This window comes from Acinetobacter sp. YH16038 (assembly GCF_013417275.1).
Taxonomy (GTDB): Bacteria; Pseudomonadota; Gammaproteobacteria; order Pseudomonadales; family Moraxellaceae; genus Acinetobacter.
Genome location: NZ_VPEG01000011.1, coordinates 57672 through 115342, shown reverse-complemented (window position 1 = coordinate 115342; position 57671 = coordinate 57672). Strand labels below are relative to the sequence as shown.

49 protein-coding genes (2 of these 49 cut by a window edge) are annotated in these 57671 nt (G+C 43.2%); 17 read left to right on the top strand and 32 right to left on the bottom strand.

All coding sequences use genetic code 11. From position 1 onward, the window contains the following. Window positions 1–113, top strand: the 3' portion of a protein-coding gene (locus tag FTV34_RS07005; protein WP_180069571.1) for an MFS transporter. It extends 1162 nt beyond the left edge of the window; only the last 113 of its 1275 coding nucleotides appear in the window; its start codon lies off the left edge, out of view; the stop codon is at window positions 111–113. 67 nt (window positions 114–180) lie between these two features. On the opposite strand, the gene FTV34_RS07000 is transcribed toward FTV34_RS07005, so the two are convergent. From FTV34_RS07000 to FTV34_RS06970, 7 genes are all read right to left on the bottom strand, one after another. Further along, window positions 181–1677, bottom strand: a complete 1497-nt coding sequence (locus FTV34_RS07000; RefSeq protein ID WP_180069568.1) for an NAD(P)/FAD-dependent oxidoreductase — start codon at window positions 1675–1677, stop codon at window positions 181–183. 16 nt (window positions 1678–1693) lie between these two features. After that, window positions 1694–2533 (bottom strand): alpha/beta fold hydrolase, encoded by an 840-nt coding sequence (locus FTV34_RS06995; protein WP_180053275.1) that lies wholly within the window; start codon window positions 2531–2533, stop codon window positions 1694–1696. A gap of 135 nt (window positions 2534–2668) precedes the next feature. Continuing rightward, window positions 2669–4471, bottom strand: coding sequence for an acyl-CoA dehydrogenase C-terminal domain-containing protein (locus FTV34_RS06990; RefSeq protein ID WP_125278516.1), 1803 nt, complete (start codon window positions 4469–4471; stop codon window positions 2669–2671). 207 nt (window positions 4472–4678) lie between these two features. Next, a complete protein-coding gene (locus FTV34_RS06985; protein WP_125278515.1) occupies window positions 4679–5659 on the bottom strand; it encodes a nitronate monooxygenase family protein in 981 nt (326 codons plus the stop codon). Window positions 5660–5670: 11 nt separating this feature from the next. Beyond that, entirely contained in the window at window positions 5671–6459 is a 789-nt protein-coding gene (locus FTV34_RS06980; protein WP_180069565.1) for an enoyl-CoA hydratase-related protein, read from the bottom strand. A gap of 36 nt (window positions 6460–6495) precedes the next feature. Continuing rightward, window positions 6496–7419, bottom strand: coding sequence for a glyoxylate/hydroxypyruvate reductase A (locus FTV34_RS06975; protein ID WP_180069562.1), 924 nt, complete (start codon window positions 7417–7419; stop codon window positions 6496–6498). Further along, entirely contained in the window at window positions 7416–8171 is a 756-nt protein-coding gene (locus FTV34_RS06970; RefSeq protein WP_159123591.1) for a class II aldolase/adducin family protein, read from the bottom strand. The genes FTV34_RS06975 and FTV34_RS06970 overlap by 4 nt, the downstream gene beginning before the upstream one ends. Window positions 8172–8281: 110 nt before the next feature. Here FTV34_RS06970 and FTV34_RS06965 point away from each other — a divergent pair, with 110 nt between their 5' ends. After that, complete coding sequence (locus FTV34_RS06965; RefSeq protein WP_180002010.1) at window positions 8282–8719, top strand: PaaI family thioesterase; 438 nt, start codon at window positions 8282–8284, stop codon at window positions 8717–8719. A 120-nt stretch (window positions 8720–8839) separates the two neighbouring features. On the opposite strand, the gene FTV34_RS06960 is transcribed toward FTV34_RS06965, so the two are convergent. The 3 genes from FTV34_RS06960 to FTV34_RS06950 are packed head-to-tail and all read right to left on the bottom strand — an operon-like array spanning window position 8840 to window position 12373. Further along, window positions 8840–10051, bottom strand: coding sequence for a 3-oxoadipyl-CoA thiolase (locus tag FTV34_RS06960; protein WP_159123593.1), 1212 nt, complete (start codon window positions 10049–10051; stop codon window positions 8840–8842). A gap of 25 nt (window positions 10052–10076) precedes the next feature. Continuing rightward, window positions 10077–11597, bottom strand: a complete 1521-nt coding sequence (locus FTV34_RS06955; protein WP_180069559.1) for a 3-hydroxyacyl-CoA dehydrogenase — start codon at window positions 11595–11597, stop codon at window positions 10077–10079. 2 nt (window positions 11598–11599) lie between these two features. After that, window positions 11600–12373: an enoyl-CoA hydratase gene (locus FTV34_RS06950; RefSeq protein ID WP_004785705.1), complete on the bottom strand. Its 774-nt coding sequence runs from the start codon at window positions 12371–12373 to the stop codon at window positions 11600–11602. 450 nt (window positions 12374–12823) lie between these two features. On the opposite strand from FTV34_RS06950, the gene FTV34_RS06945 reads away from it, so the two are divergent. The 3 genes from FTV34_RS06945 (at window position 12824) to FTV34_RS06935 (ending at window position 16828) form a co-directional block, all read left to right on the top strand. Continuing rightward, the gene (locus tag FTV34_RS06945; RefSeq protein WP_179993397.1) at window positions 12824–14122 is read left to right on the top strand and encodes an MFS transporter; all 1299 of its coding nucleotides are present in this window, start codon (window positions 12824–12826) and stop codon (window positions 14120–14122) included. 223 nt (window positions 14123–14345) lie between these two features. Beyond that, on the top strand, window positions 14346–15611 hold the full coding sequence (locus FTV34_RS06940) for a DcaP family trimeric outer membrane transporter (protein WP_180069556.1): 1266 nt from the start codon (window positions 14346–14348) through the stop codon (window positions 15609–15611). Between the two features lie 17 nt (window positions 15612–15628). Further along, window positions 15629–16828, top strand: coding sequence for an MFS transporter (locus FTV34_RS06935; RefSeq protein WP_180069553.1), 1200 nt, complete (start codon window positions 15629–15631; stop codon window positions 16826–16828). A gap of 68 nt (window positions 16829–16896) precedes the next feature. Here FTV34_RS06935 and FTV34_RS06930 read toward each other — a convergent pair whose 3' ends face one another. Next, window positions 16897–17280 (bottom strand): hypothetical protein, encoded by a 384-nt coding sequence (locus FTV34_RS06930; protein ID WP_180069550.1) that lies wholly within the window; start codon window positions 17278–17280, stop codon window positions 16897–16899. A gap of 146 nt (window positions 17281–17426) precedes the next feature. Between FTV34_RS06930 and FTV34_RS06925 the strand changes: the two genes are divergently transcribed. Then, window positions 17427–17738 carry a hypothetical protein gene (locus FTV34_RS06925; RefSeq protein WP_125278504.1) on the top strand — a complete coding sequence of 104 codons (312 nt, stop codon included), beginning with the start codon at window positions 17427–17429 and terminating at the stop codon, window positions 17736–17738. 165 nt (window positions 17739–17903) lie between these two features. Here the strand turns inward: FTV34_RS06925 and FTV34_RS06920 are convergent, their stop codons facing one another. The 5 genes from FTV34_RS06920 to FTV34_RS06900 form a co-directional block, all read right to left on the bottom strand. Next, on the bottom strand, window positions 17904–18578 hold the full coding sequence (locus FTV34_RS06920) for a 3-oxoacid CoA-transferase subunit B (RefSeq protein WP_179992558.1): 675 nt from the start codon (window positions 18576–18578) through the stop codon (window positions 17904–17906). Next, window positions 18578–19246, bottom strand: a complete 669-nt coding sequence (locus tag FTV34_RS06915; protein ID WP_179992559.1) for a 3-oxoacid CoA-transferase subunit A — start codon at window positions 19244–19246, stop codon at window positions 18578–18580. Before FTV34_RS06915 ends, FTV34_RS06920 begins: the two co-directional genes overlap by 1 nt. A gap of 50 nt (window positions 19247–19296) precedes the next feature. Further along, entirely contained in the window at window positions 19297–20577 is a 1281-nt protein-coding gene (locus FTV34_RS06910) for an MFS transporter (RefSeq protein WP_180069548.1), read from the bottom strand. 210 nt (window positions 20578–20787) lie between these two features. Continuing rightward, window positions 20788–21987 (bottom strand): acyl-CoA dehydrogenase, encoded by a 1200-nt coding sequence (locus FTV34_RS06905; protein WP_005235711.1) that lies wholly within the window; start codon window positions 21985–21987, stop codon window positions 20788–20790. Window positions 21988–22020: 33 nt separating this feature from the next. Continuing rightward, window positions 22021–23175 carry an acyl-CoA dehydrogenase family protein gene (locus FTV34_RS06900; RefSeq protein WP_180069545.1) on the bottom strand — a complete coding sequence of 385 codons (1155 nt, stop codon included), beginning with the start codon at window positions 23173–23175 and terminating at the stop codon, window positions 22021–22023. Window positions 23176–23744: 569 nt separating this feature from the next. On the opposite strand from FTV34_RS06900, the gene FTV34_RS06895 reads away from it, so the two are divergent. Further along, window positions 23745–24581 (top strand): IclR family transcriptional regulator, encoded by an 837-nt coding sequence (locus FTV34_RS06895; RefSeq protein ID WP_004785687.1) that lies wholly within the window; start codon window positions 23745–23747, stop codon window positions 24579–24581. A gap of 163 nt (window positions 24582–24744) precedes the next feature. Here the strand turns inward: FTV34_RS06895 and FTV34_RS06890 are convergent, their stop codons facing one another. From FTV34_RS06890 to betI, 5 genes are all read right to left on the bottom strand, one after another. After that, entirely contained in the window at window positions 24745–26943 is a 2199-nt protein-coding gene (locus tag FTV34_RS06890; protein ID WP_180069543.1) for an OsmC domain/YcaO domain-containing protein, read from the bottom strand. Window positions 26944–27298: 355 nt separating this feature from the next. Beyond that, window positions 27299–28069, bottom strand: coding sequence for a hypothetical protein (locus FTV34_RS06885; protein ID WP_180069540.1), 771 nt, complete (start codon window positions 28067–28069; stop codon window positions 27299–27301). A gap of 127 nt (window positions 28070–28196) precedes the next feature. Next, window positions 28197–29852, bottom strand: a complete 1656-nt coding sequence (betA, locus tag FTV34_RS06880) for a choline dehydrogenase (RefSeq protein ID WP_180069537.1) — start codon at window positions 29850–29852, stop codon at window positions 28197–28199. A gap of 10 nt (window positions 29853–29862) precedes the next feature. Continuing rightward, the gene (betB, locus tag FTV34_RS06875) at window positions 29863–31338 is read right to left on the bottom strand and encodes a betaine-aldehyde dehydrogenase (RefSeq protein ID WP_179992564.1); all 1476 of its coding nucleotides are present in this window, start codon (window positions 31336–31338) and stop codon (window positions 29863–29865) included. A gap of 21 nt (window positions 31339–31359) precedes the next feature. Continuing rightward, window positions 31360–31938 carry a transcriptional regulator BetI gene (gene betI, locus FTV34_RS06870; RefSeq protein ID WP_005235723.1) on the bottom strand — a complete coding sequence of 193 codons (579 nt, stop codon included), beginning with the start codon at window positions 31936–31938 and terminating at the stop codon, window positions 31360–31362. A 271-nt stretch (window positions 31939–32209) separates the two neighbouring features. On the opposite strand from betI, the gene FTV34_RS06865 reads away from it, so the two are divergent. Together FTV34_RS06865 and FTV34_RS06860 are read left to right on the top strand one after the other, a co-directional pair. Continuing rightward, a complete protein-coding gene (locus FTV34_RS06865; protein ID WP_159122945.1) occupies window positions 32210–34246 on the top strand; it encodes a choline transporter in 2037 nt (678 codons plus the stop codon). 28 nt (window positions 34247–34274) lie between these two features. After that, a complete protein-coding gene (locus tag FTV34_RS06860) occupies window positions 34275–34883 on the top strand; it encodes a MarC family protein (protein WP_159122944.1) in 609 nt (202 codons plus the stop codon). Between the two features lie 67 nt (window positions 34884–34950). Here FTV34_RS06860 and FTV34_RS06855 read toward each other — a convergent pair whose 3' ends face one another. Next, window positions 34951–37158 (bottom strand): TonB-dependent receptor, encoded by a 2208-nt coding sequence (locus FTV34_RS06855; RefSeq protein WP_180069534.1) that lies wholly within the window; start codon window positions 37156–37158, stop codon window positions 34951–34953. Window positions 37159–37689: 531 nt separating this feature from the next. Beyond that, a complete protein-coding gene (locus FTV34_RS06850; RefSeq protein WP_180069443.1) occupies window positions 37690–37842 on the bottom strand; it encodes a hypothetical protein in 153 nt (50 codons plus the stop codon). Window positions 37843–38186: 344 nt separating this feature from the next. Here FTV34_RS06850 and FTV34_RS06845 point away from each other — a divergent pair, with 344 nt between their 5' ends. Then, on the top strand, window positions 38187–38765 hold the full coding sequence (locus FTV34_RS06845; RefSeq protein WP_004785667.1) for an ANTAR domain-containing response regulator: 579 nt from the start codon (window positions 38187–38189) through the stop codon (window positions 38763–38765). Window positions 38766–38775: 10 nt separating this feature from the next. Further along, window positions 38776–39780, top strand: coding sequence for an ABC transporter substrate-binding protein (locus FTV34_RS06840; RefSeq protein WP_159122941.1), 1005 nt, complete (start codon window positions 38776–38778; stop codon window positions 39778–39780). A 71-nt stretch (window positions 39781–39851) separates the two neighbouring features. Here FTV34_RS06840 and mtlD read toward each other — a convergent pair whose 3' ends face one another. Further along, a complete protein-coding gene (gene mtlD, locus FTV34_RS06835; RefSeq protein WP_180069531.1) occupies window positions 39852–41978 on the bottom strand; it encodes a bifunctional mannitol-1-phosphate dehydrogenase/phosphatase in 2127 nt (708 codons plus the stop codon). 405 nt (window positions 41979–42383) lie between these two features. On the opposite strand from mtlD, the gene FTV34_RS06830 reads away from it, so the two are divergent. After that, the gene (locus tag FTV34_RS06830) at window positions 42384–43094 is read left to right on the top strand and encodes an HAD family phosphatase (protein WP_180069528.1); all 711 of its coding nucleotides are present in this window, start codon (window positions 42384–42386) and stop codon (window positions 43092–43094) included. Window positions 43095–43163: 69 nt separating this feature from the next. Here the strand turns inward: FTV34_RS06830 and FTV34_RS06825 are convergent, their stop codons facing one another. From FTV34_RS06825 to FTV34_RS06805, 5 genes are all read right to left on the bottom strand, one after another. Further along, window positions 43164–43514, bottom strand: coding sequence for a hypothetical protein (locus tag FTV34_RS06825; protein ID WP_159122938.1), 351 nt, complete (start codon window positions 43512–43514; stop codon window positions 43164–43166). Between the two features lie 251 nt (window positions 43515–43765). Beyond that, entirely contained in the window at window positions 43766–44932 is a 1167-nt protein-coding gene (locus FTV34_RS06820) for an acyl-CoA desaturase (protein WP_180069525.1), read from the bottom strand. A 40-nt stretch (window positions 44933–44972) separates the two neighbouring features. Next, the gene (locus FTV34_RS06815; RefSeq protein ID WP_180069523.1) at window positions 44973–45995 is read right to left on the bottom strand and encodes a flavin reductase family protein; all 1023 of its coding nucleotides are present in this window, start codon (window positions 45993–45995) and stop codon (window positions 44973–44975) included. 320 nt (window positions 45996–46315) lie between these two features. Then, window positions 46316–47953 carry a long-chain-fatty-acid--CoA ligase gene (locus FTV34_RS06810; protein WP_180069520.1) on the bottom strand — a complete coding sequence of 546 codons (1638 nt, stop codon included), beginning with the start codon at window positions 47951–47953 and terminating at the stop codon, window positions 46316–46318. A gap of 257 nt (window positions 47954–48210) precedes the next feature. Continuing rightward, window positions 48211–48372 carry a hypothetical protein gene (locus tag FTV34_RS06805; RefSeq protein WP_162835335.1) on the bottom strand — a complete coding sequence of 54 codons (162 nt, stop codon included), beginning with the start codon at window positions 48370–48372 and terminating at the stop codon, window positions 48211–48213. A gap of 189 nt (window positions 48373–48561) precedes the next feature. Here FTV34_RS06805 and FTV34_RS06800 point away from each other — a divergent pair, with 189 nt between their 5' ends. Continuing rightward, window positions 48562–49983, top strand: coding sequence for a PLP-dependent aminotransferase family protein (locus FTV34_RS06800; RefSeq protein WP_180069517.1), 1422 nt, complete (start codon window positions 48562–48564; stop codon window positions 49981–49983). A gap of 42 nt (window positions 49984–50025) precedes the next feature. Here FTV34_RS06800 and FTV34_RS06795 read toward each other — a convergent pair whose 3' ends face one another. From FTV34_RS06795 to FTV34_RS06785, 3 genes are all read right to left on the bottom strand, one after another. Then, window positions 50026–51387, bottom strand: coding sequence for a DcaP family trimeric outer membrane transporter (locus FTV34_RS06795; RefSeq protein ID WP_180069514.1), 1362 nt, complete (start codon window positions 51385–51387; stop codon window positions 50026–50028). A gap of 112 nt (window positions 51388–51499) precedes the next feature. Continuing rightward, the gene (locus FTV34_RS06790) at window positions 51500–52870 is read right to left on the bottom strand and encodes an MFS transporter (RefSeq protein WP_180069511.1); all 1371 of its coding nucleotides are present in this window, start codon (window positions 52868–52870) and stop codon (window positions 51500–51502) included. A gap of 229 nt (window positions 52871–53099) precedes the next feature. After that, complete coding sequence (locus FTV34_RS06785) at window positions 53100–54011, bottom strand: LysR family transcriptional regulator (protein ID WP_005100217.1); 912 nt, start codon at window positions 54009–54011, stop codon at window positions 53100–53102. Between the two features lie 115 nt (window positions 54012–54126). Here FTV34_RS06785 and FTV34_RS06780 point away from each other — a divergent pair, with 115 nt between their 5' ends. The 4 genes from FTV34_RS06780 to benA form a co-directional block, all read left to right on the top strand. Further along, a complete protein-coding gene (locus FTV34_RS06780) occupies window positions 54127–55236 on the top strand; it encodes a muconate/chloromuconate family cycloisomerase (RefSeq protein ID WP_180069508.1) in 1110 nt (369 codons plus the stop codon). A gap of 23 nt (window positions 55237–55259) precedes the next feature. Continuing rightward, on the top strand, window positions 55260–55550 hold the full coding sequence (gene catC / locus FTV34_RS06775) for a muconolactone Delta-isomerase (RefSeq protein ID WP_004809440.1): 291 nt from the start codon (window positions 55260–55262) through the stop codon (window positions 55548–55550). A 162-nt stretch (window positions 55551–55712) separates the two neighbouring features. Beyond that, the gene (catA, locus tag FTV34_RS06770) at window positions 55713–56633 is read left to right on the top strand and encodes a catechol 1,2-dioxygenase (RefSeq protein WP_004894948.1); all 921 of its coding nucleotides are present in this window, start codon (window positions 55713–55715) and stop codon (window positions 56631–56633) included. A gap of 75 nt (window positions 56634–56708) precedes the next feature. Then, window positions 56709–57671, top strand: partial view of a benzoate 1,2-dioxygenase large subunit gene (gene benA, locus FTV34_RS06765; protein WP_005222229.1) — the 5' portion only. 426 nt of this gene lie beyond the right edge of the window; 963 of the gene's 1389 nt are visible here — the first part of the coding sequence; its start codon is at window positions 56709–56711; the stop codon falls past the right edge of the window.

The following is a 57671-nucleotide window of genomic DNA, read 5'->3' as shown; positions in this document are numbered from 1 at the left end:
GAGGCTCAATTGGAACGGGACTATTGGTAATGGCAGGTGCCTATTTTATTTGCGGTCTGATTCCTGCACTGTTTATACGTGACCGCTTATATGATCCGCAAAAAGCAGATTAATCTCTATCATCTTTTAATAAAAAACCAGTCAAATAGACTGGTTTTTTTAATGAATAAAATTTAAAAATCAGACAACTTTTCTTTGAGCATTTTCCATGTATTCATAATGGTAACCACTGCGAATAAAATGCTGGTTTTTGTCTCTAAATGAATGCGCATAATCTGGCCAGACCAAAGTCAGCTTGCGACTCACTGGGTCCAGATACCAACTTTTACAGCTTTCTGATAACCAGACACTGCCTTGGGAAAGCTGCTGTAACTCTTGCATATAGCGATTTTCAGCGTTCTGATCGGCTTCAAAGACCTGAATCTGTTCCTGTTCAAAAAACTGCAAGGCGTCCAGTACCAGATCAAACTGGGTTTCCAGAAAATAAAGCGCTGAGTTATGCCCACTTCCGGTATTAGGACCATTCAGAATGAACAGGTTTGGAAAATTATGGACTGTCGTAGATTGATAACCCTGCATACCACTAGACCATTGCTGCTCAAGGCTTAAGCCATGTTTACCTACCACCTTTGCCGCATAAGGTGGACGTGCTGCTTCAAATCCAGTAGCAAAGACGATGATATCTGCAGAAAACTCATTGCCGGACTTACTGATCACACCATCTTTCGTAATTTCAGTCAAAGCTGAGTCTTCAAGCGTGACATTGGGTTTTAGAAAAGTCGGATAATAATCATTGGACAGCAATAAACGCTTGCAGCCCGGTTCATAATTCGGTGTGAGTTTCTGCTGTAATTTAGGATCTGAAATCTGGTGTTTCAAGAATTGCAGGCAGTTTTTTTTGACCCGCTCGATCTGACTTTTCAGATTACGGCGCTGGGCAAAATTGTATTCATTGCCCCAGAACAAAGAATGTCTTAACACTGCCATGCTGTCTGGTTCTTTGCGGAAAAGCTGTTTTTCTGACTCAGAATAAGGCCGGTCTGGTCGCGGTAAAATATACGGCGCACTGCGTTGCAATACGGTCAGACTTTTTGCTGTTTTGGCAATTTCCGGTACAAGCTGGATAGCTGAAGCCCCTGAACCCACGACAACCACACGCTGATTATCCAGATTCACTTCGTGATTCCAACGTGCAGAATGCATGACCTGACCTTGAAATTCTTCTAGTCCCGGAATTTGTGGCAGATGTTCATCTGCCAGATGTCCGGTTGCTGTAATTAAAAAATTTGCTTCATAAGAACCTTTAGATGTCTGAATATTCCAGATACGTTTTTCGGTATTCCAGCTGGCTTTTTCGAGCTGAGTATGAAAATCAATATGTGGCCGGATATTTTCCTGATCACAGCATTGAATTAAGTAACGTTGAATTTCTGCCCCTTGCGGAAAGACACGTGACCAGTTGGGATTTTTAATAAACGAGAAAGAATATAAATGTGACGGTACATCACAGGCGACACCGGGATAGGTATTATCCCGCCATGTTCCGCCCACTTCTGCTGCACGTTCAATGATTTTAAAATCGTGAATGCCCTGCTGTTTAAGACGGATCGCCATGCCTAATCCACCAAAACCGCTGCCTACAATTAAAATCTTGCTGCGCTGTCCTTGAGCTTGCATTATTTTTCTCCTTTTTTTAAGGCATCATGGGCTGGATTTTCTGATTCGCCGGATACTGTTCTGGATGCTGGCTAAACTGGTTGATCAGTTGCACCACTTCCGCTGGCGCTTCAATATGGATTGCATGTCCTGAAGCTATTTCGATATAGCGGCTGTTCTGAATCGAAGCAAACAGTAATTTTGCTTGCGCTAAAGGCACCATCCGGTCTTCACGGCAAGCCACGATCAAAGTCTCCGCAGAGATGTTCGGCAAAATGGCGGTGATGTCAATGCGATAATTCAGTCCACGCTGTTTGGCTGCATCTTGAGAAGGCTTAACGAAGCGTGCCAGATCCAACACCTGCTGTTCACTACGTGCAGACAAATAATCATCGCTATACAGGCAATAATTCACAAAATGCGGTAAAGCTGCGGATTGATCGTTAAATAGCTGTTGCCAGATCGTGGTCCGTAGTTGTTGCACCGAGCTGGTTTTTGCCCAACCTGCTAACAGAATCAAACGTGCCACGCGCTGTTTAAGACTCGCAGCTACTTGTGCAGCAATCACAGCACCAAGTGAATAACCCACCACAGTAATTGCTTCATCTTCTGCAACTGCATGCTGGATCAGTGCTTCAACTTGTTGACTAAAATCAGTCACTGCCAGATCGGCTTTATCTGGAGTATGCAAATCAAGCGATAAAACCCGCTGATGGATACCGAGCATGGGGAAAATATAGCTGAAATGTTTGTCCGTATTTCCACCCGTACCATGGATCAGAATGATGGTGGGATATGAGGATTTCTGTCCGACTTCATGATAAGTCAGTTGCAGATCACCATAAGGACATTGTCGAGTAATCGTGTCTAAATCCATATAGACTCCTGATCTTGTTGTTTTATGGCCGATGTAATACTGAAAAGTACCTATCGATATTGAGTTTTGTGCAGGATAAAAAAAGTAGTAACAAAAAAAGACCCACGATCGAGAGATTGATCGTGGGTGAAAGGATTAATCGAATTTAAACTCTTCAGGAGTCAGCAGGAACAGGCTCTCACCACCGGCCTGAATATTGGCAACGTGAGTTGAAGTTCTTGGCAGAATCCGGGCAAAGAAGAATTGTGCCGTTTTGATCTTCGCTGCATAGAACGGATCAGTATTACCTTCTTCAATCTTTTGCTGCGCCGTAATCGCCATTTTCAGCCATAAATACGAAGACACCACATAACCAGAGAAATATAGGTAATCCACAGATGCCGCACCGATTTCATTGGCAGACTGTTGTGCCTGAGCCTGAATCGTTTTGGTTAATTCTAGCCATTGCTCAGTCAGCTGGCTCACTTGTGCAACCTGCTGGTTAAACTGGGCATGTTGCTGATGCTCTTTAACAAAGCCCTGAATCTCATCCGTTAATGCAGTGAGCAAACCCAATTTTGAACCTAGCACTTTACGCGCCAGCAAGTCGATTGATTGAATTTCAGTAGTACCTTCATACAGACTGGCAATACGTGCATCACGGGCAATCTGTTCCATGCCATGTTCAGCAATATAGCCGTGTCCACCAAAGACCTGCATACCGTGTTTGGCAGCTTCTACACCTGTTTCGGTCATTAAGGCTTTAGCAATTGGGGTCAATAATGCCAGACGGTCTTCTGCAGCTTTCTTCTCTTCAGGATTGTCCGTTGCTTCCGCAATATCAGCATAAGTCGCCAGATAGTAAGCCAAGGCACGTGAACCTTCTGCAAATACTTTTTGAGTCAGTAGCATATTACGCACCGCTGGATGCACGATGATTGGATCCGCAGGTAGGTTTGGCTCTTTGGCACCTTCAAGTGAACGCATCGCCAGACGGTCTTTGGCATAAGCCAACGCGCCTTGATAAGAAGATTCAGCTGCAGCCAAACCTTGAATCGCTGTGCCGATACGCGCAGAGTTCATGAAAGTAAACATGCAGTTCAAACCGCGGTTTTCAGGCCCGATCAGGAAACCTTTGGCATTATCAAAATTCAGTACACAGGTCGCATTGCCATGAATACCCATCTTGTGTTCAATCGCGCTACACACCACACCATTGCGTGAAGCCACATTTCCAGCTTCATCCAGATTGTATTTAGGCACGATAAACAGCGAAATACCTTTAGTACCTGCAGGCGCATCCGGTAAACGCGCCAATACAATGTGTACGATATTTTCAGCCAGGTCATGCTCACCTGCTGAAATAAAGATTTTCTCACCGCTGATACTGTAGCTGCCATCTTCATTTGGCACCGCTTTGGTACGGATCAGGCCCAGATCAGAACCGGCATGTGATTCAGTTAAACACATGGTTCCGGTCCAGCGACCTGCAATTAAAGGTACCAGGAATTTCTGTTTCTGTTCATCGCTACCATGATGCTCTAAAGTACGCATCGCACCATGAGACAGGCCTGGGTACATACCCCAAGACCAGTTAGTCGCCGTAATAATTTCTGAAATGGCAATACGGTATAAGGTCGGGAAGCCTTGGCCACCATATTTTTCATCACCAGTTAATGAGGTAAAACCAAGTTCTACATATTTGTCATAAGCAGCTTTAAAACCATCCGGTGTAGTCACGACGCCATCTTGCAGACGACAGCCCTGCTGGTCGCCTGTCGCATTAATTGGTAGAAGTTCGTTTTGGCAAAAATCAGCAGCGACTTCCAGATATTGTTCCATAATATCCATAGAAACTTTGTCTGCGAACTTTGCATAGCCTTCGTATTTCTGTTCAACATTGAGCAGATCTTTCAGGACAAACTTCATGTCTTTTAATGGCGCAATATAATTTCTCATCGTAATTCCCTTGTATGAGTTCTAATTTGTATATTTATGACAATTAATTTCATAATACGAAATTATGTTTTAGGTCGAATATAATATAAGTGCATGGATAAAATCTAGTCATGACATAAAAAATCACATTTAAAAAATTAAAACTTTGGTATAAAAAAGCCATTCGGTAATGAATGGCTTTTTATTAAATGATCAAAATAAATCGATCTAGCGCGGGAAAAACTGAGCCAAACGTTGCTGAACAATCTGTTCGGCTTCTTGCATGATATTGTCAATCAGCGTTTGACAAGTCGGGATGTCGTGGATCAATCCCATCACTTGACCTGCTGTCAGTACACCTGCATCCACATCACCATTTTCCAAAGCCAGCTTGCCTTTTAAGCCACTAACATAAGGGCGAATCTGTTCAAATTCCAGATTTGGATCTTCACCCATTTTAACGACGAGATCAGATACCGCATTTTTCGCAACACGCGCAGTATTTCTGAACTGGCGGTAAAGCAGATGCGTTGCCCTTTCATCATTGTCGACATAAAACTGCTTGATGTTGGGATGGATTGGCGCTTCTTGTGTGGCACAGAAACGTGTCCCCATATTGATGCCTTCAGCACCTAAAGCGAGTGCTGCTACCAGACCACGACCATCCGCAAAACCACCACTCGCTACAATCGGTATAGTGAGCTGATCAGCGGCTGCTGGAATCAGGATTAGTCCAGGAATATCATCTTCACCCGGATGGCCGGCACATTCAAAACCGTCAATCGAGATTACATCCGCACCGATTCGTTGTGCTGAAAGTGCATGTCTGACCGAGGTACATTTATGAATCACAATGATGCCGTGCTGTTTAAAGGCCTCAATATGTTCATGTGGCTTGTTACCTGCCGTTTCTACAATCTTGATTCCACTTTCAATAATGGCCTGACGATATTCGGCATACGGCGGTGGGTTTACAGCGGGTAATAAAGTTAAATTGACCGCAAAAGGCTGATCCGTCATTTCACGGCAACGTGCAATTTCCTTGGTCAGCGCTTCAGGTGTGGGTTGTGTCAATGCCGTCAGCGTTCCCAAACCACCCGCATTGGAGACTGCACTGGCCATTTCTGCAGTACCGACCCACATCATGCCGCCCTGAATAATCGGATAGCGAATGCCTAAAAGCTCGGTGATACGCGTTTGAATTTTCATGAATGCTCTCCTTAGCGTCCGGTAAATTGTGCAGGGCGTTTTTCGACAAAGGCCTGCACACCCTCTTTGTAGTCCTGACTGCTCAGAGCCAGATATTGCAGGTTTTGCTCCAGCTCCAGTTGCTGGTCCATGTTATTTTCAGCACTGCGCTGCAAGGCCTGTTTGGTTAAAGCCAGCGCATAAGTCGGCTGTTGTGCCAGTCGCTGTGCCAGTTCACCGATATAAGCATCAAATTCTGCATCAGGGATCATTTTCCAGATCATGCCCATTTCAGCCGCTTCTTTGGCATGCACAGGCTCACCGAGTAAAGTTAGTGCCATGGCGCGTGCATAGCCGATCAAACGCGGCAACATCCAGGTACCACCAGCATCAGGAATTAAGCCAATTTTTGAAAAGGCTTGAATAAATTTGGCACTTTCTTTGGCAATGACCAGATCGCAAGCCAGTGCGATATTGGCCCCGGCACCGGCAGCTACACCATTTACCGCTGCAATCACAGGTTTAGGGCTTTTACGAATCAAATTAATCAAAGGATTATAATATTTGGCCAGCGAACCTTCGGGAGGCAAAGGTACATTGCCGAGCTGTCCGGCACGTTCTTTTAGATCCTGCCCCGCAGAAAATGCCCGGCCATTACCCAGAATCACAATCACCCGAATATCCGGATTCGTATTCCAGCTTTTCAAAACCTGTTGCACTTCCTCATGCATTTGCCGATTGAAACTGTTCAGTGAATCTGGCCGATTAAAACTTAAAGTCGCGACGCCTTGCTGAACCTGGGTCTGAATCATTTCCCACATCATCAATTTCCTTATTTTTTGTCTGTATCCCTACAATTAATAGCCTTTATTGACATCCACCTGATGACACAAATCCAGCCCTTGATTTAAACGACGGTCATTTTCCAGAATCTGCTCTACCACCACAGACATCGGCGCATGTGAGGCGACATGTGGCGTTACCACAATTTTTTCGTGCTGCCAGAATGGATGGTCCGCAGGTAACGGCTCCTGCTCAAAGACATCGACAATTGCACCACGCAGATAACCAGAATCCAGCGCATCCAATAAATCCTGCTCGATTAAATGCTGGCCACGCCCGACATGAATCAAAGCTGACTGTTCAGGCAGTTGCTGAAATAATTCAGCAGAAAGAATCCCAGTATTCTCTTCGGTAAGGGGTAGCAGGTTAATCAGAATCTGACTTTGCGCCAGGAACTCGGAAAGCTGTTCTTGACCCACATAACTTTTGACTTGATTAATGTCTTTTGGGGAATTCGACCAACCAGAGACTTGATAGCCCATGTCTGCGAAACGTTCTGCTACGTATCCGCCCATATGCCCCAGTCCCATAATCCCGATCTGGATATGATGGCTATAGCTCTGGCGATACTGCTTCCACAGCTGCTGCTTTTGCTGCTGGATCATGCGGTCAAAATAACGCTGAAAATACAGCACGCCCCAAAGCAGATAATCAAACATGCCCTTTTGGTGATGTGGATCCAGTACCCGGCAAACGGCTTGATCTGGGCGTACAGCATTTAAGTTTAAATGTTCTACCCCAGCAGCAATCGAATGAATCAGGCCAAGCTTTGGTAGCTGCTGCACTTTTTCCAGATCTGGAAACCAGGCAGCAACCGTGGTTGCCTGTTCAGCTTCAGGGCTGTCAACTGTACAGAAACTACCAGCTGGCGCATATTTTTGAAAAGACTTGACCAGAATGGCTTCAATATTTGGTACAGAACTGGAAATAACAATCATGATGCATACTCCGTATATTGATGCTCAATCAGGGACAAAGCGGCCTGCCAGGCACGCTGTAAAATCGGTTCAATGAGAGGACTGGCGAACTGTTTGGCTGTTTTAATTCGGACTTCTTCAGCTGGATAATGCAACTCGGCACCGCCGCTTAAGGCCTTCACCTGTGCCTGACAGGCGCGTTCCAGGAAATAGATTTCATGAAAAGCCCGCGCAATGGTTTCCCCAGCTGTTAATAGCCCGTGATTGCGTAAAATCATGGCACGATGGTCGCCCAAGTCCTGAATCAAGCGTTCTTGTTCGTCAGTTGAAAGCGCAACGCCTTCATATTCGTGATAGGCCACATGCTGATAAAATTTCATGGCATGCTGGGAAATTGGGAGAAGGCCGTGTTTCTGCGCAGAAACAGCAATTCCATCCGCGGTATGCGTATGAATGACACAGTTCAGATGAGGATGCGCGTCATGAATTGCAGAATGAATCACAAAGCCTGCCATATTTACTGGCTTGTCTTGTTCATAGCTTTCTACCACCTGCCCTTCATGATTAATCTTCACCAGCGTTGAGGCACGCATTTTTTCAAATGCGACACCATATTGATTAATCAGAAAGCAGTCTGGTTGATCTGGGACTCTTAGGCTGATGTGGGTATCAATCAGGTCAGTCATCCGATAATGCGCAATAATGCGATAAAGCGCAGCCAGTTCACAGCGTGCCTGCCATTCAGCAGCTGTGACGAGATTTTTTATTGTCATCATTCCATCCTGGAAAAATATAGCATTTCGATCACTATCTGTTATATCATAATTTTAGAAAAACAGAATATTATTTCATAAGGCGAAATATTTTATTAAAGGGAAGCTATATGACTACAGCTCAAATGAATGGACTTGAATATCTAACTGCAATTAAAAATGGCGAATTACCTGGCTCAGCGATGGGACAACTCATTCCCATGAAACTCAGTGTAGTCCGTGAAAACTATGTGGAATATGAAGTTTATCCAGATGAACGTCATTTCAACCTGCAAGGCGGCATTCATGGTGGATTCTGCGCCACGGTTCTAGACAGCGTAACCGGTGCAGCAGTTCATACTACAGTTGATGCGGGCGTGAGTTTTTCCACTATTGACCTGAATGTCAAAATGCTCAAAGCCATGAAAAATAGCGAAACTTATACTGCGATTGGCGAAGTGATCCGGATTGGACGCAATGTGTTGACTTCAGAAGGCCGAATTGTAGATAAAGACGGTAAACTTTATGCTTTCGGTTCAGCAACTTTATTGGTTACTGGCCGTAAATAATCCTTACGCTGATTTAAACATTCCCTGCATTTGCAGGGATTTGTATTTCTATATAAATAGCCCAATAAAAAATGCCATGCATATCATCTATACATGGCATTAATACGATAACTAAAGCTGTTATGCAGCTTCAGGGTTTTCAATCACCATCGCCAGGCCTTGACCCAGACCGATACACAGGCTGATCACGGCATATTTTTTACCAGTACGCTGTAATTGACGCGCAACAGTTAAAGCCAAACGCGCACCTGAACAGCCTAGTGGATGGCCAATCGCAATGCCACCACCATTTGGGTTGACACGCGGATCATCAAAAGCCACATCCAGACCTTTCAGGCAAGATAACACCTGGCTGGCAAATGCTTCATTGATCTCGATAATGTCCATATCATCTAGCGTCAAACCTGCACGTTTTACAGCTTTTTTGATTGCTTCAATTGGGCCCGCACCCATGATGCGTGGCTCAATGCCAGCGGCTGCAGAAGACAGAATACGAGCTAAAGGTTTTAAGCCATACTGTTCCTGAACTTTTTCACTGCCGATAATCAGTGCTGCAGCGCCGTCATTGATACCTGATGCATTACCTGCAGTCACAACACCACCTTCGAAAAGCGGTTTTAACTTGGATAATGCTTCAAATGTCGAAGATGGACGTGGATGTTCATCTTCAGTCACTAATTTAGGCGGCAATTTACGCCCTTGTGAAACTTCAATCGGAGTAATTTCACCTTCAAAGAAACCTGCTTCTTTTGCAGCTTGATATTTCGCTTGTGATGCAGCAGCAAACGTATCTGCCTGTTCACGCGTAATACCAAATTCTTCAGCAACGTTATCACCTGTTTCTGGCATGCTGTGCGCGCCAAACTGGTCGGTAAATTTACGGTTCGGGAAACGTGTACCAATCGTGGTGTCATAGATTTTCGCATCACGTGAATACGCGCTTTCAGCTTTAGCCATTACAAATGGTGCACGTGTCATGCTTTCTACACCGCCTGCAATATACAGTTCGCCTTCACCTGCGGTAATGGCACGTGCTGAATCAATTACAGCCCCCAAGCCTGAAGCACAAAGACGGTTTACAGTTTGACCTGGAACGGTCACTGGCATACCTGCAAGTAGTGCCGCAAAACGAGCCACGTTACGGCTGTCTTCACCGGCCTGATTCGTGCTGCCAAAGATCACATCTTCTACGTCAGCTGCTGGAATACCGGTTTTTTCTAACAGATTTTTAATAACTGTTGCTGCTAGATCATCTGGACGTACGCTTGCCAGGCTTCCTGCGTGGCGACCGATTGGTGAACGTAAACCATCATAAATATAGGCATTTAACATGAGTGTTATTCCTTTAACTTTTTAATTAATGTGTAGTATGAACAAGAGCTAAACCGAGCTGAACGCGGCGGCGCAACCAAGGACTTGGGCGGTAACGCTGGTCACGAGTAATCGCAGTCATACGATCCAGAATTTTCAGGATTTTTTCAGCTCCCAGCACATCCCCCCATTCAATTGGGCCATATGGATAGCCAAGGCCTAATTTCACCGCGATATTGATATCTTCTACAGTTGCAACGCCTTGCTGGGCAATATCACAGCCGAGATTCACAATCATGGCCAAAGCACGCTGAGCCACAAAGCCGACGCTTTCCTGAATTGTGCTCGCAGTCACACCATCCAGATTGAAAATCGATTGTGCTGCGGTTACCAGTTCAGCTTTGGTCACAAACGTTGGCATTAAAGTACGGTGTTTATTCAGACCGTAAAGCAGATCAATACAGACTACTTGCTGCGGAGACACCTGATAGCGGACTGCGGCTGAAGTTGCATCTTCACCATAAGTCGCAATCAGAATTAAAGCATCTGCTGAAGGTGTTTCAGTCTGCTCGATCTGGATGTTGAACTGCTTCAGATATTGCTCAAGCACCTGACGGTCTTCGCTATATTCTGTACCTAGCCAAACCAATGGATATTGATCCAGCTTTTCAACCAGTGTTGGAGCCACATCACCTACTTTGCTACCTGAAGTGTAATCATAAAAACCTTTACCAGTTTTACGGCCTAGCTGTTTAGCAATAAAACGCTGGCGGGTAATCACGCTTGGGCGGTAACGCGCTTCTTCATAATATTGGTGATAGATCGATTCGCTCACTGGATGAGATACATCCATCCCGGTCAGATCGCCTAACTCGAATGGCCCCATCTTGAAACCGATCCCGTCACGGTAGATGCGATCAATTTCATAAAATGGAGTGACATTTTCATTCAGAATTGCATAGGCTTCGCTACCAAAGGCACGACCTGCATGGTTAATGATAAATCCTGGAGTGTCTTTAGCTTTTACCGGGCGATGTCCCATCTTGGTCGACAGCTGAGTAAGTGCATCCACAATATCAGCACGGGTATTAAAACCTTCAATGACCTCAACCACTTTCATCAGTGGAACCGGGTTAAAGAAGTGATAACCGGCAACGCGTTCCGGCTGGCTGCAATTGGCAGCAATCGCACTAATGGATAGTGAAGATGTATTGGATGCCAGCATCGCTTCAGGTTTCACAATGCCTTCAAGTTGCTGCATCAGCTTTTGTTTGATTTCCAGATTTTCAATAATCGCTTCAACGATTAAATCGCAATCTTTCAGATCTTCGATCTGATGAGCAATCGATAAATGAGCAAGATCTTCAGCAGCTTTTTCATGGCTGAATTTACCTTTATCAGCCAAGGTATTTAATGTTTTAGCCAGCTTTTCCTGTGCCTGTTCAGCAGCACCCGCTTTGGCATCAAACAACACCACATCATGACCGGACTGAATCGCGATTTGGGCAATGCCCGCACCCATGGTACCTACGCCAATAATACCGATTTTCTGAATTTGAATGCTCATGCTTATCGTCCCTGATAATTTGGTTTACGTTTTTCGATAAAGGCTTGCATACCTTCTTTTTGATCTTCTGAAGAAAACAGCATCTGGAAGGATTTACGTTCCAGCATTAAGCCGGCATTGAGTGGCACATCTTCAGCCAGTAAAGCCACTTCCTTGATTTGTTCCAGCGCAATTGGCGGCATTTTTGCCAAACCTTCAGCCATTTTGATTGCTGTTGCAAGGGTTTCGCTGTCTTCAGTTACTTGAGACACCAGACCAATCTGATAAGCTTCCGGCGCTGGTACCAGACAACCCGTCATAATGATGCGCATTGCATGGAATTTACCCACGGCACGGAATAAACGCTGTGTACCACCAGCACCCGGCATTACCCCTACTTTGACTTCAGGCTGACCGAACTGGGCACTTTTTCCGGCAATGATAATGTCCGCATGCATTGCCAGTTCACAACCGCCGCCCAATGCATAACCGTTTACTGCTGCAATCACTGGTTTTGAACATTGTGCAATCGCTTGCCAGTAACGTTCGGTACGACGCTGCATCATCTGGATCGTTTCAGCATTTGCCAGTTCTTTAAGGTCAGCGCCTGCAGCGAAGTCAGTTTCACCGCCAGTGAGAATAATGGCACGGATATTTTCATCGTCATTCAATTGCAGAAAAGCCGCAGCCAGTTTCTGACGCACTTCTGTATTCAGGGCATTTTTAGCTTCTGGACGATGGATCTTGACCATCGCCACATGTGTCGAGATTTGCTCTACTTGAACTACCTGTTCCATCAAAAATCTCCATTTATTTTGTATAGCGAAATTTTATTTTATATAAAACTACGGTTTCTAGACCCATAAATCAAGATTTTTTCTCTCAAAAACTCAAAAAAGTTATTTTTTAATAAAAATTAGAGTAAAAACTCTTGTTCAGTTGGCTATTTTATGATTAATTGATTTCGCAATACGGAATTAATTATTTAATTCGAATTTTGGTTATTCATTTATGTAAATATTAACCACAATACAAAATAAAAAAATTAATTTCCGTCATAAGGATACTACGTTGTTCAGTGATTTTTCACTCAAGGTGAAACGGAAAAATCAGATCCAGCCTGATCGTAACAGGGCGAATGCGCACAGACGCTTAGACCTTAGATGAGGAAAATGCTTTTCCGTGAGGAAGAAAATGGATTTAGCGGTAGCAGAGGAATGCTACTTTAATATATAGAGGATATAAGAATGACAAGCGATACCATCGTAGCTGAGGAAACTAAAACGGGGGTCTCCTCCGACGACACCGTTAAGCAGGCACCTAAACGCCTGTGGATGACGGCCTTTGTCTTCGCTTTTTTGATTTTACTATGTGACGGTGCAGACATTGGTATTCTGGCTTTCAGCTTGACCAGTTTGAAAGCAGAATGGGGGCTAACTTCTGTACAGGCCGGTGCCTTGGGAAGTTATTCTCTTTTGGGTATGGGGATCGGTGGCTTTATTGGCGGATGGGCCTGTGACAAATTCGGTCGCGTACGTGTCATCGTATTGGCCACTATTTCCTTCTCGATTTTGTCTGCCTATTCAGGTTTTGCCCAGTCTTATCAAGAGTTTGCGATTTTACGCACCCTTTCGTGCTTAGGTTTAGGCTGTTTATATATTGCCTGTAATACCCTGATGTCAGAATACGTACCGACCAAATACCGTACTACAGTATTGGCAACATTAATGACTGGTTTCACTTTAGGTTCATTGGTGATTACCATGGTTTCTGGCTGGATTATTCCTGAATTCGGCTGGCGTATGCTGTACTGGGTGACAATTGCCCCATTAGCTTTGGGTATTTTGATGCACTTTATGGTACCAGAACCAGAGTCATGGAAACGTGTCCGTGAAATGAAAAGAACTGGTCAGATCGTGGATAATGATGCCAAAAAAGGCAATCCATATATCACCATTCTTAAAGATAAGACCCATGGCAAGATGTTCATCCTTTGGTCTTTCAGCTCTGGTTTCCTGCTATTCGGTTATTTCGGTGTAAGCAACTGGTTACCAAGTTATCTTGAAGCTGAATTAGGCATTAAATTCAAGGAAATGGCGCTATACATGGTGGGTACTTTTATCACCATGATGTTCGCCAAAATCATTGCAGGTTATGTGGCTGACAAAATTGGTCGTCGTATCGTATTTGCTTTCGGCACCATGGGAACAGCGCTGTTTATTCCTGTCGTGGTGTATATGCACAATGCCGATAACATTGGTGTACTGATGCTAATCTTCGGCTTCCTGTACGGTATTCCATATGCCATTAATGCAACGTATCTAACCGAAAGTTTCCCAACTGGGGTTCGTGGTACAGCAGTCGGTGGTGCGTTCAATATTGGTCGTATCGGTGCAATCTTCGCTCCAATTACCATTGGTTATCTTGCGATGAATGGTTCGATCGGTACGGGTCTATTGGTGATGGGTGCAGCTTACTTCCTATGCGGTTTGATTCCTGCCCTGTTTATTAAAGACCGTTTATACGATCCACAAAAAGCAGAATAAGTTTTAACTTAGGAGGGCTATGAATTCATTGCCCTCCTTCATCCATATTTTTATGACTTTAAATATCGAATACATGCCCTTTGACCTGAACAGGATGTTTCTTGGTTGAACGAGAATCGTATTCATCATTCAAAAGTCAGCATCTCTGCATTTAGCAATGAGAGCAATGACAAGGAAAGATTTTCCTTTTTAGATATCAGAAAATTTCTTTAGGGATTAAGAAATGAAAAAATTAGTTTTAGCGACATTATGTGGTATTGCTTCAGCACAGGCATTTTCAGCAGAAGCGTCTGAAGACCGGATGCAGTTTTTAGAATCACAGTTAAAGCAAATCCAGGCTGAACTGGAACAGCAAAAGGCTGCACAACTTGCGTTAAAGAACCAGCAGGAAGAAGCCAAAGCGCAAGACTCTAAAACTTTGAGTTCGATGGTAGATAATGTCGATGTCTATGGATTGATTCGCTTTGATGGCGCAGTCGATTTCAAAAGTACTACTGAAGCTCGTGGCCGTACCATTAACCAGATTAATAAAGTCCCTTTTACTGAGCCTGACTCTACCCGTTCAGATTTTACTGCAGCTGCCAGCCGAATTGGTTTCTTGGCTAAAGACTTGGGTGGAAACCCGAATGTCTCTGCACGTTTAGAAGCTGACTTCTGGACCAATAATGGTAAAGGCGATGGTGGATTACGTATTCGTCATGCACATTTAAAATACTATAACTGGACTTTTGGTCAGGCCTGGTCATTGATGTCTACACCGGAAATTAGTACTGAAGCTGTCGACTACAGTTTATTGCTAGGTGGATCAGTTCTACGTACGCCTCAAGTCAGCTATGCTTTCAAACTTGATCCGGAAAATACCTGGAATGTAGGTCTGGAGTATATGGCCGGTGGTGATCGCTCTTCTGCCTTGCCTGCTTTAACCACTAAATATGTTCATCAATCAGGTCCGCTGCATTTATTGGCTCAAGGCTTTGTCAATCAAAAGCAGGCGCAAACAGATACAGGTGATATTGAAAAAGTTGGCTGGGGTGTGGGCCTTGGTGGACGTTACCGTTTAGATGATCAAAATTCGATTCAAGGTAACTATTTCCATATGGTCGGTGACCAGCGCATTGCAGCCTTTTTAACACAAGGGACACTAACGGATGGTACCGCCTGGGGTGGTGATTATTCAGTTGATCCAATCAATAATGAACTTTTGCTCAATGAGTTTAATAGTTTAAGTATCGGCTTTACGCATAAATTCACGCCGAAACTACGTAGTAGCATCAATGCTAGCGTTGTTGATTTTGATGATTCCAGCGACTATGCACGCGCGAATCCTAAGACCAATAAGCGTTTAACGGACTATGTGGCCAACGTGATCTACTCTCCTGTTCCAAAGATTAATCTCGGTGCAGAGTACCATCACGGTAAACGTGAAACTTTTGATAATAGAGAAGCGGATGTTTCACGTATCAACCTCTCTGCCAACTATAGTTTTTAAAGCCTCAGGAGACAAGGATGTCAGCCCAAGGGCAAATTTCACGCCGTTTCATGTTCATGATGGCAATGACCTGCGCACTCTGCGCAGGTTGTAACTATTTTAACCAGCCCTTGATTTATTCTATCGCAGAGGATCTGCAAATCAGTGTAGCTCAGTCTGGCTGGACTGTGGTTTTAACCCAGATTGGCTATGCCACCGGGTTATTTTTGTTTGTACCTCTAGGCGATTTATTTGAAAAACGTCTCTACATTTGTAGCCTCATGCTATGTACCGGACTGGCACTGATCGGGCTTTCTGCCAGTACTAATCTGCATATGCTCTATGGTTTTACCCTGCTCGCCTCTTTCTGTTCCATTACCACTCAGATTCTGATTCCTTTTGCCGCTAACCTGTCTCAACGAGAAAAAAGTGCTGAAGTGGTCGGTCTGCTGATGAGTGGTGTTCTAGTCGGTATTCTATTTGCCCGAACTGTATCAGGACTGATTTCTACCTTATGGTCCTGGCATGCCGTTTACCTATTGAGTGGCTGTTCTATTCTCTTGCTCAGCATCGCCATGTGGTATCAGTTACCTAAAGCGAAAAGCCAGCTACAAATGAGCATCTTGCAGATTTATCGCTCACTATTTACCTTTGCCAAAACCGAACCGATGCTGATTCGACGCAGCATCATTGGTGGTTTGGGCTTTGGTATGCTGAGTATTATTTTTACCACCATGACTTTTGTACTGGCGGAAGCCCCCTACCATTTTAATGATTTCCAGATTGGCTTAATGGGCATCGTTGGTATAGTCGGCATCTGGTCATCACAATGGACCGGTAAAATGATTGGTCGACATCGGGAAAAATGGGTTGCACAACTCGCTACCACAGGATTAATTCTGGCCTGGATTCCCCTATTCTATGCGCAAAGCTATTTATGGGTATATATCATTGGATTGATTCCTGCCTATTTTGGGATTTCTTCACTGCACGTCTTAAACCAAAATCTGGTATACCGGATCTCGGTTCAGGCCCGTTCCCGTATTAATGCCATTTATATGACCTGTTATTTTTCAGGTGCTGGGATCGGTGCATTTCTATCACTCAACCTATGGAAAATGTATGGCTGGTCAGCCTGTGTTGCACTGGGCTTTGTCTTTGCCTTGCTCATCTTTAGTATTAACCGTTATGACTTAAGTCGCGAACGCAATCTGGTCAATATCCAGTCCCAGTCATAATCAATCTAAACTCATACCTTGTGCACTCATAGAATATAAGATTGGGTGCGCAGTACATGACACATTATCTATGTTAATTTTAGAAATTCTTTAAAGCTCATTTGTCGCTTTTTTACATAAAGATAGACTCCAAATTGGAGTATTACAAAGAAGCCTATGTTTCTTAAAATAGTAAACAATAAGTCTAAATTGCCAAAAATTAAGTCTGTAGCGAAGAGCAAGATCACTAATACGGAATGTAAGTATAAGGTTTGTTGAGTCTTACTTTGCAGTGCGGTAGCTGCATTGATATAACCAATAAGCGTTAATCCTAATATCATAAGAATGATTCCGCAGATAATACCTAGGGTCATATAAGGCCCAGAGCTATATGCAAACAGGGTTAATACAGCACCAGTTAAAGCTACTAAACCTACAAATGAGCCTAATAAATTTCTTAAATAATATGTCATTCGTTACATGGTCTCTTCTAATGAAAGTTTAAAATTTTTTAGCCTTGTAGTTGCTAAGAAATGTTTTCTCTTGTTCCAGGTATATCTATTACTTCTTGTACAAATACATTAGATTGATGGCACTTAATCTTTTGAATAGAAGCCGAATGAAGATGCAATCATATTTCAAGTATTTCTGTTTTGGATTTGCAGCATTCTCTTTATTCCTAATTTATTCGGATATCGTAGATGGTAAAACAGAAATTGGTGCATATTTAGGAAATATCGGGTTATTTCTAGTATGCATTGAAATGGGCGTTCTAATGACTTATGAACGACTCACAGCTGAAGTAACGTTAAGAAATTTCTTTTCCAAAGATAAATCTCTATATCTCTCACCAGTTGGGATCTTTGCTCATACACTAGGGAAAATTGGATGTATCTTATTAATTATTGATTTTGTAATAAGCTTTGCCTAAAAATTTCTAGCCCATTTAACATAATGGCGATTATGCAAAATTTAGTTGCAATCTAAAAATAGAAATGTCCACTTTTAGAATACGTAACTAAACGCATAAAAATACAGCGTAAAAAAATCGCAGCCTAAGCTGCGATTTTTAACCATATTTAAATGATTTAGCTTATTATACGGATGCTTTTAACTGTGCAGCTGCACGGCCATCGAGCAACTTGCAACCTGTCTGTTGCTGAAGTTCCTCAAAACTCAAGCCATCGACCATTTCTAGCACCCAAGCCTGATTATCTTTGAGTTCAATAATACACAAATCGGTATAAATGCGGTCAACGCAGTTTTTACCGGTAATCGGATAAGTCAGCTCTTCCACAATCCGTGGTTCGCCATTTTTAGTGACATGTTCCATGCAAACATAGACACAACGAGCACCAACCGCCAGATCCATCGCCCCACCCACCGCTGGAACCGCATCCAGTGCACCGGTATGCCAGTTAGCGAGATCACCGTTCACAGCAACCTGAAAGGCGCCCATAATACAGAAATCTAAATGGCCGCCACGCATAATATCGAAGGAATCTGCAGAGTTCATAAAACTGCCGCCATCCAGCATGCTGACTAGTTCTTTACCGGCATTAATCAGATCATCATCAGCTTGATCAGGATCAGTTAAAGCGGTAAAACCCAGAACGCCATTTTCGGAATGCAGGATAATATCCTGTTCAGGCTTTAAATAACCGGCAACGCGTGTTGGTAAGCCAATGCCTAAATTCACATAAGAACCGGTCGGAATATCCTGTGCAACTTTTTCTACAATCTGTTCGCGTGTACGTTTTTGAATTGTCATTATTTGATATCTCCTACCTTCACCACATGCTGCACAAAAATACCCGGCGTTACGATAATCTCTGGATCAAGCTCGCCTAGCTCTACAATTTCATGCACTTGGGCAATTGTTGTTCTGGCTGCTTTTGCCATTAACGGGCCAAAGTTTCGGGCTGCTTTACGGTAGGTTAAATTGCCCCATTGATCAGCCTGATTGCCATAAACCAAGGCATAGTCTGCATGAATTGGATATTCCAGCACATAGTCCTTGCCATTGATATGGCGGGTTTCTTTGCCTTCAGCAATCTTGGTGCCGTAACCTGTAGGCGTAAAAATAGCGCCCAGACCTGCACCCGCTGCCTGAATACGGCAAGCCAAGTTGCCTTGTGGCACCAACTCTAGTTCAACCTTTCCAGCTTTATACAGTTCTTCAAACACCTTGGAGTTATTGGCACGAGGAAATGAACAGATCATTTTTTTCACCAGTCCTGACAATAACAAGTTGGTTAGACCACGGTCACCAGAAGCTGCATTATTATTAATAATAGTCAGATCTTTAGGACCAATATCAATCAAAGCTTCAATCAGTTCGATTGGCTGTCCTGCCAGACCGAAGCCACTGGTCATAATATGCGCACCATCTGGAATCTGCTTGAGTATGGTTTCGATATCCTGTGTGATTTTATTCATTTAATTGCTTCCTAGCATCTTCCTGTCTTTATAAATGTTTGATTCATCAATTAGTCAGCTTTTTGTGGGTCAAACAAACGGTTTTTAATGAAAATTGCCGGGATCAGGCCACAAATAAAATAAGCCACACTCATGATGAGTAGACCTGTACCAATTGAGCCACCTTGCGCAAAATAACCGATGGTTAAAGGTGCCAATACTGCGCCTAGACGGCCAATGTTATAAGCGCCACCTGTTGCTGTACCACGGACTTTAGTAGGGAAACTTTCAGTCATATAAGTCGCATTAATGCCATATGGAATACCGTAAAGGAATCCGAAAAACAGCATTAGCCATAAGATATTGTCCGGTGTGTTACCAAAGACAATGATGGGAATAAAGATTGCGGTGCCCATGGTACCGAAAGCAAATACTGCACGACGACCAATTTTATCCGCAATAATACCAGCGATCACTTTGGTACACATCATGATCAGGAAGGTCCCAATCATATAGGTGGTCATTTCTTTAAATTTAATACCTAAGTCTGATTCCAGATAAGCCGGTAACCAGTTACTTACACCGTAATAACCAAACTGTAAAAATGCGGTACTGAACGACCAGAGGATGAACATGCGACGGCTTAACGCATCGGCAAAAATCATTTTGAAGGTATTCTTCGGTTTTTCTTGCACTACGCCGCTGGCTTTGGCTGCCAATCTTTCTTGACGTGCCTTTAACCAGGCTTGTGGTTCTGGTACCAGGAAGAACATGCCAATCGCAAGAACAATCGGAACAATGGCAATATAGTAAAGATAACGCCAGCCTAGCTCTGGAAGCAGCCATCCTGCAAGTACAGTGGCAACGACTGAACCAAGTGTCCAACCTGTCATTAAGGCAGCAAGTACTGTAGAACGATATTTTGTTGGCACATATTCTGCCATTAGAGTATTACAGGCAATATAGAGGGCACCCAAGCCAATTGCTGAAAAGAATCGCAACCACTTAAATTCTTCATAGCTTTGAGTAAAGCCTAGCCAGAAGGTTAATGAAGAGAATAAAGCGATCGCAATCACAATCACCCGAACTCGTCCAAAGCGGTCACAAGCCCAGCCACCAAAAAAGCCACCAATGGCCATACCAGCAAGTGTCCAGCTACCGAGTGCACCTGCCTGAATACTACTTAAAGAAAATTCTTGTTTGAGGCTGGTTAGACTGTAGGCTAATAGTGCAAGATCTGCACCGTCTACCAATAACGCTAAAAATGAAAAGATAAAAGCCAGAATCCAGACCTTTTTCTTAGGCATATTTTCTTCTGGTAGAAGGTTTTGTTGTGAATTAAGCGTATTCATAATGTCCTTTACACTTTGCTGGCACTCCTGTGCCTTTTAGAAGTTTATGTTTCACCTAATTAATTAAATGAAACATAGAATGTTTAATTGATCTTTAATTCTGAAACTGACTAGATTTAAAAAAACCATCCCAGAACTGGATTGTCTGACTTTAATTAAAGTCAGCCAAAACAAACTAGCCAGCATTGCTGGCTAGAAGTTGATCTGCATTTAGTTAGAGAATGCAGCAATACCCGTTTGAGCACGACCTAGAATCAAGGCATGTACATCGTGCGTACCTTCATAAGTGTTCACCACTTCCAGGTTCACCAGATGACGTGCTACACCGAATTCATCAGAGATTCCGTTACCGCCCATCATGTCTCGCGCTAAACGGGCAATATCTAAGGCTTTACCACAGTTATTACGCTTGATCAGTGAAGTACCTTCTACTGAAGCAATGCCTTCGTCTTTCATACGGCCAAAACGTAAAGCCACTTGCAGACCCAACGCAATTTCAGTTTGCATATCCGCCAGTTTTTTCTGGATCAGCTGATTCGCAGCCAATGGACGACCGAACTGTTTACGGTCCATGGTGTATTGATGTGCTGTATGCCAGCAGAATTCAGCTGCACCCATCGCACCCCAAGCAATACCATAGCGGGCACTGTTCAGGCAGGTAAATGGACCTTTTAGACCACGGATTTCCGGGAACGCGTTTTCTTCTGGAACAAAAACATTGTCCATCACGATTTCACCGGTAATCGAAGCACGCAGGCCAACCTTACCGTGAATCGCTGGTGCAGAAAGCCCTTCCCAGCCTTTTTCTAGAATAAAGCCACGAATATCACCGACATTGCCTTCAGGAGACACTTCTTTTGCCCAAACCACAAAGACATCAGCAATCGGACTGTTGGTAATCCACATTTTCGCGCCCGTCAGACGGTAACCACCATCGACTTTTTTGGCACGAGTAATCATGCTGCCCGGATCAGAACCATGATCTGGTTCAGTCAGACCGAAACAACCGATATATTCACCGGTCGCCAATTTCGGCAAATATTTCTGTTTCTGTTCTTCAGAACCAAATTCATTGATTGGCACCATCACCAGAGAACTTTGCACACTGGCCATAGAACGATAACCTGAATCCACACGTTCTACTTCACGAGCAATCAGACCATAGCTGACATAATTTAAGCCGGCACCGCCGTATTGCTCAGGAATGGTTGGACCCAGCAGACCCAGTTCACCCATTTCACGGAAAATGGTTGGATCAGTTTTTTCATGGCGGAACTGTTCTAGTACACGTGGCATCAGCTTATCCTGACAGTACGCATGCGCGCTGTCACGGATCATGCGTTCTTCTTCAGTCAGTTGCTGTTCCAGTAAAAATGGATCTTGCCAGTCAAATCTAATTCTTGTGCTCATTTTAATATTTCCAATATTCTAAAAATCTGCTGCTTAAGCAGTCGCTTGTTTAATCATTTCACGTGCGATGATGATTTGCTGGATTTGAGTAGTACCTTCATACAGACGGAACAAACGCACATCACGATAGAAACGTTCAATTGAATATTCACTGATATAGCCTGCGCCACCATGGATTTGCAGACAGCGATCCGCTACACGACCACACATTTCAGTGGCAAACATTTTCGCGCATGAAGATTCTGTGGTCACATTCTTGCCTTCGTCACGCAGACGAGCAGCATCTAGAACCATACATTTCGCTGCATAAATTTCAGCTTTAGAGTCTGCCAGCATGCCTTGGATGAGCTGGAAATTCGCAATCGGTTGACCGAACTGCTTGCGTTCAACTGCATAATTTAAAGCGTCTTCCAGCATACGCTCTGCCATACCTACGCTATAGCCAGCAATGTGCAGACGGCCTTTATCCAGGACACGCATTGCAGTTTTAAAGCCAATGCCTTCAACACCACCGATCAACTGATCTTTATGAACTTTACAGTTGTCAAAAATCACGTCACAAGTGTATGAACCGTGTTGACCCATTTTTTTATCAATTTTGCCCAGACTTAGGCCCGGTGTATTCGCTTCTACCAGGAATGCAGAAATGCCGCTTGCACCTTTGATATCAGGATTGGTACGCGCCATCACCGTAAATGTCGTTGCACGCGGTGCATTGGTAATAAAACGTTTGGTACCGTTTAAAATATAGTAATCGCCATCTTTAACCGCGCTGGTTTTTAAAGATGCTGCATCTGAACCTGAATCTGGCTCAGTTAAACAGAATGAACCAATGATTTCACCAGTCGCATAACGTGGCAGGTATTTCTGTTTTTGCTCTTCTGTACCGTCAATCACGATCCCGCTTGAACCGATCCCATTATTGGTCCCGATCAAAGAACGGAATGCAGCCGATGTACGGCCTAATTCCATTGCGACCAGAATTTCCTCTTCCATGGTGATACCTAAACCGCCGTATTCCTCTGGAATAGTTAGGCCAAACAGACCCAATTCTTTCATCTGCTCGACAATACGCTCAGGAATCGCGTTACTTTCTTCAACTTCATGTTCTAAAGGGACTAGTTCATTTTTGACAAAGTTACGAATAGTCGAAAGAAGTTGCTCGAACATTTCCGGATCGCGAATCATAGGGATCTCCATGTTATTTAGTTCATCTGGGTAAATTCCTTTACCCTTTAATTTTAGTTTCGTAATACGAAATAAATAATCATAAAAATTCATTTTGAGCAAGAAAAATTATTAAAAATTTTATTTTTTAAGCAAAAAAGCAAATTTTTCTAGCTTTAATTAAAAATTATAGTTAGAATTTTATTTCACAATGCGAAATTTTTTAGATTGTTAGTAGATTTAGAAAAGAGTTAGATGATCTGAATCAGATCATAATTGATTCTATAAAAGCGCAGCGAGATAAGAATGTTTCAATTAAATCGTGCTGATGATTCTCGTTTTGATTGGCTCCATTTTCCTGAAATTTTATCTGGCGAACTTTAAATTTTCTAAAGATACTTAAAGATCATTACAGGTCTCAAAAACCTGTAAATTCTACATCGTTTTTAGCTGAATAGCGCTAATTGACTTAAATACAGATAAAATGAGCACTTTTTTATTTATTTTTATCATTAATAGAAGTGTTTTATTTTGTATCGTGAAATTTAATTGCTATCATATTTATTAATTTACCTTTAATTGCTCTGACCATGACAAAAAATAAAACTGGCGAAATACCTAATTTTGATGAGATCCGTTTAGATCCGATTTCACATATTCATAGAGAAAATAACCCGCAATTTATCGCGTCTATTGCACGTGGTTTAGAAATCCTGAGATGTTTTTCCGCAACGAATCAATTACTGGGCAACCAGGAAATTGCACAACTCACTAATCTGCCAAAACCGACTGTTGCCCGGATCACCAGCACGTTGGTTTCTTTAGGTTATCTAAAACAGTTACCGAATACGACCAAATACCTGTTGGACGTTGGTGTATTGGCTCTGGGTTATGCGGCGCTAAGCAATATTTCGGCACGTACACAGGCTTATCCATTTATGGAAGAAATGTCACGTTATGCGCAAGCGCCTGTCGCCATGGCAACACGTGATCGTCTGAGCATGATTTATTTGGAAGTCGTTCACACGGAATCTACTTTGACCATGCGTCGTCCAGTTGGCTCTACCCTGCCTATTCATAGTAGTGCGATGGGCCGTGCCTGTCTGGCTGCCATGGAAGTTAAAGAACGTGAATATCTGTTTGATGCGATCAAGAAAAGAAATGAAGATCAATGGCCAACCATTAAGCGTAATTTAGAACGTGCTATCCGTGATTATCAGGATTATGGCTATTGCCTATCTCTCGGCGATTGGGCCAAAGATGTGAACTCTGTTGCAGTGCCATTGATTCACCCTAAACATGGTATTCTGACCTTTAACTGCGGTGCGCCAACTTACCTGCTTAATCAGGAAAAACTGGAAAATGAAATCGGTCCTCGCCTGATTCATATGGTCAATAATATTTCCCTGACTTTAAATAATATTTAAGCTGTTATTTAAGATTTAAATGGGCGGCAAGGATCGCCCTTTATTTTTTCTTTTTTTAATTACTCCTAAGATGTTAGAGCAATATAAAAAATAGCCCATTCTAAGATGGGCTATTTTTTTAAAGATTTAAAGACTAGCAAAGTCAGCTAATCATCTTCACTTACTACGCTGCTACAAACTTGGCACGCGCTGCATGCAGTTTCTTGTAGCTGTCAATTAAACGTAGATGACGATCCAGACCTTCAAGCTGCATATTGGTTTCAGCTAAACCGTAGAAACGTACTGTACCTTCTACTGAACCGAGGACTGCATCCATACGGGCATCACCAAACATACGGCGGAAGTTGTGTTCATAGTCTTCCAGTTCCATTTCATCATCCAGAATGACTTCAAGCACGACATTCATGCACTGATAGAACAGGCCACGCTCAACCGTGTTGGTATTGTATTGCAGGAACTGTTCGATCAGGTCTTTAGCTTCTTCAAATTGCTGTAAAACCAGATAGATCAGGAGTTTTAGTTCCAGAATGGTCAACTGACCCCATTCGGTATTTTCGTCAAACTCAATCCCGATCAGGGTACGGATCTCGGTATAATCGTCTTCATCCGCTTCTTCCAGACGTTCAACCAGAGCTCCCAGCTGTTCATCATCCAGACGATGCAAGTTCAGGATATCTTCACGATATAAAAGCGCCTTATTAGTGTTATCCCAAACTAGATCTTCCACCAGATAAATTTCAGAATAACCCGGCACTAGAATACGACAAGCGGTTGCACCTAAATGCTGATAGACCGCCATATAAACTTCGTGGCCCATCTCTTCCAGAATGGTAAACAATTCCTGCGCTTCATCAGCATTTGAGTTTTGGCCATTATTGGTGAAATCCCACTCAACAAAATCATAGTCAGATTTTGCACTGAAGAAACGCCAAGACACGACACCACTTGAGTCAATAAAGTGCTCAACGAAGTTATTTGGCTCAGTAACTGCATTTGAACTGAAGGTTGGTTTTGGCAGATCATTCAGGCCTTCAAAACTACGGCCTTGTAACAGTTCAGTCAGACTACGCTCTAAAGCGACTTCAAAGTTTGGATGGGCACCAAATGAAGCAAAGACACCACCCGTACGCGGGTTCATCAAGGTCACGCACATCACCGGGAACTGACCGCCTAAAGAAGCATCTTTGACCAGTACTGGAAAGCCTTGTTCTTCCAAGCCTTTAATACCTTCAACAATTTTCGGATATTTTGCCAATACGTGTTCAGGTACATCCGGCAGTGCCAGTTCGCCTTCCAGAATTTCGCGTTTAACCGCACGTTCGAAAATTTCAGACAGACATTGCACTTGAGCTTCAGCCAAAGTATTGCCCGCGCTCATACCATTACTGAGGTATAGATTTTCAATCAGATTCGATGGGAAATATACAGTTTCACCATCAGACTGACGTACAAATGGCAATGAACAGATACCGCGTGCTTTATTGCCCGAGTTGGTGTCATACAGATGAATACCTAGTAACTCATCTTCAGGATCATAAATTTCACGGGTATGTTCATCTAAAACTTCGGCTGGCAGTTCACCATTTGGACCTGGCTGGAACCATTTTTCATCCGGATAATGCACAAATTCTGCATTGGCAATATCTTCACCCCAGAACTGGTCGTTATAGAAGAAGTTACAGTTCAGACGCTCGATGAATTCACCCAGTGCAGATGCCAGCGCACTTTCCTTGGTTGAACCTTTACCATTGGTAAAGCACATCGGTGACTGAGCATCACGAATATGCAGTGACCAGACATTCGGTACAATGTTACGCCAAGACGCAATTTCAATTTTCATGCCGAGGCCTGCCAGAATCGCAGACATATTGGCAATAGTTTGTTCGAGTGGTAAGTCTTTACCCGGAATACAGGTTAGGCTGTCTGAAGCCAGATTTGGCATCAACAAAGCCTGCGCATCGGCATCAATGCTTTCAACTTCTTCTATGACAAATTCAGGACCGGTTTGAATGACTTTTTTGACGGTACAACGGTCGATCGAACGCAAAATCCCCTGACGGTCTTTTTCAGAGATATCAGCCGGTAGCTCGACCTGAATTTTAAAAATCTGTTTGTAGCGGTTTTCAGGATCGACGATATTGTTTTGAGACAGACGGATATTGTCGGTTGGAATGTCACGCGCTGCACAATAAACTTTAACAAAATAAGCTGCACACAACGCAGATGAAGCCAGAAAATAATCAAATGGGCCTGGCGCAGAACCATCACCTTTATAGCGAATCGGCTGATCGGCGATTACCGTGAAGTCATCGAACTTGGCTTCCTGACGAAGATTATCGAGATAATTGACCTTAATTTCCATGTGGATACCTAAATATTCTTATGTGCCACCATGGACAGATAAGATGCTAAATCTGAATATACAAGCCGAATCACGGAGGAGAATTTGACTCAAAAATAAAAATAACCCGGGTTAAACCTTCAACCAGTTAGTTTCAGGATAAGCTCGAGTAAGAATGGGCGCTATTATAGAATCATTTTATGAAATTGATAATGTTTGCTCGAATTTCCTGCAGATTTATCAAAATATCTGTTAATTAAATATTCAGAAAATCTGGCTTTAAGCCGGGAACAGGCTGTTTTTATTGATACTTGCTGTTCCCGACTGGATTTTATGGACTGGGAAATGCGTTTTTTAAATCAGATCAAGATCCAAATTAAAAATCATAGCCAATACCAAACACAGCGAGATCGCGCTGTTTATCACCAAAACGGTCATAACCTCCAAAGATATAATCACCAGATAAAGTCAACTTCGGCGCAACTTCATAACTCAATCCAGCAGTTGCATAACGGAAAGCATGCTGTTTGGTAGTGTTGCCCAGCTCATTACCTTCATATTTGCCTTCATCATTAAAATAACCACCCGCTGCACCGACATGCGCACCCAGCTTGTCATTAATCTGATGGGCTAAATCCAGGGTATAAAAAGTATCACCCTGATTGGCATAGGCCACATCATATAAATAGGTCGATACACCCGCTGTAACACTGGTCTTGTCGTTTAGTGCACGACTTACATTCAGACCTAATTCATTTGAAGTCGTATGGCTGCCACCCGGATAATAATAGGTTGCATCCCAGAAATTCCAGTCGTAGTTTTCACTGCTATAGGTATAGCCCACGATAAAATCATGTTCAACTTTATCACGGCGATGTGATTTCTTGCCTTCCAGTTCTGGGTAGGAATAACCTAAGGTTGAGCCCCAGTAACCGACATAAAAATTACCATAAGCCAGATTCAGCGCTGCCTGTAAGGCAACGTCATCATTTTCTGGTGCATTGGTCAGACCACGGGAGATGTATTTAGAAACTACACTGATGTTTCCACTGGTTTCAATTTTTTTTGCTTCTGCATCATCTGCAAAACAATAAACACTAGAAACAGCAGCACAGCCGAAAAGGACTGTTTGTTTGAAAATTCTCATAAAATATAAATTATATTAAGCAAAGAATGGATAACACTGAAACCGATTACAGCCCTATCCAGCTTTGGGTAAAAATAAATTCCGCTATATTCCTTGATGCAACAAGCGACAGGAATATAGCCATGACTTAAGCGCGTGGGGCCCGGTAGAAAGGCGCTGTAGAAGCAGGTAATGCCTGCTTGCCACGGATATGATCTGCAAGCTTTTCAGCCATCATGATCGTGGTTGCATTGAGGTTACCTGTAATAATAAGCGGCATAATTGAAGCATCGATGACACGCAGGCCTTGCATCTCATGCACACGCCCATAACCATCGACAACTGCCATATCATCCTCACCCATTTTACAGCTACAGGACGGATGATACGCTGTTTCTGCATGATTACGAACAAATTCATCACTTTCTGCATCAGTTTGCAGATTTTTGCCCGGACTGATCTCTTCACCACGATATGGATCCAGGGCGGGCTGATGCATAATTTCACGGGTAATACGGATAGCATCACGGAATTCACGCCAGTCCTGTTCGGTACTCATATAGTTGAACAAAATACTTGGATGCTCAAACGGATCTTTGGATTTCAGACGAACTCGGCCACGAGATGGTGAACGCATGGAACCGACATGAGCCTGGAAGCCGTGCTCATGGATAGCATTGGTCCCATTATAGTTAATCGCCACTGGCAGGAAGTGATACTGGATGTTTGGCCATTCAAACTCATCCGAAGAACGGATAAAGCCCCCGGCTTCAAACTGGTTGCTGGCACCAATGCCTTTGCCTAGGAATAACCATTCTGCGCCAATCATGGGTTGGTTATACCATTTCAATGCCGGATATAAGCTGACCGGTTTTTTGCACTTATATTGTAAGTACATTTCCAGATGGTCTTGCAGGTTTTCACCCACACCCGGCAGGTCCTGAACCACCGGAATATCCAGACTTTTTAACAATTCAGCCGGACCTACCCCAGAACGTTGCAGAATTTGAGGAGATGCAATTGCACCGCCACATAACAGAACTTCACGATCCGCAAAGACCTGAATCGGCTGCAAGGTATTTTGACCTTCAAAATATTCTACGCCAATCGCCTGATTACGGTTAAACAGAATCCGGTTGGTCATGGCATGGGTAATAATGGTGAGATTATCCCGACCTTTGGCCATATCTAGATAACCACGTGCCGTACTGGAACGACGACCTTGTGGTGTCACAGTACGATCCATCGGCCCGAAGCCTTCCTGCTGATAGCCATTCAAGTCATCGGTACGTGGATAACCGGCTTGAACCCCAGCTTCGACCATGGCATGAAACAGCTCATTATTACCATTCTTAGGCGTTGCGACTGAAACCGGGCCTGAATCGCCATGATAGTCATTGCCTCCAATATCGCGGGTTTCAGCTTTTTTGTAATAGGGTAGACACTGCGCATAGTTCCAGTGTTCCAGACCTTTAAGGCTGGCCCACTGTTCCAGATCCATAGCATTACCACGGATATAGCACATGCCATTAATCAGTGAAGATCCGCCCAGACCTTTACCACGGCCGCATTCCATACGGCGATTGTTCATGTGGGGTTCTGGATCAGTCAGATAGGCCCAGTTGTAACGGCGTCCTTGTAAAGGATAGGCCAAAGCAGCTGGCATCTGGGTTCTAAAATCCAGACGATAGTCCGGGCCACCTGCCTCAAGTAATAGCACCTTAGTATCTGGATCTTCAGTTAAACGCGCTGCCAGAACATTACCCGCAGAGCCCGCACCGATAATAATATAGTCGTAATTCATCAAATCCCCCTTATGCGCTAAATACAGACTGGAAAGGACTGAGTTCGACCTGAACCGATTTGGTCTGGGTGTAGTGCTGCAAAGTGACTAGACCATTTTCACGTCCGACACCGGAATGCTTATAGCCACCGACGGGCATTTCTGCAGGTGATTCACCCCAGGTATTAATCCAGCAGATACCTGCTTCTACCTGATGAATAATTCGGTGTGCACGGGCCAAGTCTGGTGTGACGACACCTGCAGCCAGACCATAATCAGTATCATTGGCACGACGAATGGCTTCTTGCTCGGTGTCATAACTCAGGATGCTCATGACTGGACCGAAGATTTCTTCACGCACAATGGTCATGTCATCACGGCAGTCGGTAAATACGGTCGGCAGGACATAAGCCCCCTGGGCAAATTGTTCATCCTCAGCACGGCCGCCACCACATAGTAGGCGTGCCCCTTCTATCTTGCCTTTTTCGATATAGCCCAGCACTTTTTCCATATGCTCAAAGCTGGAAACCGGGCCGAAATTGGTTTCAGGATCGAGAGGATCACCCATACGGATATGTTCAACACGCTGCAAAATCTTTTCTTCAAATGCTGCTTTCAATGCCAAAGGTACAAAAACACGAGTACCGTTGGTACAGACCTGACCAGAGCTATAGAAGTTGGCCATCATGGCAATATCAGCCGCTAGATCCAGATCGGCATCTTCACAGATAATCAGCGGAGACTTACCGCCCAGCTCCATAGTGACTTCTTTCAAACTAGAATTGGCAGCTTGCGCCATAACTTTTTTGCCGGTAGAAACGCCACCGGTAAATGACACTTTGGCAATATCGGGATGCGAAGTCAGATAACCACCAATTTCACCACTACCAGTCACCACATTAAATACACCATGCGGTACACCGGCTTCAGTATAAATTTCTGCCAGTTTCAACGCAGTTAAAGGTGTGACTTCACTGGCTTTGAAAATCATGGCATTGCCTGCAGCGAGTGCCGGTGCAGATTTCCATAAAGCGATCTGAATCGGATAATTCCATGCGCCAATTCCAGCGACGACACCCAAAGGTTCACGACGGGTATAAACGAAGGAACTGCTTCTCAGGGGGATTTGCTGGCCTTCAAGAACCGGTAGAATCCCCGCATAATATTCGAGTACATCTGCACCTGTTGTTATATCAACAGTCGATGTTTCACTAAAGGCTTTACCGCTGTCCAGACTTTCTAATTTTGCCAGCTCATCGTTGCGCTCGCGTAAAATGGCGACTGCCTTGTTCAAGATGCGCGAACGTTGAATCGCGGTCATTTCTGCCCAGACTTTTTGCCCTTGTTGTGCAGATTCAACCGCACGATCGATATCATTTTTTGAACAGACCTGCACTTCAGCCAGGACTTCGCCTGTTGCAGGGTTAATAGTTTGAAACGTGCTATTGGACGTTGCATCGACATATTGTCCATGGATATAAGGACGTTGCAGTTTGAATGTTGTCAATGGAATTCCCTCGCAGATTGGTTATTTGAGTTGTTGCCGGATATATTCACTACACAGTTCAATCGGCAGTTCTGGATCAATTTCGCCACTTACTAAAGCACCTCTTAGCCAGAATCCATCAATGAGTGCAGCCAGACCTTGTGCTGCCTTCTCAGCTTGATCCTTACTCAGCTTTTTCATGAATTCATATTTAAGATTGGAATGTAAGCGGTAATGGTTTATTTGCTGTAAACGATGTAAATCAGGCTGGTGCAGACTGCTGGCCCAAAAAGCCAACCACACCTTCATGGCCGCTTTATCCGTTTGTGGAGCAGTAAAATTGCCACGCACAATCGCCAGTAAGCGTTGTTCAGGGGCGTCATTCACCTGTGACTTGATTTCAGCAACAGATTTACCTAATTGCTGCAATAAGTAACGCATTGTGGCTTCAATTAACCCATTTTTACCTTGAAAATAATGACTTATGATGCCGGTTGAGACACCTGCCCTCTGAGCAATCTGACTAATTGAAGCTTCTGCAAAACCTAGCTCATTCACTGCAGCTAAGGTGGCATCGATCAGTTGCTGACGACGGATCGGTTGCATACCAACTTTTGGCATAGGACTAACCTGAATAACGGATGTAGCAATAAAAAATCATTCTGCTAAAGCAAATAGCTGAATGATGTAACAATTCATAAACGCTTTTTTAATTGAACGTTCAATTAATAAAAATTATAGTGCCAGCTCACCCTTGATGTACAGCGCAGTTTGTTTTGGATTTGCAAAAGTTTGTAATTCACGAAAACAAGGAAGCTTTAGGGCCAGTTTTTGCTTTTAAATCACACTGCACTGTAGATCATCCGGCAACAAAAACGATGGTCAGAGATTTATGCAAAAGAAAAACGAAGAGGTGCAAGATAGTCTGAATAAGGTAGTCTTTTATTGTTCGGCGACGCTTATTCTGCTGTTTTCTATCATCACGATTTTATTTAATGAACAAGCCAATCTAGTCATTATTAATATTTTAAACTGGGTCAGTAGTACCTTTAGCTGGTATTACCTGCTGGCGGCAACGCTGTATCTGGTTTTTATAGTCTTTATCGCCTGCTCACGTTATGGCGAAATCAAGCTTGGACCGAAACATTCTAAACCCGAATTCAGCCTGCTGAGCTGGTCGGCCATGTTGTTCTCAGCCGGGATCGGGATTGACTTGATGTTCTTCTCGGTCGCTGAACCCCTGTCGCACTATATGAGTCCACCAGTCGGTGAAGCTGAAACCTTTGAAGCCGCGCGTCAGTCCATGGTCTGGACCCTGTTTCACTATGGTCTGACTGGCTGGAGCATGTACGCGCTGATTGGGGTTGCGTTGGGATATTTCAGTTATCGCTATAATTTACCACTGACAATTCGCTCTGCGCTTTATCCTATATTTGGAAAAAGAATTAATGGCCCGATCGGCCATACGGTGGATACTGCTGCGGTACTCGGTACGATTTTCGGTATTGCCACAACCTGCGGTATTGGTGTGGTTCAGCTAAATTACGGTCTGCATGTCCTGTTTGGCTTGCCGGAAAATATCTGGATTCAAACTGCATTAATTGGTGTTGCAGTCATTATTACTATTATTTCCGTCACTGCGGGTGTCAATAAAGGTATTCGGGTTCTGTCTGAAATTAATATCTATGTATCAATCGGGTTGCTGCTCTTTATTCTCTTTATGGGAAATACAGAGTTTTTATTAGCGGCTCTAATTCAGAATTTTGGTGATTATCTCAGCCAGTTCCCGAAACTCTCTTTAAGCAGTTTTCCTTTTGAGCAGCCTAAAGAATGGATGAATAGCTGGACCCTGTTCTTCTGGGCATGGTGGATTGCTTGGTCGCCGTTTGTAGGTCTGTTCCTGGCACGTATTTCCCGTGGTCGTACTATTCGTGAATTTGTCACCGGGACTTTGGTTATTCCTCTGTTATTTACCCTCACTTGGTTGTCTATTTTCGGTAACAGTGCTTTATACAGCGTGATTTTTGATGGTAATACTCAGCTTGCGACAACTGTTTTAGAAAATCCAGCGCATGGTTTTTATGATCTGCTAGCACAGTATCCAGGTTTCACATTTCTCGCAGGTGTCGCCACCATTACAGGTTTGCTGTTCTATGTGACTTCAGCGGATTCAGGGGCATTGGTATTGGGGAACTTCACCACTAAATTCACTAATATTGAGCATGATTCACCGCGCTGGCTCAGTGTGTTCTGGGCCATTGCTATCGGTTTGCTAACTTTGGCAATGCTCATGGCGAATGGCGTGACAGCATTGCAAAACACCACCATTATTATGGGCTTACCTTTTAGTTTCGTGATCTTCTTTGTCATGGCCGGTTTGTATAAATCCTTGCGGCTTGAGGATTTCCGTCAGGCCAGTACCAGTCTGAATGCTGCACCAGTCGTCGGTAATGTTGACATCTTTAACTGGAAGAAACGTCTGAGCCGGGTGATGTTGCATCCAAGCCTTTCACAGACTCGCGCCATGCTGGATGACGTCTGCAAGCCGGCCATTGAGGCAGTTGCGACTGAGTTAACCGATAAGGGTATTCAAGTGAATATTCAGGAAAAACCGCTTGAGGAAGAACCTGAACTGTATCATCTGGATCTCACCATTCAGCTGGATGAAGAAGAAAACTTTGTCTATCAAATCTGGCCAGTACGTTATGCCACACCGAACTTTAGTTCACGGGGTAAACGGACTAAACGCTATTACTATCGTCTGGAAAGTTACCTGTTTGAAGGATCTCAGGGCAATGATCTGGTCGGTTACAGCAAGGAACAAGTTATTAACGACATTCTGGATAAATATGAACGTCATATGATGTATCTGCACATCAACCGGATCAGCCCGGGTAAACGTCCACTTTTCCCGGATCGTGAAATCTAGGATTACTCAACTACGGAAGGATTGAATGATGTCAGCAAGTTTAAATGCCTTTGCCCTGTTTTTTTCGTTACTCAATCCATTTTTGATGAGTATCTATATGCTTGGAATTATTCGTAATTCTGAAGCAAAGGTCTTCAATATGGCATTGATTCAGGGCAGCCTGATCAGCTTTATTGTTTTCATCATTTTTGCGAAAACAGGTGAAGCCTTCTTTAATGAAGTGCTACATGCTCGCTTTGAATCCTTCCAGATTTTTGGTGGTCTGATTTTTCTGGTGATTGGTTATCGCTATGTCTTTGAAGGTGCGGATACCATTGGGGTGATGCGGGGTGCGCCGAATCATCTGGCGGGTACGATTGCCATGCCTTTTATGATTGGCCCCGGTACCATTTCAGCTTCAGTTATTACTGGTGTACAGCTCAGTTTAATGCAGACTATTCTGGTGATCTTTTTCACTTTATTTTTAACCTGTAGCTTACTGATCCTGATGAAGTATCTGCATGATCATATGCAGCACAAATATTCTAATTATATTGACCTTTATGTCGATATCGTTGGTCGTGTCGCAGCGTTACTAATCGGTACTATTGCCATTGATATGATTGTGACAGGTGTCAGTGGAATTCTGGAAGGTTAGTTTTATACAAGCTGACAGGATAAAAAAAGCGGGCAAAAATGCCCGCTTTTTTTATGAAATGATGATTTTAAAATTTAAACGACACACCTGCATAGGTCGAGAAACCTTCACCTGGTGAAGATCGTGCTTCATCTTTCCCATTATCATTAAGACCTGGAATCACCACTGCTGCATATTTCTCATCGGTGATGTTCTTGAAGTTAACCCAGGCACTCCATGACTGATCTTCTGGCGCATATCCCAGATCAATACCCCAAATCTGATAATCATCACTAAAGCGGCTATTGGCATAGTCATGTGCCATCTTCGATGCATATTCAGTATTTAGCCCTACATAAAGACCGTTATTCAAGGCGTAACTGAGCTGCGCCTGATAAAGATGTTTTGGTATTCCCGGTAACTGGTTCTTGCCAAACAATGGATCATTTTTATACTGGAAATCGCTAAGGGTATAAGCCTGTTGCAGATGCAGTTCACCATATCGGGATTCATGTAATGGTGTATTCAGACTTAGCTCCACCCCTTGATGAATCGTTGGTGTGGCATTTGCTTCTACACTAATTCTTTCCTCTGAAGTAGTAGAATCAGAATCATTCCCGTAATTTTTAATCATTTCAGAAGACAATAGCTCCTTTTTAATCTTGGAATAATAGTAGCTCAGTGCCCAGTCTCCAAAGCCCGATTGTCCACGCCCCCCCAGTTCAAAACTATTGGCGGTTTGCGTGTCTAAATAGATTGGCGCACGTACTCGATTTGATGCAGCTCCACTGTCTTTAGAATAGTAATAAGGTGAAGACCAAGCCATTGCCCAAGGATGTGCCGGTTCAATGCTCCGGCTTAAATTGGCAAACCATTGCACAGAGTCATTTGGCTGATAGGTCAATCCAAGTCTTGGTGCAAAATTCCATTCATAACGACTGACTTTAGGATCTACATCAGGACCTAAATTTGGGTCGGGAATAATATTTGCATAAGTCACTTCACTTTCCCGATGGGTATACACGGCTGCCAGTCCCAGATCTAATTTGAACTGATCATTTAATGTAGTTTCCTGATCAAATTGCAGAACGTTATCTGAACCACGATAGGTATAACGGCGTGTTACGGTACCTGCTGGATACTCCTCCCCGTTTATAACCCGATCAGTTCTTAAACTTTCGGTAACCCCACTGTTTGGACGGTGCGTGCTACTTCGAAAAGCAACTCGTCCTTGATGTTCAAGACCGAACAACTGATAAGGCTTTTCATACTGAATCCGTGCACTAATATCTTCATAATCGACATTAGTACGATAGGTACTTTCACGTAAATCTAGTGGATAATGATGATAAGCCAGACTACCGGTCAGTTTGGCATCATCCTGCAAATTCCATGTCGTAGTATTGGCTAGCCAGGTACTGCCCGGCTGAATCCGTTTGGCATCAATAGTTACGAAATTAGTGTCAGCCGCTTCAGGATTATTCTTGAGCTGTTCCTGGGTAATGCGTCCCGGCGTTAAGTGTTTGCTTTCACGGTAACGAGCATAAAAGCGGGTCTCAATATCTGGACTGATCTGATAACCCAGATTAAAAGCCAGACCTTTGCCATCACCTTCGGCATGATCCTGAATCCCGTCAAACTGTGAACCTGTCACTGCGAGATAATAATCTAACTTGTCGAGTTGTCGGCCAGTACTAAACTGGTACTTTTGATAGCCATGGCTACCCGCTTCATATTTTAATTCAGAGCCATTTTGCTCTGCACCAGTCTTACTTTTATAGTTAACTGTTCCACCTAAGGACAATCCGCCCTGTTTTAAACCATTGGCACCACGGTACACCCCAACATGATCAATCCACCATGGCTCAAGTAGTTCATAAGCTGTACCACCCGGTCCGGTAAAGGGAATATCATCGATCATGACATAAGTTCCGGATGCATGTGCACCAGAAGTACGGTTAATGCCAGAACCACGGATAGAAATTTTGGCTCCTTCATTGCCCGGCGATTGGGCATAAATGCCGGGCTGCAGACGGAAGACGTCAGCAATGGTTCCCAGACGCTGATGTTCTAACTGCTGATCTGAAATAAAGTTGGTTCCTCCCGAAACGCTGGCAAGTTCGGCCTCAGTCTGTTTCTGAGAATTTGTATTTTGCTCAGTGGTCACCACAATAGTGTCCAGCTGCTGAACACTATCCTGTGCTAGCGTAGTTTCAGCATAAAGATGGTCTGAAAATGCCAACAGTATCATCAGGCTAAGCGGATTTTTCTTGAGAGGGATTTTTGTCATATTCATGGCGAATTTATACAATCCTGTATAAGTGATCCTGATCTGCTTTAGGACTTGGCTTAAAAATTTAAGCTGTAGCATAAATGAAGCATGCAAAATTAAGCAGATATTTTCTGCCAAAATATCTGACTGGTGCGGCAATATTTTTAATTTTTTCTATACAAAAAATCTGTCAGTACTTTACAAGATCACAGACAGATTCATACAAGTTCTGACATCTAATTTATTAAGTATTTGTAATTTATAGATATGTATTTTTTTCTTGTAACCATCTAATTCGAGTTGGCAAAAAGTGATTTAAATTAAAAATTTTGAAGATATAAACAATATTCTGATTCATCAAGATCAGTTTAATAGACAGGTTTCTAGACCAAAATCTTAGTCATAACTAGAAAATAGAATTCTTATTTTTTGAACTATGGCTTATAGATTTCAGCCCAAAAAAGAAACCCTCCTGCTGGAGAGTTTCTTCATGTATTCTGGCTTTTATTATTTAGAGGCATTTTCGATTACTTGCGCTTGTAATGGTGCAACTTGCTAGGTTTCGGCTGATTTTTTCTTGGTTTTCATTTCTGCCACTTTGGCCAGAGTTTTCTCGTTAAAGCGTAAACCACCATCTTCTGCCATCACATTACCCGCCATCAAAAGACTGCTTATTACTAGCAGGGATGGTATAAGTTGTAATTTCATGTCTATTCCACCTTTTTATTTATAGTGGATTAAAAATAAGCAATTATTATTCCAATATTTTTATCTATATTTGATTTTTTTATTTTTCCCGATCATCTTGATGAAATTAAAATTGATCTAAGCGGTAATTTTTATATTCTTTATTGTCTTAAAATTCCTTATTTTAGTGCGATTATTTTGGTTACGCCTCATTTTAGTCAGAGTAATTTAGTCTCATCAGACTCTATGCACTATTTTTATGACACTTTTAACCTGATCTCCTGATTTTTGCACCAAATTGCATGGTATGTTTTTTGCATAAGTCCTTATGGAATATTCCCCAATGTACTAGCTAAAAATCTTGCATGTCTAAATTACGAATTGCCCTGATTGATGATGATCCAGAACGCGCTGAATTTATTCAGGCTTCTTTGCTTGCGCATGATTTTCATGTGGTGGCTTGTGTCATTCTGAATGACCTCAACATTGTTGATATCAAAAGCCTGCATGCCGATGTCATTCTGTTAAATATGGATCATCCTCATCGCGATATTATCGAAAGCTGTGTGAGTCAGTATGAATTACCTACGGTTCTATTTACCCAAAATTCCAACAAGGACACCATCAGAAATGCCATTGATGCCGGAGTCACGGCATATATTGTGGACGGGATTGATCCAACCAAACTGGAAAATATTCTGGAAATATCGATTGAACAATTCCAGAAACATAAAAAACTGTTACATGACCTGAAGGAAACTCAGGAAAAATTAAGTGATCGCAGGGATATTGATAAAGCCAAAGTCCTGCTGATCCAGCTGCATGGACTGAGCGAAGAAGAAGCATTTGCCCTGTTGCGCAAAAATGCCATGAGTCACCGGATTACCATTGGCGATATGGCAAGGCGCTTACTTGATGCACAAAAACTGTTATCCGGCCAATAAGGAGCATTCAATGACAACATTAGAAAAAACAGAACTCAATATTGGCTATATTCCACTGCTTGATTGTGTTGCCATTCTTTGGGCGGAGCGACAAGGTTATTTTACTGAACAGGGTTTAAAGGTAAACCTGATCCGTGAAGCCTCCTGGTCCAGCTTACGCGACCGTCTGGCCTATGGCTTTCTGGATGCTGCCCATTGCCTGTCTGCCATGCTTCCCGCGGCTGCTTTGGGCGCAGACCAGTTACAAGTCGCTTTGCAGACCCCATTAGTCCTCAGTATCAATCAGGCATTTATCAGCTTAAGACAGGATTTGTGTTATGAACTGGGCATTCAGCCTGAAGATAATGAACAGATCACGTCACAAAAGCTGGTCAGTGCCTTAAAGCAGCAACATAAAGTAGGTCTGGCTCATGTTTATAAATACTCCATTCATCATTACTGTTTAAGAGAATGGCTGGCTTTAACTGATGCGCAATATGCTAAAAATATATTGCTCAAGACCTCACCTCCTCCTTTGATGGTCAAAGGGATTGCAGCACAGATTTTTGATGGTTTTTGTGTGGGTGAACCTTGGAATATTCAGGCCAAGCTTGAAGGTTATAGCCTGATTGTCGCAGCAAGCCAAAATGTGATTCCTAAAGTGGCAGATAAAGTACTAGCAATAACTCAGGAATGGGGCGAGTTGCATCCACTGACTGTAGAGGCCTTAGTCGCAGCTGTAAATAAAGCCCAGATGGATTTAAAGCATGCTACGGATCTTTCTGAAGTCTGGGACATGCTGATGGATTATCAGATTATCCAGTTTGAATGTTCAGCTTCTCGACACGTTTATGACTTCCATAAGATTCAGAATATTATTCGTAACCTTGCAGGTGAAAGTGTTGAGCCTCAATTCACCGATTTTATCTGGCTATTAGAGCAGATGGAAAAATGGGAAAATATTGATCTGTCCGCAGATGATCAGCAACAGATTGCCCAATCCTGTATTTATCAGCAAGAATCCACGACTGTATAAATTATAAATTTATGAACTTCCATAAAAAAAAACCCAGAATCGTTCTGGGTCTTTTTATTTACTGCTGATATTTAGCTGAGCGCTTGCTGCAAATCCAGTTGCATGAATTTTTGCAAGGACAATTTTCCAGCAATCATCTGATTGATGAATTGTGACATTTCATCATACAAAGCCTCATAAAGCTGCGGTTCCAACGCCATATGTCTTAACTGGATTTGTAAATGCATCAACAGTTCCTGCTGCTCGCATTCACCCTGTTCCAGAGCATAGATATAACCTAACACTGCGCCTTTTAAAACCACATCAAACGGTAAACTATATTTAAGCAAGGTCGATAATGAACCCATAACCCGTTCATTGTGTTTCAGCTTTCTTAAGGGTTCACGCCCTACACGTGCACATGGGTCCTGATAAGCATAGGCACAGGATTCAGTAAAACTTTGTGCCAGACGTTCCAGATCTGAAGCATGCTTAGGAATCTGGTAACAGAGACCATGCTTCACCTGCGCTAAGGCCTGCTGCATGAATTTTCTGACCGCATGATCTGACATGGCCACGCCAATGGTCTGATGACCGCGCAGGCTGGCATACCAGGCCATCATCGCATGCACACCATTCCATAAGCGGTTTTTAATCAGCTGGATATTGGCAATATCATCTACCAGAATCATCTGGCGCATTTTAGCCAATAATGGACTGTTATTTTCCACATAGATTGGCATATCCGTTTCGGCATTAAACAGAATCAGATCCATTGACTGTAGAATATGACTAGGCTGGAAATTACGGCGCAGGTCTTCAATATACAAGCCAGCCTGATGTTCCTGTTCTGTATTCAGTGCCGTAGCATCATCCAGATCAACTACGGACAGATCTTCATCCAGCTGATACTGCTTGAACATGTTGTATTTGATACGCAGCTGACGATACAGTTTCTGGTCTGACAGCTTGGACACCATACGGTTGACCACGGTGTCACAGAAATAATGCTGATCCATAATGTGCTGCGCTGTCTGTTCATCCGTAATCTGTTTCAGACGGCTCAGAATCTGCTGCATCACCAGCTGTTTGGCCCCGATTTTATTCAGGATAATTAACAGCGTCAGCGGCTGTTCCTGCTGCTCGTAGGCCAAGTATCGCGCATATAAACCCTGTGCAATTACTTCTGCTTCAGAAACCAGAGCTTCCTCAGGGACACAGACTGCCACCAGACTGGATTCAATATACATGTTCTGCATTTGCTCCAGATCATGCGCATCAATCACACTCATATTTTCAATACGCTGGTCAAAAGAGTTCTGACCATAACGAATGCAATAGGTGCCAAACGCATTTACGGCAGATTGATAGAGTGGATTACGCGTTGAGGCAATAATTTTGCGTGGACGCGTATAGCCATCCCAGTGTGATAACACCTGAGCCAGATAACCACCGCCAATTGCACCGAAGCCGTGAATCCCAACTGTTAACTGATTCAGCGTTTGCGGAAATGCAGTCTCAAGTTCAGGCATTTCCAGAACCGGAACAAACTGGTTCAGATCTATCAGAAAATCTTCCATCGTTTCATAATAATACTGGGCTTGTGCCAGCATCGATTCATTCGGCGTTTTAATGTCTTTGAAAAGTACCGTCATACCACCTGCATCATAAGCAGATCGCAGGCCATTTTCAGAATCTTCAAACATCAGGCATTGAGCCGGACTTAAATTGATTTTTTCGGCTGCGCTGATAAAAATTTCTGGATGAGGTTTCCCCTGTTTAATCTCATCACCACACACCAGCACATCAAAAAATTTATAGACATTGGCATTGATCAGATATTCTTCTGCGATCGCACGTCGACTCGAAGTCGCCACAGCCATTTTTAGACCTGCCTTGCGTAGGCGTTCCAGTACCTGTAATAAACCTTTTTTAATTGGAACACCATAATTGCGTACATGTTCTAGTTCCAGTACATCGGCGCGCTGGCGGATCTCGGCATAAGGAACATCTTGTCCATAACGCTCTTTAGCCAGCTGCTCGGCACTACGGGCACTTAAGCCCAAGCACTGCATTAAATAGTTTTCAGAAAATTCGACGCCGATCAGCTCACGCGAAGCTTGTTGCAAGGTTTGAAAGCGCAAACGTTCAGTATCAAACATGGTTCCATCCATATCGAAAATTGCGCCGTGTACGATTTGATTTTTAAATTCTAGCATTGCTCCCCTTTTATAATTCAATGAGTTAAGAAGTGGACAATACCTTAAGGAAAATAAGAGATTAAATAAACCGATGTAAAGATATGAAATAGTTCTGACTATAAATTAATCAATAAAGACTAAATTAAATAGTTTTAGGTTTTCTTATGTAACCGTTAGGTAACAAAAAGTAACCAGCAAGTTGTTTCTTATAAAAAATAAATATTCAAATTAGGAGGTGTAGATAAATTCAAATGCTGTGCCAGTTTAGTATTACGATTTTTATTATTAGTAATACTTAAAATGCTCAAAATAAGTTCGTTTTAGGAATTTATTGATAAATACAGACTGGATGTGCACCCAAACTGGACTTTTTATCTCTATCCCAAAACGGGATAATGGCGGAGGAGGAAAAATGGGTGTGTCATGTTTAAAGATAAAAAGCTGGTGTGTTTTGACCTGGATGGAACCTTGATTGACTCAGTGGGAATCTGGAACCAGGTCGATGCTGCCCTGATTCAGGAATTATCGGGGATCGAAGTCGGTCTGGATCAGATTCAGCAACAGCGTGACCTGCAACTGAAAGCCTTTAGACATATGCCCGATCCTTATCTGGAATATTGTGGCTATTTGAAAGAGCTCTATGGTTTTGAACCCAGCAAGGAAGAGGTTAAAAACCGTCGTTATCATATTTCACAGCATTTTCTGGATCATGTGATAGAACTCAAACCGCAAGCTGAGCTGCTGATTCAAGCCTTAAAACAGCAAGGGATACAATTGGCACTCACGACTACCACTAGTTTATTCAATGTGCAGCGTTATCAGGACAATAACCAGAAGATTAATCAGAAAATCAGTTTTGATGATGATTTTGCGATTATTTTGACTCGTGAAAATGTTGAGAATATCAAACCGCATCCAGAAGTGTATTTAAATGCGCTCCAGCATTTTGAAATTGAGGCTAAAGATTGCCTGATTGTTGAAGACTCTTTAATTGGGGTGGAAGCTGCCAACAATGCGGGAATTGATGTCGTTGCAATTTACGACCAGTATTCTGCGCATGAAATAGATCTGATCAAAGCCAAGGCAGATTATTTTGTAGAAGATTTTGCTGGTCTCATAAAATTGGTGAACTAAAAAAATGCCATGAATCCTCCCTGATCATGGCATTTTTCGTGTTATCTCTGAATTGATTAGATTAGAGCATTATTTGGCTTTTTTATAGACGGAGCCTGAACCGACCAGATTGCCAGTTTTTTCGTCAATTGCGAAATCAACGACACCTGTACCTGAATTAATCTGAAGCAGACCATTATCAGCGACTGAAGCTGGCATCGGATTTTTCTTGTCAGTTTTGCCGCTTTCTTTGTCTTTAATAGTATTGGTAATGAAATAGTTTTCACCATTTTTGGAAATCACCAGGATATTTTCCAATTTTGGATTTTCCAGTGTATTTTTCCAGTTCCCCTGATAATCTGGTGCTGGAGTTTCCGGGGTATTACACGCGGTTAACAGCAATAAAAGTGAGATGCCTGAAAAATATTTAAGATATTTCAAAACTGAGACCTTGAATGCTTGAATGCGGCCATTATAAAAAGAACCTCCTTGAGGTAAACGCTTAGCTTGTAGGCGAAGCGTTTCAGCGGTAGTAAATCTGTCCCGCCTTCGTCATTTTTTGAAAATCATCTTCATATTTCATTCATAAATTCGTGTGAACTGACCACTTTTTAACAGATAAAAAAATCCTCAATAGACCATCCAAATCTATTGAGGAGTACCAAACTGGATAATAGAGAAACCTTAAAAAATTAATTTACAAGTTTGGATTTAAAGTAACGAAACACCGATTTAACTGCGTGAGTTTTTTCTGCAATTTGCTGATTCCATTCATTTGGCAGTGAGCATTTCGCCAGTCTGACCCATACAGTCGAGAACTGTTTCATAAAGCTGGCTTCGTTATAGTGAATCCCGTACTCAGCACATAAGGCTTTGATTTTTGGTGCTACTTCGGCATAACGGTTTGCTGGCATATCTGGGAACAGATGATGCTCAATCTGATGGCTTAAATTACCACTCAGAATATGCAACCAGTTCGCGCCACTGAAGTTGCTCGAACCACGGATCTGACGCAGATACCATTCCGCACGGGTTTCATTGTCGGTATTGTCCATTTCAAAGGTTTCTGCATCTTCAGTGAAATGTCCATTAAAGATCACCGCAGACGCCCATAGGCTACGAATCACATTGGCAACCGCATTCCCGGTAAATACTGGAATGGCATTTGGACCGGCAATCAGTGGGAAAAATACATAATCTTTCAGGACCTGACGGCGCATTTTTTTGCGTAAAGGCGCTGCTTCTTCCCAGACCTGTTTCCAGGTTTTGGTTTTATAGGCAATCACATCTTCCAGATGCAAACGCTGTACACCCACATACCATTCAAAGAACACCATCAACTGAATGGTTAAAGGAATATTCCAGATAAAACGTAGTTCCCAAGACTGAGATTCACTGACACGGATCAGACCATAACCGACATCGTGATCCATACCGACAATATTGGTATACGTGTGGTGAATATAATTATGCGTGTATTTCCAGTCATCCCCAGTGGAAATAGTATCCCAATCATAAGTCGAACCATTCAGACCCGGATCATTCATCCAGTCGAACTGGCCGTGCATCACATTATGGCCAAGTTCCATATTTTCCACGATTTTCGAGATACCCAATAAGCCTGTGCCCGCTAACCAGACTGGCGGCAACCAGCCTGCAAACATCAACATGCCGCGGGAAGCAATCTCGCTATAACGTACAAAATTACGGATTTTATAAATATATTCTGCGTCTTTCTCGCCCAAATCTTCCATTACTTCACGGCGGATAGCATCAACCTTGGCACCGAACTCTTCAACCTGTTCCGGGCTTAGAAATTGAGATTTACTGTGTTTTTTAAAATCAATTTGCATATTCATGGGAGCACCTTCTTATTCGTTTAGTAATGGTTGAAATAGCTTATAAATTAATCACCACAGGACTGACGGCCTGTGAAATACAAAGTTTGATTGGAGTATTGCTGCCGTGGTCGATCTCACCCGTCAGCATGTTTTTCACCGAACCGCTGACTTTAGTACATGAGCAAGTATTACAAATGCCCATACGGCAACCCTGCGCTGGACGAAGACCCGCCTGCTCTGCACTTTCCAGCAGATTAGATTCTGCCTGGAATTCCTGCTGCGATCTTAAAAACTGTACAGGCTGTGCTTTCACTTTTTCATCCATCGCAATCTGGAAATATTCAGAATGGAAACTGGATTTCACCGCCAGTTTATCGGCAATTTTGAGTGCAGTTTTCATCATTCCCGCTGAACCACAGGCATAGATTTCACGCTGTTCAAAGTCTGGTACCAGCTTGTTTAGCAATTGCTGACTCAAATGCTGCTTATGCTCGACTGTATTAAAATGATGATATTTCAGATGAGGATGCATTAACGCTAAGGTTTTGATCTCGGCATGAAACGCATCATCACGGGTAAAGTAGATCAGATCAATCGGATGCTGAAACTGCACGACTGCTTTTTGCAATAAGGAATAAATGGCAGTAATACCACTGCCAGATGCCAGAAACAGAATCGGTTTAGGAGAGTTTAATAAGGTAAATTCACCTTGTGGCTGAGACAGCTCGACTACTGCACCCAGTTGTAATAAAGTTAGGGCACGCGACACTTTACCTTGCTGCTTGACTGCAATAATCACATCACCATTTTTTAAAATGGTCACGATAGAATAATGACGTTGATGACGTACTCCATCCAGACGCAGAGTCACTGCGATATTTTGACCGGCCTGAAATGACCCGCGGTTAAAGTTATAATTTGGACGTAACTGGATTTTGAAAAAGTCCAGGCTGACCGCCTGAATATTCACGACCGATGCTTTGACTTTTTTGAGTGCCCAGGTTGGATGGATTTTTTCACCAACAAAATCAATGAAGTCTTCACGAATCCAATGCGGCTTGTAGGTTGTCATACTTGTCATTTTTATCCCCTCTATTCCGCAGACAGCATTAATGTACAACTGTCTATTTATTATGTAGTCCAGAATAAAGAATTTTGAAGCTCACACCATGTCAATGTAGGTCAAATTATGTGCTTAGAAACCATAGTTAGACTTTTTGTAAGACAATCCTAGCCAGAAAGTGCTGTTAAAACTGTATGAACTGAATAAATTGCTTTTTTGGTCTGTATATTTTTAGCAAAAACATATAAAAAAACTGACCTCTATATATAAGAGATCAGTTTCTGTTTTAAATATTCGGTGAGTTAAAAAGGCAAAAATTTACTTTTTAAAGAAATAGCTTAACCTACGGCCTGTTCCAGCAAGATAGAACCATAAAGTTCACGCAGGTCTTTTTTCAGCATCTTGCCGGTTCCACTTAACGGAATAGAATCTACAAAGATCACGCGATCCGGGATCTGCCATTTAGCGACTTTGTCCGCATAGTAATCCAGAATTTCAGCTTCACTCACATGACTCTCTGGCTTTTTAATCGCAATCAGAACGGGACGCTCATCCCATTTAGGATGCTGTGCCGCAATCACGGCAGCCATGGCAATTTCAGGATGTCCCATCGCCATATTTTCAAGATCGACTGAAGAGATCCATTCACCGCCTGACTTGATCAGATCTTTGGAACGGTCACACAGCTTCATAAAGCCATCTTCATTTAAGGTAGCAATATCTCCGGTATCAAACCAGCCATCTGCTGTGAGCGCAGATTCTTCCTTGCCAAAATAGTGATCAATGATCCAGTGCCCTTTAATCTGCAGATTACCTATGGTTTCACCATCCCGGGCAATTTCCTGAGTTCCTTTTTCTTCATCGGTTAAACGTAAATCAACGCCAAACGGTGGACGACCTTGAGACAGACGAATCTGCATTTTTTCTTCATCCGCTAGATCAAGATGTTTGGTTTTTAGCTGATTGGCACTACCAAGTGGACTGGTTTCAGTCATCCCCCAGGCATGAATGGTTTCGCAGTTAAACTGCTCTTTAAAGGTTTTCAGCATAGCCGGTGGACAGGCAGAACCACCGACCACATTCCGTTTCAGGCTTTCCAGTTTTGAACCACTTTGCTGGGCAGCCGCAATCAGCCCTTGCCAGATCGTCGGAACACCTAAAGCCACAGAGACTTTATACGTATCAATCAGATTAACCAGACTGGCTCCATCCAGGCCTGGCCCCGGCAACACCAAGGTACAACCGACCATGGCAGCGGCATATGGGGTTCCCCAGGCATTGACATGGAACATTGGTACCACCGGCAGCATGATGTCACGCGCTGCCACATTCAGGGAATCCGGCATGATAATCGCATAACTATGCAGCACTGTTGAGCGATGGCTATATAAAACCCCTTTCGGATTTCCAGTCGTACCGGAGGTATAACACAGTGAACTTGCTGTATTTTCATCCAGTTCAGGCCAGTCAAATTCTGCAGATTGCTGGGCAAGCAAATCGTCATAAAACTGAACTTCCGGAATGGCTTCACGAATCGACGAATCTTCAGCATCCAGACAGATATACTGTTCTACAGTTTTTAATAACGGTTTGACGGCTTTAATTAAAGGTGCAAAGGTTTTATCAAACAGCAGTATTCGATCGGCAGCATCATTGATAATAAATACCAGCTGTTCCGGAAATAAACGCGGGTTAATGGTATGGCAAATCAGTCCACTTCCCGAAATGGCATACCAAGATTCTAGATGTCGATGATTATTCCAGGCAATGGTTGCAACCCGGTCGCCGAGTGTCAGACCGAATTGCTGTAATACATTGGCAAAACGTTTCGAATTTTCCCGGATTTCTCCCCAATTGGTCTTTTTAATGCTGGTATCGGTATTTTTAGAAATGATCTCGGTATCGGCATGATAACGGCCGGCATGTTCAATCATGCTGCTGATCAGTAAGGGCTGGAACATCATATTTCCGAGCATGCTTCACTCCTTTATCCTTGTTATTTGTCCATCTGTTATATCGTTGTTATTTCTGTATGATGCGCTGGCGAAAAGCCTGTATTCATTTTTATCATCAAACAGTCTGAATCTAGCAAGGAAATCTGATTTTGTGAGTGTCAAATTGTGACAAAGTCACAGAGTGGATGCAGAAAAAGTAGAAAATAAAACTGGTAATGTGTGCCATAAAAAAAGCCCCAATTTAGATTGGGGCGATGATAGTGTTCAAGGAGAGAATTTTAAAAGCCGCTCATCATAATTTTGTCTGCATTTACTACAAAGATAACGCCTAGGCAGAATAAACCGGCATAAAGTGCAAACCAGAGAATCATCTTCTTGAATGCTGCATCAGAAATACTGCTATCAGCATATTTTGGTGCTTTGTTGTCTTCTGAATTCATATGATCACCCATAGGTTGGTCTGGCGTTATGAGTTTTATTATCAGCAGACCTAAATCAGCTGTATAGATACAATATTCATTTAAAAAAATATAACAGTTAGCTACTTATTTTTTTGATTTGTTATATTTTAATAACTTATTCATAATATAATTCCGATTATATTAGTACAGTTTAGATTTTATTTTCTTATGTTCAAGTCTGAAAAGCTGGCCCAGAATATTCGCCAGATGATTGAAAATGGCGCATGGAAGGCGCATGACAAATTACCTTCATTGCGGGAACAGACTGAATTGTCCGGCTATAGCCTGATGACGGTGCTTAATGCCTATCAGGTGCTTGAATCGCAAGGATTGGTCTATGCCAAAGATAAATCTGGCTACTATATTGCGGAGCGACCACAAACCTATAGCAGCAAAGAACCCACTGTACAGATTGGCTTAAACTCCAAAGTTCAAATTAACTCTGTGGTATTTAATTATTTAAAGTCACTGCAAACTCCAAATATTGCGCCTTTTGGCTCAGCTTTTCCAAATGCTGAACTGTTATATAACAGCCGGTTTATGCAGATTTTGGCGCAACATAGCAAAAGAAAAAGCAGTTATAGCCATCAAAATCATATGCCACCGGGCAATCAGGAATTACGCCAACTCATTGCCAACCGCTATCAGTTACAAGGTATAAACTGCATTTCGGATGACATTGTCATTACTTCTGGTGCATTGGAAGCCCTTAATCTGTCTTTACAGGCTTTGACTCAACCGGGTGATTTTATCCTGCTCCAGCAAACCATTTTTTATGGTGCCTGGCAGGCGGCTGAACGTTTAGGCTTGCAGGTTATTACAATCCCTGAACATCCGCAGTTTGGTTTTGACCTGGAATCATTTGAGCAAGCACTTAAACAGTACCCGATCAAAGTCTGCTGGCTGATGCTGAATGCACATAATCCGATTGGCTTTACGGTAAATTCAGAGATCAAGCAAAGAATTGCAGAACTGTTAAATGAATATCAGGTATATCTGATTGAAGATGATGTCTATCAGGAACTCAATTATGGCGCTCATAAGCCGGTTTCCGTGAAATATTTTGATCAGCATCAACGGGTATTGCACTGCTCTTCATTTTCCAAAACATTGGGCATGGGTGCGCGGGTTGGCTGGGTTTTCGCTGGCCCATTTTCCGATGCAATCCAGCATTTACAGCTCATGAGTACTTTGACTGTTAGTCCGTTATTACAAAATGCACTGGTCGATTTTCTGTCCCATCATCATTATGAAAAGCATTTGCGTCATCTAAGACAGCAGCTGGAAAAGTATAAACAAAAGTTTTATCAGGAACTCAAAGCGCGTTTAGATTCAGTCTGTGAAATTTATTATTATTCCAGTGGCTATTTTCTCTGGATCAAATTGCCGGAACAGCTGGATGGTCAGGTTTTATATGAACAGCTGATTCAGCAGAATATTGCGATTGCCCCAGCTTTACTGTTTAAACCGGAACACACCAGCCAAAATTATATCCGGCTGAACTGTTCTTATGAGTGGACACCTGAGATTGAACACGCGGTGAATCTGCTGGCAAAAACGATCTTGCAAAATAGCAAAAGCGTGGATTAATTCATCCACGCTTTTATGGTAGTACTACTAGATCACCAAAGCTTAGAAACTATAAATGGCAACCGCATTAATTCGGTTGTCTTCGCCCTTACGACTGCTAATCGCATTACCTTCCGTATTTAATACAGGTCCATAGGCTTCACGTTCACCATAGACATATTCCAGACCCAAACTAAGTGGTTTGGTTGGGTTATAAAACACATTGGCCCATGCCTGCCATAAATCTTTATTGGCTTTAGTTTTATCTGTGGCTGATAAGGCGTTGATATAGTCTTGATCATCATCAAAATTCATATAGCCATAACCTAACGTGCCACGCAATTTGTCATTAAACTGCTGGGTCAAGCCGACAGTAATCGAATCAAATTCACTTTGGTAAAGATTTCCACCTGCTGCTATAACCCCAGGATTGGCATAAGAGACAAAACTGCTATCACCTTTGACATGATAATAATCTGCCTTAAGGCTGGTGCCTGGAACAAACTCGTATTTGGCACCTAAGCCCACCCCCCATGCAGTTTTTTCATCTTCATTCACGCGTTTTTCATTCCCCATCGCACGCGCGCTAACAGAAAGATTATCCGCAAATTTGTGGTTTAAGCGTGCAGTTAAAGCAGGTAAACGCTGTTTGATTCCCGTAATGGTCGCATCTTTCGGATCTTCTACTGCAAGCACCAGATTGGTCGCTGGACTCAAAGTACTGGTATGACGAATCTGAGGCGTCCGTTTAATTGAACCACCGGCATAAACCAGTGCATCTACCGTCTCAGGTATATAGTCTGGGGTCGCAAAGTTTGACCAAGTTTGACCAATTAACCAGTCAGCATAGCTGATATAGGCATGGCGGATACGCAGGTTATCAAAACTAGCCCCCCCCAGGAAATCGACCTCAACTTTACCACTTAAGGCTTTATCCCCAGCACCCACGGGCGCTTTAAAATCCATCCCTAAACGGGTGGCTGAAAGCGTGGACTTAAATTCATCACTGCGTTCACCTGTGCCTTCAAGAGGTACCGCATTAATCTGGTTATACATACGTGTAGCTGCACCGCCCTCAGCCTGATAAGAGGCATCAGCACGGATATTACCGTATAAATTAAACTCGGCCCCACTGGCAATTTTCATCACAGGTTTGCTCGCAGGCGCTACTGCTGTATTTGCAGGTGCCGGCGTTGCCGCTACAGGTGCAGTCACAGCAGCTGTCTGAGTTTGCTGCTGCTCAATCAAGGCACGTAGAGCTTGAACCTCCTGACGCAACTGCTCAATTTCCTGCTGATTGGACTGAGCTGGAGTTTGTGCCTGGGTAGACAAGCTAAGGCCCCCTAAACTCATTGCCATCATGCTCATCAGAACCGTGCGTTTTAATGTGATTGTTTGATTATTAAATAATTGTTTCGTGTTCATCCTAAACTCGCTTTTTTATTATGCAGCTCGATTCTAGCAATAGATCACCACCACTTACGATGGCGATCTCTATCATTGCTTATATTCTCTTTATTAACTGAAATTTAACTCTTTAACTGGTTTTTTCTGCCAGTGAATCTGGCTGAATAGTTGTCGCTGTAAGGGCTTGACCATCTACCGAGGTTTTTAAATTCACCAGGAAAATTGCCAGCGCCGCGATTAAACCGGGAATCGCAATTGCAAAGAAGTTCATTTGATGCGGTAAATTCATGGTCAATAAAGCACCCGTCAATACCGGTCCAACGATTGCACCAATACGGCCAATACCTGATGCCCAGCCCATGCCGGTAGAGCGCACAGTTGATGGGTAATATTGCGCTACAAAGGTATAAAGCAGAATTTGTGAACCAATGGTCGCTGCACCGGCTACAGCAATTAAGCTATAAAGCACGAATTGTGGACTGTTATAACCGAGCAGGATTAAAGAAGCTGCCCCGCAAAGAAACATGATGGTCAGTACTTTTTTGATATGGAAACGGTCTGCCAGATAACCCCCACCAATAGCCCCGATCATGCCGCCAATATTCAGGGCAAATAGGAAGATCATGCTGGCACCCAGTGAATATCCAGCCTGGATCATCAGTTTTGGTAACCAGCTGCCTAGTGCATAAACCATTAATAGACACATGAAAAATGCCAACCAGAACATAAAGGTACTAAATGTACGGCCTTGTTGGAATAATGCTTTTAAAGGTGCTTCATCGCCTTTTTGCACTTCATTCAGGACAAACTGGGTGTCAGATCCAATTACCTGTGTTGGCGAAATTTTCTGGATAATGCTTTGCGCTTGAGCCGTTTGCTGCTTATTGGTCAGATACATCAGGGATTCTGGTAAATATTTCCAGAGTATCGGCAGGAACAGTAAAGGAGTACCCGCAAGCAAGAACATGATTTTCCAGCCAAACTGTGGCACCAGCCATGCGCCAAGCAAGGCAGATGTCATGCCTCCAATGGCATAACCACTAAACATCAAGGCAACCAGCGTGCTGCGAATCCTTTTTGGTGCGTATTCCGTCATCAGGGCAACGACGTTTGGCATCACGCCCCCAATTCCGAGTCCGGCAAGAAAACGTAAAATCCCGAATTCGACAGGTGATGTTGCAAAGGCACCGATAAACGTAAAACCACTAAAAATCGCAACACAGATCATGATGGTTTTTTTACGTCCCAGTTTATCGGACAAAGTGCCAAAGCTCATGGCACCAAACATCATACCGAACAAGGCAGTGCTGGCTAACATTCCGGCCTGTACTGCACTGAGTGACCATTCCTGCATCAGTAGCGGTAAAGCCACGCCGTAAATCACCAGGTCATAACCGTCAAAAATAATGATCAGCAAACACCAGATCAGGACGCCCCAATGGAAAGGCGTGAACTTCGCTTCATCGATCAGCGTATTTATATTCACTTTATTTGTAACCATCTCCACCTCCTAATTGTGAAGTTCAATTTATGAGATTCACAATGCAGAAGATGTGCATAAATGTCCAAAACTGAATAGGCATGCTTCTATACCTATAAAGTCTGCCTTAAAGAAAAGGCTTTATTTACTATGCCTTAATGATATTCATCCAAAAAATGAAACCTTCATTCAATATTAAAATATGGATTCGCTTTATTCCCTATAAGATCCAGACAGGTATTGATCTGAATTAAAATACAGCACGATCATATTTAATCGCTTCAAGATCATAGACCTGATAGACCGCATCAAACAGATATCGAATATATTCACTTTCATCCATATTACGAATAGCCATAAAGACCGGACTAACCGCAAATTCATCTAATAAAGGGATAAAGTTTAAATGAGCCAGCCGAATATTCTGGGCACTTTCCGGCACAATACAGACACCCTCTCCAGCAGCCACAAAACCCAGCGCCAGTTGCAATTCACTGACTGCACGGATATTTTTCGGCTCTAGTCCATACTCGGAAAATATACCGCGCACCTGGGTAGAAAAATTAGCCTTACCATTATTCGGGTATAAAAAGAGTGGCTGATCTACCAGTTCAGCCAGATTCACGCCATCTCGTTGCGAAAGAAAATGGCTAGAATGTGCCGCGACCATCAGCCGTTCTTCACGCAGTAATACCCGTTTCACTGCCGGATCTGAAATCCTTAAACGTCCAAAACCGACATCAATCCGCCCTTCTTTAAGTGCCTGAATCTGCTCTGAAGTATTCATTTCAACCATCTCAATTTTGAGCTGGGGATGTTGCTGCTTAAATAGAAACACAATACGCGACAGTAAACCGAATAATAAAGAGCCGACAAAACCAATGCTAATGGTGCGATCCGCGATGCCAATCCGCTTGGTCATCGATTTGATTTCTTCCGCATTAGACAAAAGTTTAACCGCATGCTGGTAGAAGAATTGACCTGCTTCTGTGGTCTTAAGTGGTCGGCTACCTCTTTCAAAGAGCTGAATATCCAGTTCCTGTTCCAGATTTTGTATCTGTCTGCTTAAAGGTGGTTGAGCAATAAACAGTTTTTCTGCCGCCTTGGTAAAACTTTGTTCTTCGACGACTGCGACGAAGTAACGCAAATGCCTGAGTTCCATATTCATGCATACCTTTAAAGTATAAAAAAATGCTAAATCGATCTTAGACCAATCAAATTTATTCTTTTAAGGTATATCAAGTCAAAACATTAAAGCAAGAATGTGAAGCGTAATTATGTATAAGTCAGTTGAAACCTTGCTGGTTCAAATACCGACGATCCGTCCTCACAAGATGGCTGTCGCAACCATGCAAACCCAGACACTGGTCCTGGTCAAAATCACCACCGAAGACGGCTATGTGGGTTGGGGCGAAGCCACCACTATTGGCGGTTTAGGCTACGGTGAAGAAAGCCCAGAAAGTGTCAAAGTGAATATTGAGACTTACTTTGCACCGCTTCTGAAAACATTATCAGGTTTGAATGTTGCACAGACATTACAAGCCATCAAAAAAAATATTAATGGTAACCGTTTTGCCAAGTGTGCCATTCAAACTGCGCTACTGGATATTCAGGCACAACGTTTGAACCAGCCACTGAGTGAAATTCTAGGTGGACGTTTACGTGACAGCGTACCAGTGCTGTGGGTCCTGGCATCTGGCAATACCGAGAAAGACATTGCTGAAGCCCAGAAAATGATTGCGGCCAAACGCCACAATATTTTCAAACTGAAAATTGGTTCTCGTCCAGTGGAACAGGATGTTGAACATGTGCTTGCCATTAAACAGGCATTGGGCAAAGACATTTCGATCCGTGTTGATGTCAACCGTGCCTGGTCAGAGCTGGACGCGATTAAAGGCATTCAGTTACTCCAGGACGGCGGCATTGACCTGATTGAACAGCCATGTGCCATTGACAATATTGATGCCATGCAACGTCTGACCCGTCGCTTTGATATTGCCATTATGGCCGATGAATCACTGATGGGGCCAAGCACTGCCTATAAGCTGGCTCGTACTAATGCAGCTTCGGTATTTGCAATTAAAGTGGCGCAATCAGGTGGTTTGCTGGAAGGCCGTGATGTCGCGACAGTGGCTAACCTTGCAGGGATTGACCTGTATGGTGGCACCATGCTGGAAGGTTCAGTAGGAACAATTGCATCCGCTCACCTGTTCTCGACCTTTGAGAATCTGGCATATGGTACTGAACTATTCGGCCCGCTACTGCTGACTGAAGAAATTCTGAAAACACCACTGCAATACCAGAATTTTGAGCTGCATCTACCGCAAGGTGCCGGTCTGGGCATTCAGCTGGATGAAGACAAGATCGACAATTTACGCCGTAAATAAGCAATTAGATTGAGGAGTGAGACATGCTGTTTCATGTACGTATGGATGTAAATATCCCGCTGGATATGCCTGCCGAGAAGGCCAACGAAATCAAGGCTGTTGAAAAAGCCTATTCACAGGATTTACAGCGCCAAGGTAAATGGCGCCATATCTGGCGCATCACAGGCCAGTATTCAAACATCAGTATTTTTGATGTGGAAAGTAACGAAGAGCTGCACAACATTTTGCAGGGCTTACCACTGTATCCATATATGGATATCGAAATCATGGCACTAAACCGCCACCCTTCTTCAATCCGGGAAGATGACACCTGATCACAATGACCGAGACCTGGAACATGCCAGGTCGGTCAAATCTGAACACATCCGATGAGGGTATTCAGAGGGTAATTAACAAAGGACTGTGGCAGCCAAGTTTCAGCCATAAGGATTGAAACAACAGCCACCAATAAACAGACATACTTAAGGAGCAATAGTATGAACCGTCAACAAATTGATGCATTAGTTAAACAAATGAACGTGGATACAGCTACAGGTCCTGTAGACGAGCGTGTCCAGCAAATCGTTGTGCGCCTGCTAGGTGACCTTTTCCAGGCGATCGAAGATCTTGATATTTCTCAGTCAGAACTGTGGAAAGGTCTGGAATACTTTACCGATGCCGGTCAAGCCAATGAATTGGGCCTACTAGCTGCAGGCTTGGGTCTGGAACACTACTTAGACTTACGTGCTGATGAAGCAGATGCTAAAGCAGGCATTACGGGCGGTACGCCACGTACAATTGAAGGTCCGTTATATGTGGCGGGTGCTCCTGAATCTGTCGGCTTTGCCCGTATGGATGATGGCTCTGAAGAAGGCAAAATTCCGACACTGATCATTGAAGGTACAGTTAAAGATACTGACGGCAATATCATTGAAGGTGCCAAAGTTGAAGTTTGGCATGCCAACAGTCTGGGTAACTACTCATTCTTTGACAAGTCACAGTCTGACTTTAACCTGCGCCGTTCTATTTTCAGCGACCAGGATGGTAAATATGTGGCTTTAACCACTATGCCAGTAGGTTATGGCTGTCCTCCAGAAGGCACGACTCAATTCGTACTGGACAAGTTAGGCCGTCACGGTAACCGTCCATCACACGTGCATTACTTCGTTTCTGCACCGGGTTACCGCAAGCTGACCACTCAATTCAATATTGAAGGCGACCAGTACCTGTGGGATGACTTTGCATTCGCTACCCGTGAAGGCCTGGTTGCAACTGCGGTTGATGTAACTGATGAAGCTGAAATTGCAAAACGTGGTTTGAAAGGTCCTTTCAAACATATTCAATTTGATATTGAACTTGTGAAAGAAAAAGCAGACGCACCTTCTACTGAAGTTGATCGTCGCCGCGCAAGCGCTTAATGCAAAATGGATTCGGGGTGTAATCATTAGATTCATCCCGATGACTTCCCCTCCTTGGAAAGTCGGAGAACGGACATGCCTCGTATTCCTGTAATTAACACCAGTCATCTTGATCGTATTGATGAGCTTCTAGTTGACGATTTTGAATCTGGTGAATTTAAACTTCACCGGTCTGTATTCACAGACCAAGCTCTGTTTGACCTGGAGATGAAATACATCTTTGAAGGCAACTGGGTTTATCTTGCACATGAAAGCCAGATTCCAAACAATAACGACTTCTATACTACCTATATTGGTCGTCAGCCGATCATCATTGCACGTAACCGTCAAGGTGAACTGAATGCCATGATCAATGCCTGTTCGCATCGCGGTGCACAATTGTGCCGTAACAAGAAAGGCAATAAAGCAACTTATACTTGCCCATTCCATGGCTGGACATTTAATAACTCAGGTAAGTTATTAAAAGTCAAAGATCCGGCTGAAGCGGGTTATTCAGACTGCTTTAACAAAGACGGTTCACATGACCTGAAAAAGGTTGCCCGTTTTGAAAACTATAAAGGTTTCCTGTTCGGCAGCTTGAATCCGGATGTTCCTTCTCTGGAAGAATACCTGGGCGAAGCGACCAAAATCATTGACATGATCGTGGGGCAGTCTGAGCAAGGCCTGGAAGTTTTACGTGGTTCTTCGACTTATACCTATGAAGGTAACTGGAAGTTGACTGCTGAAAACGGTGCCGATGGTTATCACGTGTCTGCAGTACACTGGAACTATGCTGCAACGACTCAGCAACGTAAAGAAAAAGAAGCTGGCGATAACATCCGTGCTATGAGCGCAGGTTCATGGGGCAAGCAAGGCGGTGGTTCTTACGGCTTTGAACACGGTCATATGCTGCTTTGGACGCAATGGGCTAACCCGGAAGACCGTCCTAACTTTGCCAAGAAAGATGAATACACTGCGCAATATGGCGAAGCTATGGCGAAGTGGATGATCGAACGTTCACGTAACTTGTGTATCTATCCAAACGTTTACTTCATGGAT

Bases quoted from the DNA above. Each gene is read 5' to 3' on its own strand.
- FTV34_RS06845 (WP_004785667.1), top strand. From the start codon at position 38,187: ATGTCTAAATTACGAATTGCCCTGATTGATGATGATCCAGAACGCGCT.
- FTV34_RS06930 (WP_180069550.1), bottom strand. From the start codon at position 17,280: ATGACATATTATTTAAGAAATTTATTAGGCTCATTTGTAGGTTTAGTA.
- FTV34_RS06910 (WP_180069548.1), bottom strand. From the start codon at position 20,577: ATGAATACGCTTAATTCACAACAAAACCTTCTACCAGAAGAAAATATG.
- FTV34_RS06810 (WP_180069520.1), bottom strand. From the start codon at position 47,953: ATGCTCGGAAATATGATGTTCCAGCCCTTACTGATCAGCAGCATGATT.
- FTV34_RS06785 (WP_005100217.1), bottom strand. From the start codon at position 54,011: ATGGAACTCAGGCATTTGCGTTACTTCGTCGCAGTCGTCGAAGAACAA.
- FTV34_RS06945 (WP_179993397.1), top strand. From the start codon at position 12,824: ATGACAAGCGATACCATCGTAGCTGAGGAAACTAAAACGGGGGTCTCC.
- FTV34_RS06790 (WP_180069511.1), bottom strand. From the start codon at position 52,870: ATGGTTACAAATAAAGTGAATATAAATACGCTGATCGATGAAGCGAAG.
- FTV34_RS06905 (WP_005235711.1), bottom strand. From the start codon at position 21,987: ATGAGCACAAGAATTAGATTTGACTGGCAAGATCCATTTTTACTGGAA.
- FTV34_RS06820 (WP_180069525.1), bottom strand. From the start codon at position 44,932: ATGAATATGCAAATTGATTTTAAAAAACACAGTAAATCTCAATTTCTA.
- FTV34_RS06925 (WP_125278504.1), top strand. From the start codon at position 17,427: ATGAAGATGCAATCATATTTCAAGTATTTCTGTTTTGGATTTGCAGCA.
- FTV34_RS06950 (WP_004785705.1), bottom strand. From the start codon at position 12,373: ATGGAACAGGTAGTTCAAGTAGAGCAAATCTCGACACATGTGGCGATG.
- FTV34_RS06850 (WP_180069443.1), bottom strand. From the start codon at position 37,842: ATGAAATTACAACTTATACCATCCCTGCTAGTAATAAGCAGTCTTTTG.
- FTV34_RS06840 (WP_159122941.1), top strand. From the start codon at position 38,776: ATGACAACATTAGAAAAAACAGAACTCAATATTGGCTATATTCCACTG.
- FTV34_RS06985 (WP_125278515.1), bottom strand. From the start codon at position 5,659: ATGAAAATTCAAACGCGTATCACCGAGCTTTTAGGCATTCGCTATCCG.
- FTV34_RS06890 (WP_180069543.1), bottom strand. From the start codon at position 26,943: ATGGAAATTAAGGTCAATTATCTCGATAATCTTCGTCAGGAAGCCAAG.
- FTV34_RS06855 (WP_180069534.1), bottom strand. From the start codon at position 37,158: ATGAATATGACAAAAATCCCTCTCAAGAAAAATCCGCTTAGCCTGATG.
- FTV34_RS06975 (WP_180069562.1), bottom strand. From the start codon at position 7,419: ATGATTGTTATTTCCAGTTCTGTACCAAATATTGAAGCCATTCTGGTC.
- FTV34_RS06990 (WP_125278516.1), bottom strand. From the start codon at position 4,471: ATGAGAAATTATATTGCGCCATTAAAAGACATGAAGTTTGTCCTGAAA.
- FTV34_RS06805 (WP_162835335.1), bottom strand. From the start codon at position 48,372: ATGAATTCAGAAGACAACAAAGCACCAAAATATGCTGATAGCAGTATT.
- FTV34_RS06915 (WP_179992559.1), bottom strand. From the start codon at position 19,246: ATGAATAAAATCACACAGGATATCGAAACCATACTCAAGCAGATTCCA.
- betA (WP_180069537.1), bottom strand. From the start codon at position 29,852: ATGAATTACGACTATATTATTATCGGTGCGGGCTCTGCGGGTAATGTT.
- catC (WP_004809440.1), top strand. From the start codon at position 55,260: ATGCTGTTTCATGTACGTATGGATGTAAATATCCCGCTGGATATGCCT.
- FTV34_RS06980 (WP_180069565.1), bottom strand. From the start codon at position 6,459: ATGTGGGAAATGATTCAGACCCAGGTTCAGCAAGGCGTCGCGACTTTA.
- FTV34_RS06795 (WP_180069514.1), bottom strand. From the start codon at position 51,387: ATGAACACGAAACAATTATTTAATAATCAAACAATCACATTAAAACGC.
- FTV34_RS06900 (WP_180069545.1), bottom strand. From the start codon at position 23,175: ATGATTCGCGATCCGGAAATGTTCGAGCAACTTCTTTCGACTATTCGT.
- FTV34_RS06830 (WP_180069528.1), top strand. From the start codon at position 42,384: ATGTTTAAAGATAAAAAGCTGGTGTGTTTTGACCTGGATGGAACCTTG.
- FTV34_RS06970 (WP_159123591.1), bottom strand. From the start codon at position 8,171: ATGACAATAAAAAATCTCGTCACAGCTGCTGAATGGCAGGCACGCTGT.
- FTV34_RS06865 (WP_159122945.1), top strand. From the start codon at position 32,210: ATGCAAAAGAAAAACGAAGAGGTGCAAGATAGTCTGAATAAGGTAGTC.
- FTV34_RS06965 (WP_180002010.1), top strand. From the start codon at position 8,282: ATGACTACAGCTCAAATGAATGGACTTGAATATCTAACTGCAATTAAA.
- FTV34_RS06995 (WP_180053275.1), bottom strand. From the start codon at position 2,533: ATGGATTTAGACACGATTACTCGACAATGTCCTTATGGTGATCTGCAA.
- mtlD (WP_180069531.1), bottom strand. From the start codon at position 41,978: ATGCTAGAATTTAAAAATCAAATCGTACACGGCGCAATTTTCGATATG.
- FTV34_RS06920 (WP_179992558.1), bottom strand. From the start codon at position 18,578: ATGACAATTCAAAAACGTACACGCGAACAGATTGTAGAAAAAGTTGCA.
- FTV34_RS06960 (WP_159123593.1), bottom strand. From the start codon at position 10,051: ATGTTAAATGCCTATATTTATGATGGTTTACGTTCACCAATCGGTCGC.
- FTV34_RS06955 (WP_180069559.1), bottom strand. From the start codon at position 11,597: ATGAGCATTCAAATTCAGAAAATCGGTATTATTGGCGTAGGTACCATG.
- FTV34_RS06935 (WP_180069553.1), top strand. From the start codon at position 15,629: ATGTCAGCCCAAGGGCAAATTTCACGCCGTTTCATGTTCATGATGGCA.
- catA (WP_004894948.1), top strand. From the start codon at position 55,713: ATGAACCGTCAACAAATTGATGCATTAGTTAAACAAATGAACGTGGAT.
- FTV34_RS06860 (WP_159122944.1), top strand. From the start codon at position 34,275: ATGTCAGCAAGTTTAAATGCCTTTGCCCTGTTTTTTTCGTTACTCAAT.
- FTV34_RS06780 (WP_180069508.1), top strand. From the start codon at position 54,127: ATGTATAAGTCAGTTGAAACCTTGCTGGTTCAAATACCGACGATCCGT.
- FTV34_RS07000 (WP_180069568.1), bottom strand. From the start codon at position 1,677: ATGCAAGCTCAAGGACAGCGCAGCAAGATTTTAATTGTAGGCAGCGGT.
- FTV34_RS06885 (WP_180069540.1), bottom strand. From the start codon at position 28,069: ATGAGAATTTTCAAACAAACAGTCCTTTTCGGCTGTGCTGCTGTTTCT.
- FTV34_RS06815 (WP_180069523.1), bottom strand. From the start codon at position 45,995: ATGACAAGTATGACAACCTACAAGCCGCATTGGATTCGTGAAGACTTC.
- FTV34_RS06895 (WP_004785687.1), top strand. From the start codon at position 23,745: ATGACAAAAAATAAAACTGGCGAAATACCTAATTTTGATGAGATCCGT.
- FTV34_RS06800 (WP_180069517.1), top strand. From the start codon at position 48,562: ATGTTCAAGTCTGAAAAGCTGGCCCAGAATATTCGCCAGATGATTGAA.
- FTV34_RS06940 (WP_180069556.1), top strand. From the start codon at position 14,346: ATGAAAAAATTAGTTTTAGCGACATTATGTGGTATTGCTTCAGCACAG.
- betI (WP_005235723.1), bottom strand. From the start codon at position 31,938: ATGCCAAAAGTTGGTATGCAACCGATCCGTCGTCAGCAACTGATCGAT.